Origin of the sequence: Sarcina sp. DSM 11001, from assembly GCF_900101015.1 — a bacterium.
In the GTDB taxonomy this organism is placed as follows: Bacteria; Bacillota; Clostridia; order Lachnospirales; family Lachnospiraceae; genus CAG-791.
On record NZ_FNFZ01000020.1, the window covers coordinates 1 to 57,671 of the forward strand.

40 protein-coding genes and 1 tRNA gene (1 of these 41 running past the window's edge) are annotated in these 57,671 nt (G+C 51.6%); 30 read left to right on the forward strand and 11 right to left on the reverse strand.

Annotated elements, in window-relative coordinates; translation table 11 throughout:
* Positions 1–140 (reverse strand): transposase (locus tag BLT02_RS16855; protein WP_175453689.1); only part of this gene is annotated, 140 nt, incomplete at its 3' end.
* 518 nt (positions 141–658) lie between these two features.
* On the opposite strand from BLT02_RS16855, the gene BLT02_RS11145 reads away from it, so the two are divergent.
* From BLT02_RS11145 to BLT02_RS11170, 6 genes are all read left to right on the forward strand, one after another.
* The gene (locus tag BLT02_RS11145) at positions 659–3,022 is read left to right on the forward strand and encodes a beta-L-arabinofuranosidase domain-containing protein (protein WP_175453797.1); all 2,364 of its coding nucleotides are present in this window, start codon (positions 659–661) and stop codon (positions 3,020–3,022) included.
* A 432-nt stretch (positions 3,023–3,454) separates the two neighbouring features.
* On the forward strand, positions 3,455–4,429 hold the full coding sequence (locus BLT02_RS11150; RefSeq protein ID WP_092995247.1) for an MBL fold metallo-hydrolase: 975 nt from the start codon (positions 3,455–3,457) through the stop codon (positions 4,427–4,429).
* Between the two features lie 365 nt (positions 4,430–4,794).
* Entirely contained in the window at positions 4,795–7,392 is a 2,598-nt protein-coding gene (locus BLT02_RS11155; RefSeq protein WP_092995250.1) for a molybdopterin-dependent oxidoreductase, read from the forward strand.
* A 97-nt stretch (positions 7,393–7,489) separates the two neighbouring features.
* Positions 7,490–8,236, forward strand: a complete 747-nt coding sequence (locus BLT02_RS11160) for a 4Fe-4S dicluster domain-containing protein (protein WP_092995253.1) — start codon at positions 7,490–7,492, stop codon at positions 8,234–8,236.
* A 12-nt stretch (positions 8,237–8,248) separates the two neighbouring features.
* Positions 8,249–9,463: an NrfD/PsrC family molybdoenzyme membrane anchor subunit gene (gene nrfD / locus BLT02_RS11165; RefSeq protein ID WP_092995255.1), complete on the forward strand. Its 1,215-nt coding sequence runs from the start codon at positions 8,249–8,251 to the stop codon at positions 9,461–9,463.
* 4 nt (positions 9,464–9,467) lie between these two features.
* Positions 9,468–9,872 (forward strand): Sec-independent protein translocase subunit TatA/TatB, encoded by a 405-nt coding sequence (locus BLT02_RS11170; protein WP_092995258.1) that lies wholly within the window; start codon positions 9,468–9,470, stop codon positions 9,870–9,872.
* A 160-nt stretch (positions 9,873–10,032) separates the two neighbouring features.
* Here the strand turns inward: BLT02_RS11170 and BLT02_RS11175 are convergent, their stop codons facing one another.
* Positions 10,033–11,172, reverse strand: a complete 1,140-nt coding sequence (locus tag BLT02_RS11175; RefSeq protein WP_092995261.1) for a 4Fe-4S binding protein — start codon at positions 11,170–11,172, stop codon at positions 10,033–10,035.
* A 136-nt stretch (positions 11,173–11,308) separates the two neighbouring features.
* On the opposite strand from BLT02_RS11175, the gene BLT02_RS11180 reads away from it, so the two are divergent.
* From BLT02_RS11180 to BLT02_RS11225, 10 genes are all read left to right on the forward strand, one after another.
* Complete coding sequence (locus BLT02_RS11180) at positions 11,309–12,496, forward strand: GAF domain-containing sensor histidine kinase (protein ID WP_175453798.1); 1,188 nt, start codon at positions 11,309–11,311, stop codon at positions 12,494–12,496.
* Positions 12,497–12,672: 176 nt separating this feature from the next.
* Positions 12,673–13,326: a response regulator transcription factor gene (locus tag BLT02_RS11185; protein WP_347474952.1), complete on the forward strand. Its 654-nt coding sequence runs from the start codon at positions 12,673–12,675 to the stop codon at positions 13,324–13,326.
* A gap of 387 nt (positions 13,327–13,713) precedes the next feature.
* On the forward strand, positions 13,714–13,899 hold the full coding sequence (gene tatA / locus BLT02_RS11190) for a twin-arginine translocase TatA/TatE family subunit (protein WP_092995267.1): 186 nt from the start codon (positions 13,714–13,716) through the stop codon (positions 13,897–13,899).
* Entirely contained in the window at positions 13,886–14,665 is a 780-nt protein-coding gene (gene tatC, locus BLT02_RS11195) for a twin-arginine translocase subunit TatC (protein WP_092995270.1), read from the forward strand. The genes tatA and tatC overlap by 14 nt, the downstream gene beginning before the upstream one ends.
* Positions 14,666–14,869: 204 nt before the next feature.
* Positions 14,870–16,162, forward strand: coding sequence for an FAD-dependent oxidoreductase (locus BLT02_RS11200; RefSeq protein WP_092995273.1), 1,293 nt, complete (start codon positions 14,870–14,872; stop codon positions 16,160–16,162).
* A complete protein-coding gene (locus BLT02_RS11205) occupies positions 16,162–16,446 on the forward strand; it encodes a ferredoxin family protein (protein ID WP_092995275.1) in 285 nt (94 codons plus the stop codon). Before BLT02_RS11200 ends, BLT02_RS11205 begins: the two co-directional genes overlap by 1 nt.
* 56 nt (positions 16,447–16,502) lie before the next feature.
* Complete coding sequence (locus BLT02_RS11210) at positions 16,503–17,471, forward strand: prenyltransferase (RefSeq protein ID WP_092995278.1); 969 nt, start codon at positions 16,503–16,505, stop codon at positions 17,469–17,471.
* Positions 17,472–17,579: 108 nt separating this feature from the next.
* Complete coding sequence (locus tag BLT02_RS11215; RefSeq protein WP_092995281.1) at positions 17,580–18,551, forward strand: polyprenyl synthetase family protein; 972 nt, start codon at positions 17,580–17,582, stop codon at positions 18,549–18,551.
* 45 nt (positions 18,552–18,596) lie between these two features.
* Complete coding sequence (locus BLT02_RS11220; RefSeq protein ID WP_092995284.1) at positions 18,597–19,535, forward strand: radical SAM protein; 939 nt, start codon at positions 18,597–18,599, stop codon at positions 19,533–19,535.
* A gap of 486 nt (positions 19,536–20,021) precedes the next feature.
* A complete protein-coding gene (locus BLT02_RS11225; RefSeq protein ID WP_092995287.1) occupies positions 20,022–20,942 on the forward strand; it encodes a 2-phosphosulfolactate phosphatase in 921 nt (306 codons plus the stop codon).
* Positions 20,943–21,034: 92 nt separating this feature from the next.
* Here the strand turns inward: BLT02_RS11225 and BLT02_RS11230 are convergent, their stop codons facing one another.
* On the reverse strand, positions 21,035–21,274 hold the full coding sequence (locus BLT02_RS11230) for a glutaredoxin family protein (protein WP_092995414.1): 240 nt from the start codon (positions 21,272–21,274) through the stop codon (positions 21,035–21,037).
* A gap of 427 nt (positions 21,275–21,701) precedes the next feature.
* Here BLT02_RS11230 and BLT02_RS11235 point away from each other — a divergent pair, with 427 nt between their 5' ends.
* Positions 21,702–22,571 carry a hypothetical protein gene (locus BLT02_RS11235; protein WP_092995290.1) on the forward strand — a complete coding sequence of 290 codons (870 nt, stop codon included), beginning with the start codon at positions 21,702–21,704 and terminating at the stop codon, positions 22,569–22,571.
* Positions 22,572–22,671: 100 nt separating this feature from the next.
* Here BLT02_RS11235 and BLT02_RS11240 read toward each other — a convergent pair whose 3' ends face one another.
* A complete protein-coding gene (locus tag BLT02_RS11240; RefSeq protein ID WP_092995293.1) occupies positions 22,672–23,931 on the reverse strand; it encodes a threonine/serine exporter family protein in 1,260 nt (419 codons plus the stop codon).
* 611 nt (positions 23,932–24,542) lie between these two features.
* Here BLT02_RS11240 and BLT02_RS11245 point away from each other — a divergent pair.
* The 5 genes from BLT02_RS11245 to BLT02_RS11265 all read left to right on the forward strand — a co-directional run bounded on the left by BLT02_RS11245 (position 24,543) and on the right by BLT02_RS11265 (position 30,895).
* Positions 24,543–25,817 (forward strand): carboxylesterase family protein, encoded by a 1,275-nt coding sequence (locus BLT02_RS11245; RefSeq protein WP_092995296.1) that lies wholly within the window; start codon positions 24,543–24,545, stop codon positions 25,815–25,817.
* Between the two features lie 184 nt (positions 25,818–26,001).
* Positions 26,002–27,393: a condensation domain-containing protein gene (locus tag BLT02_RS11250; protein WP_092995299.1), complete on the forward strand. Its 1,392-nt coding sequence runs from the start codon at positions 26,002–26,004 to the stop codon at positions 27,391–27,393.
* Between the two features lie 154 nt (positions 27,394–27,547).
* A complete protein-coding gene (locus BLT02_RS11255; protein WP_092995302.1) occupies positions 27,548–27,784 on the forward strand; it encodes an acyl carrier protein in 237 nt (78 codons plus the stop codon).
* A gap of 168 nt (positions 27,785–27,952) precedes the next feature.
* The gene (locus BLT02_RS11260; protein ID WP_092995305.1) at positions 27,953–29,518 is read left to right on the forward strand and encodes an AMP-binding protein; all 1,566 of its coding nucleotides are present in this window, start codon (positions 27,953–27,955) and stop codon (positions 29,516–29,518) included.
* A 69-nt stretch (positions 29,519–29,587) separates the two neighbouring features.
* The gene (locus BLT02_RS11265; RefSeq protein WP_092995308.1) at positions 29,588–30,895 is read left to right on the forward strand and encodes a hypothetical protein; all 1,308 of its coding nucleotides are present in this window, start codon (positions 29,588–29,590) and stop codon (positions 30,893–30,895) included.
* A gap of 336 nt (positions 30,896–31,231) precedes the next feature.
* Here BLT02_RS11265 and BLT02_RS11270 read toward each other — a convergent pair whose 3' ends face one another.
* Together BLT02_RS11270 and BLT02_RS11275 are read right to left on the reverse strand one after the other, a co-directional pair.
* The gene (locus tag BLT02_RS11270) at positions 31,232–33,181 is read right to left on the reverse strand and encodes a glycogen synthase (protein WP_092995311.1); all 1,950 of its coding nucleotides are present in this window, start codon (positions 33,179–33,181) and stop codon (positions 31,232–31,234) included.
* A 516-nt stretch (positions 33,182–33,697) separates the two neighbouring features.
* Positions 33,698–34,894 (reverse strand): L-serine ammonia-lyase, encoded by a 1,197-nt coding sequence (locus BLT02_RS11275; protein WP_092995417.1) that lies wholly within the window; start codon positions 34,892–34,894, stop codon positions 33,698–33,700.
* Here BLT02_RS11275 and BLT02_RS16865 point away from each other — a divergent pair.
* The 3 genes from BLT02_RS16865 to BLT02_RS11290 all read left to right on the forward strand — a co-directional run bounded on the left by BLT02_RS16865 (position 34,884) and on the right by BLT02_RS11290 (position 37,314).
* A complete protein-coding gene (locus tag BLT02_RS16865) occupies positions 34,884–35,195 on the forward strand; it encodes a hypothetical protein (protein WP_139187584.1) in 312 nt (103 codons plus the stop codon). The genes BLT02_RS11275 and BLT02_RS16865 overlap by 11 nt on opposite strands.
* 528 nt (positions 35,196–35,723) lie before the next feature.
* Positions 35,724–35,795 (forward strand) — tRNA-Glu (locus BLT02_RS11285).
* A 55-nt stretch (positions 35,796–35,850) separates the two neighbouring features.
* Entirely contained in the window at positions 35,851–37,314 is a 1,464-nt protein-coding gene (locus BLT02_RS11290) for a DUF2828 family protein (protein ID WP_092995316.1), read from the forward strand.
* A gap of 114 nt (positions 37,315–37,428) precedes the next feature.
* Here the strand turns inward: BLT02_RS11290 and BLT02_RS11295 are convergent, their stop codons facing one another.
* Entirely contained in the window at positions 37,429–38,769 is a 1,341-nt protein-coding gene (locus tag BLT02_RS11295) for a DNA polymerase Y family protein (protein ID WP_139187586.1), read from the reverse strand.
* A gap of 446 nt (positions 38,770–39,215) precedes the next feature.
* Here BLT02_RS11295 and BLT02_RS11300 point away from each other — a divergent pair, with 446 nt between their 5' ends.
* Positions 39,216–39,926 (forward strand): Uma2 family endonuclease, encoded by a 711-nt coding sequence (locus tag BLT02_RS11300; RefSeq protein ID WP_139187588.1) that lies wholly within the window; start codon positions 39,216–39,218, stop codon positions 39,924–39,926.
* A gap of 176 nt (positions 39,927–40,102) precedes the next feature.
* On the opposite strand, the gene BLT02_RS11305 is transcribed toward BLT02_RS11300, so the two are convergent.
* Positions 40,103–44,101, reverse strand: coding sequence for an AAA family ATPase (locus tag BLT02_RS11305; RefSeq protein WP_092995325.1), 3,999 nt, complete (start codon positions 44,099–44,101; stop codon positions 40,103–40,105).
* A gap of 259 nt (positions 44,102–44,360) precedes the next feature.
* Positions 44,361–45,644 (reverse strand): exonuclease SbcCD subunit D, encoded by a 1,284-nt coding sequence (locus BLT02_RS11310; protein WP_092995328.1) that lies wholly within the window; start codon positions 45,642–45,644, stop codon positions 44,361–44,363.
* 303 nt (positions 45,645–45,947) lie between these two features.
* On the opposite strand from BLT02_RS11310, the gene BLT02_RS11315 reads away from it, so the two are divergent.
* Entirely contained in the window at positions 45,948–48,239 is a 2,292-nt protein-coding gene (locus tag BLT02_RS11315) for a S41 family peptidase (RefSeq protein WP_092995331.1), read from the forward strand.
* A gap of 344 nt (positions 48,240–48,583) precedes the next feature.
* Here the strand turns inward: BLT02_RS11315 and BLT02_RS11325 are convergent, their stop codons facing one another.
* Positions 48,584–50,941 carry a vWA domain-containing protein gene (locus tag BLT02_RS11325; protein WP_175453799.1) on the reverse strand — a complete coding sequence of 786 codons (2,358 nt, stop codon included), beginning with the start codon at positions 50,939–50,941 and terminating at the stop codon, positions 48,584–48,586.
* 591 nt (positions 50,942–51,532) lie between these two features.
* Between BLT02_RS11325 and BLT02_RS11330 the strand changes: the two genes are divergently transcribed.
* A complete protein-coding gene (locus tag BLT02_RS11330; RefSeq protein ID WP_092995340.1) occupies positions 51,533–52,420 on the forward strand; it encodes a Cof-type HAD-IIB family hydrolase in 888 nt (295 codons plus the stop codon).
* Between the two features lie 61 nt (positions 52,421–52,481).
* Positions 52,482–54,281, forward strand: coding sequence for an alpha/beta fold hydrolase (locus BLT02_RS11335; RefSeq protein ID WP_175453800.1), 1,800 nt, complete (start codon positions 52,482–52,484; stop codon positions 54,279–54,281).
* A gap of 204 nt (positions 54,282–54,485) precedes the next feature.
* Here the strand turns inward: BLT02_RS11335 and BLT02_RS11340 are convergent, their stop codons facing one another.
* Positions 54,486–56,843, reverse strand: coding sequence for a bifunctional metallophosphatase/5'-nucleotidase (locus tag BLT02_RS11340; protein ID WP_175453801.1), 2,358 nt, complete (start codon positions 56,841–56,843; stop codon positions 54,486–54,488).
* A 223-nt stretch (positions 56,844–57,066) separates the two neighbouring features.
* On the opposite strand from BLT02_RS11340, the gene BLT02_RS11345 reads away from it, so the two are divergent.
* Positions 57,067–57,671, forward strand: partial view of a protein kinase domain-containing protein gene (locus tag BLT02_RS11345; RefSeq protein WP_092995349.1) — the start only. 1,579 nt of this gene lie beyond the right edge of the window; only the first 605 of its 2,184 coding nucleotides appear in the window; its start codon is at positions 57,067–57,069; the stop codon falls past the right edge of the window.

The window sequence follows — 57,671 nt, forward strand, 5'->3', positions numbered from 1 at the left end:
TTTACCAGTTTGACAAGTCCGATTTTGCAGGCAAACTCCTTGATGAGCAGGAGCCCGGCATCTGAAGAAAGGTCGCCACCGTTGAAATTGATTTTGATTTGCTTATTGCTTTCAAGCGAAATGGTGTTAGAATAAGTCACAGGAACCTCCTTCTTGGTTTTTTATTGGCTTGAGCACCTTTATCTTACCAAGAATCAGGTTCTTTTTCTATTCACTTTATAGGTGAAAGCAAATATTGCAGTAAACACAGCAACTATGCGGCTTTTAGCCGCTATCACCGCATAGCGGTGAATAATTCAGGTTTAGCAAAGAATGTTTTAAAAAGAATGTTTTATCGGAAAACAGAAGGATCCATGATACAAACATCTATAAAACTGGTATAATTGTTTTGATTTTGGATTTTAAACCCTTCTTCCCCGCAGTACGGGCGCTCACCAGTGATTTCCTGCGTAAAACGGGAATATTTCTCTGATGAGTGTTCTGCTTTATACAGGGCAGGAGGATGTATTTCGATGCATGCCTGGTGTGACGTCACACTGGACATGTATAATTTATACAGGTCAATATCACCTTGCTCCGGCAGAGGATAGCCTGGAAATGAAATCACAATGGATTGCCTTTTTTTGGCAATGTCAAATTGATGGGGGAAAAAGTCAGCATGAGATCATTTAAGCACGTCATCGCAGCATTGTTTACAGCCTGCCTGCTTGCGGCCAGTCTTTTGAATGTGGAAGCGTCGGAAGCCGGCGCTTTAAAGAACGCCGGTGCAAAAGGTTTTGCGAATGGTGCTTCTGCTGCGGGCACCCTTTTGGCCGCAGGGTCATCTAAAACAGAGTCTGCCAAAAAAGCCGGCAGCAGTGATGCGGCTAAAAAAGGGAAAGAAAATACCGAAAAAGCCGGAGAGGGAACAAAAAAGAAAACCGAAGAAAAAGCAAAAACGACAGAGAAAGCAAAGACAACAGAGAAGACTCCCGAGGCGAAGACTGCGGAAAAGACCGGAAAGAAGGCGGAAGAGAAGACAACATCGGAGAAAACAGAGAAAAAACCCGAAGTAAAAGCAGCAGAGAAAAAAGCAGCAGAGAAAAAAGCAGCAGAGAAAAAAGCAGCGGAGAAAAAAGCAGAAGAGAAGAAAACCGAAGTGAAGGAGACGACCGCGTCTGCAATTGAAAAAGCAAAAAACAATGCCCTGACCGCGCTTTCAAACCGTCTGTCATGGTCCCGTGGATGTGTGTATGTATACAGGGATTACGGCCTGACCAAGAACCATTTTACACAAAGGTCAAAAATCTTCGGAAAGGACAAAAGTCTTGTAAAAGACATGGATGAGAACTGCGGGAAGAAACCTTATAGCGGAACAACCTGCATCCGGTGCGAGCAGACCGGCAGTAAGAAGGACTGGGGCGGCTGGATGTTCCTGAACGGCTATCTTAAGGAGTGGGATGGAACTCCTAAACCTAACGACGGCAAAAAGGGAGGGGCAGGTCTTGATCTCTCCGGTGCGGACGCCCTGCGTTTTTATGCCAGAGGGAAAAAGGGCGGCGAGGTCGTAGAGTTTTTTACCTGCGGTTTCGGCTATGACAAAAATAATAAAAAGACGGCGGATAATCCGGACAGCTCCACGAGAAAGTCCATCGGGCAGATCAAACTGACAAAGGACTGGAAGGAATATGTCATACCGCTCAAGGGAGCGGACCTGAGTTATATCGTCTGCGGCTTCGGCTATGAACTGAACAGTAAGTTGAACGGAAAAAAGGATACTGTGTTTTACCTGGATGAGATCCGTTTTACCGGGAAGATCCGCAGCGCGCAGGCAGCGCCTGTCCTTCTTCGTTCCAGTGATTCGAATAACAAAAGGCTCCAAAATACAGCCTTTACGGAGGACAATGCCCTGGCAGCTCTGGCATTTCTGTCAGCCGGAAAAAAGAAGGAGGCAAAGGAGATCCTCGACGCGTTTCTGTACGCCATTCAAAACGACCGGGCCTATGGCTCCGCCGGATCGGAAAATGGTCCGAAGTGTGTCCGGAATGCCTATTCGTCCGGGGACATCAGCGCTTTTCCCGGATGGAACAGCGGAACCCGTCTGTCAGGCTGGTATGAGGAAGAAAGCGGGAAGTGGGTTGAGGATCAGCATCAGGTTGGCTGCAGTACGGGCAGCAACGCCTTTGCGGCCCTGGCATTAGTGCAATATTACAATGCCTACGGAGATAAAACTTATCTCGAAACTGCCCGCTCCCTGATGGACTGGGTCTTAAAAAAGTGCTTCGATCATTCACTCGGTTTCACCGAAGGCTTTGACGGCTGGAAAGAAAGCGACACCCTCGATGACTATCCGCTTGACAATAAACCTACAAAAGACAACATTATTGCTTACGCCGCCTTTTCGCGGCTGTATGAGGCTACGGGAGAGGAAAAATATCTCGAGGCAGCGGAGAATGCCATCCGTTTCATTGAAATGATGTACAATGAAAGGAAGGGGCGGTTCATAACGGGAACCCTGGATGAACCCCTGGAAGAACCGCAGTATGTAACCACGTACGGAACATGGTATGGAGACCTGGATGGAAACCTGGAGGAAACCGAGGAGGACAACTTTATCCCCGATAAGAGGATCATTGCCCTTAACGTCCAGTCCCTGAGCGCACTGGCCATGTGGGATTCCTTCGAACCCTATCTAAAGACGATGAACACAATAGAAAGCATGAAGGTTAAAAAAGGAGGCTATCCGTATAACCGCAATAACAAGAACGGAGGCTGGTGGGCTGAAGGTACTGCTTTCACGGCGTTGATGTACCGGGTGTTTGGAAAAGAGAATAAGTATGAAGAAGCCATGAAGGCTCTTGTTGCGATTCAGAATAGTAACGGCCTTTTCCCGGCTGCGACTGTAAATAACTTTTACACGGGCCTGGAGCTGAGCGACGGTTCTTCCCTGAAACTTACGAAAGACACACACATTGCCCCTTCCGCATGGTTCATCATGGCTGCGAACGGTTACAACCCTTTTGCCCCTCATGGGAAGCCATAATCTTCATGAGATTTCACATGAGAATTAGCAAAAGGGTGAGTGGAAAATCTTATGTTTTCAGAAGGACATTTACTCCTTATTCTCATCAGTGTGGTGCTGATCGCCGCGGGAACTGCTTTTTGTTCACTACCCTCTGCCGCATATGTGGATAGGGAAAACTCTGAATTTGTCAAGAGAATTGTATAACAAAGAAAAACTGCATAAAAATAATCCATGAAATTTGAAAAATCGGGGAATTCCCATAGAAAATCAGGGGAATTTCCCGATTTATTGTTTTGCCCTTACTGCTAAGCTTTAAACCAGAAAGGTAAGCAGGTGTTTTGCTCAAAATAATTGTCTGAGAATAACAGCATATAGTCTAAGAATAACAGCGTACAGAACGTATAGAAGCTGTTAAGAACGAAGAGGCTGCCAAGAGAGAGGTAGGATGGATTGAGCAATACGAAGAGGGAGAGATTCGTCTGGGAAGAGATTTCGAAAGACCCTTGTGTATATAAAGTCAGTCGGACAGATTCAGAGGATAACAGTTATGTGTTCCTGAGCGGGGATGAAGCATTGATCATAGATCCCCGATCAGAAAAAATGCTGGAGAGTATCTGCCGCCTGGCTGCCGGACTGGGGGCCCGACCGGATAAAATGCAGGTGTACCTGACACAGGCCGGCGGTGAAGAGGCACTGGCTTTGATCGAGAATATACCCTCAGAGATAACTCTCTATTGCTGTAGGGGACCTGAGAACACAATAGCCCCGGGCGCGATAGAAGCAGTTCCGGAACCTGAGGGTCCGGATCCGGAACTTACGCGTCCCGCATCCCGTCCGATGAGGACCTGGATCCATGTGCGGGATGGAGACGCTATACGGATCGGCGGTAAAGCTCTGCAAGTGATCAATATGGAAGGATGCCACAGGGAGCAGACAGGGCTCTGGATCCCGAAAGAGGGCATTCTCTTTGCCGGAGACGCGGTCAGCAGCATCAGGCTGCCTGAAGTCCGGAACTGGGATCCCCGCATTGATATGCTGGCCCTGCAGTTCGAGACGATCCGGCGGGTGCGCGGGCTCGCTGTACAGTGTATCCTGACCGGAAGCGGTCCCTGTACAGGTGTTGACGAACTTCCGGAAGAAAGGGCGCAAAGGCGGGATAGAATTACGCCGGAATGCGCAAGTGTACTGGATCAAATGATGGAACAGTATTGTATGAGGATCCTGGAAGTCTACCAGAATGTTCCCGCAAAGGGCGGAATCTCTGCCGAAACAATCATTGCAAAAGATGCTCTTTCAAAAGGCGCGGGCACGGAAAGCTGCCTGCGATACCTCCTCTATCGTAAATATATAGTCAGGCACGATCAGCCGGATGAAGATATTTACGAGCGCGGAAGTACGAGGCTGACAGCTTTCCAAGAGGAGTAAAAGGCTGAAAAAGCCGGGGGAATTCCCTGATACAGTACCTGAAAAAGGGAAAAACCCTATCAGATACGAGGGATTCCCCCGATTTTTTGTGGCTGTGGTTTTATTTATAATGAATAGTGACTATAACCCTGCCCGCAGATCGTTTTACAGCGCTTCGCGCTCTTTTCGGTGCCGTACATCGGAGGGAAGGCCGGACAGATTGCCGCACGGATGACCACACAGACTGCAGCCGGTCTGTAAGGCGTCGCTGCAGGTCTGTACGACGAAGCCTGCATGATAAGGGGAGAGGACGTAAGACGGTAATTTTTGTACAAAACATTTTTCAAAAAGGGGAAACCGGAAATTTTGCAAGGAAGGGTACAGCTATGGATGAAAAACTGAAACTTACCAGAAGAAAATTTCTCCAGGTTTCGGCAGCGGCCGGTGCCGTTGCCGCAGCTGGTGGAATAGAACTGGCGGCCCATGCCGCGCCGGATGAAGAGGCGAAAAAAGGTGAGCTGAAGTATGTACGAACCACGTGCGCGCCTAACTGCACCGGCGGCTGCGGCCAGCAGGCCTGTGTCTACAATGGTGAAATCAAGGATATTATTCAGGCGTCGGATTACGAAGATCCCGAGCACAATCCCAGAGGATGCCTCAAGGGCATCTCCTTCTCCAATCTGATCTACGGTCCCAACCGTATGCATGGACCACTCAAGCGAGTCGGAAAACCCGGTGAGGATGAGTTCGAGGAGCTGAGCTGGGAAGACGCTCTTGATCAGGCGGGAGCGGAGCTCCGCAGGATCAGCGACACATACGGGCCTGAATCGATCGCCTGTGTCGTCCAGGTTGCAGGTACCGGCCATGTCGCCAAGGGCGCGATCTCCAGGATCGCGACTTTGAACGGCTGGGCTATGATGGGCGGCTATGAGATGAACGGCGACCTTCCCATGTCCGCTCCCATAACCTTCGGCGTGCAGTCCGAAGAACTGGAGACCTATTGCTGGCTGGACGCGAAATATATCATGTGCTTCGGCTCCAACCCCATGCAGACCCGTATCCCGGACGCGCATTTCCTTAATGAGGCGCGCGAGAACGGGGCAAAGCTGCTGGTCTTTGACCCCTGCTTCACAGCGACGGCGGCTAAGGCGGACGAGTGGTATTCCATAAAGCCTTCAAGCGACGCGGCGGTGGCTCTCGGCTTCGCCAAAGTCATCCTGGATGAGAAACTTTATGACGCGGACTTTATCCGCAAATTTACGGATATGCCGATCCTGATCAGAAGCGACAATCAGAAAAAGCTGCTTGCGGCGGATGTCGAGGGGCTTGAGGTTCCCGCGGATATGCCTGAATACAGACAGGCCTTTGTCGCTTACAGCAAGGGAAAACCCGTCACTGTCAATCCCGAGAAGTTTGATCTGCCCATGGATACACTGCTTGAAGGGGAAGTGACGATCAGACTCAAGGATGGAAAGACCGTTAAGTGCCGCCCTGTCTTTGACCTGCTCAGCGAGATGGCTTCCCAGTGGACTCCCGAGGCGGTCGAGGCGGAGACCGACATGCCCGCTTCCGAGATCGCAAGGATCGCGCGGGAAATGGCGGCGACGAAGCCTGTTCATATCATGTACGGCGCTTCCAACTATCAGTGGTATCACGGAGACCTCAAAGGAAGAGCCCTGTCCCTGCTCGTCGCCCTGACAGGCAACATCGGACACCTTGGAGACGGTTTCTCCACCTATGCAGGCCAGTACAAGATGCGCTACAAAGGCGCCGCCTGGTGGAATGTACCCGAACTTCCCGACCGGAAGCCCGCGGGAACATCCTTTGCCTACATGCTGGATTATACACTCAATGATTACGCGAAAAACGGGCCCCGTCCTACGATGACCTGCCCCTTCCCCAAGAGTGGTATCAAGGCCTGGATCCTGTACTGCTGCAATGCCTTTGACCAGCACAATATCGCCAATGTCCTGCGTGAGCAGGTCGAGAGCGGACAGCTCGAGTGCGTCATCACTCTGGACTTCCAGAAGACCACTACGAGCAAATACGCCCACTTCTGCCTGCCCGGTGTCAGCTGGTATGAGAAGACTGAACTCGTTTCCACCCCGATCCATCCCTACGCCCAGCTCATGCAGCCGGCTATTGAGCCCCTGTACGACTGTAAGCCTGAGCTCTGGATCATGCGCGAGCTCGCAAAGCGTGTCAATCCGGGCGATGAGAAGTATTTCTATCCTGATCTGGATCCGGACAAGGCTGCGGAGGAAGTCATCAAACTCACCTGCGAGACCGGCGGCATCGAGATGGAAGGCGTCACCCTCGAGAAACTGAAAAAGGGACCTGTCAAACTCCACCACGAGAACCCCGGACGCAAGAGGATCCCTTTCTACGAGCAGATCCAGGGCGGGCAGCCTTTCCCTCCTGTCAGTTACCCGATGACGATCGACAAGACGGCTCAGTTCGTCAAGAGCGGCAGGATCGAATTTTACAAGGACGAAGATACCTTTATCAAGGTCGGAGAGTGCCTGCCTGTCCACAAGCCCCCGTTCGAGGAGACGGAATATGTGCTTAATCCCGCGGCGAGGGATTTGTACAAATATACTTATATTACACGTAACAGTATTCACCGCGTACATTCCACCCATTCCAACAACCAGATGATGCGTGAACTTCAGGATGACAGCGCCAAGGTCTATCTCAACCCCGATGACGCATCGGAAAAGGGCGTTAAGGCCGGCGACCTGGTCGAAGTCTTCAACGACAGAGGCAGACTCATTGCGGAAGCAGTCCTCGATCCCGGTGTCCGCACTATGACTGTCATTTTTGAAGAGGGCTGGTGGAGCCGGTACACGCACGGAACATCCTACAATACGCTGCTTTACCCCTGGATCAACCCGGTTCACGAAGTATACTTTGTCTCACAGATGTGGGCACCCAACACATCGTGGAATGAATGCCTGGTGGACTTCAAAAAAGCGGAAATGTAAGTGCTCTGTGTGTCGCGCCCGGTTTTCAGAGGCAAAACCGGCGTTGATCCACGAGGAACGAGAAATGGTCAATGTTCCGAAAGGAGAATGAATCCAAATGCGTTATTGTATGGTGATAGATCTGGATAAATGCATCGGCTGCCAGACCTGCGCGGTTATCTGCAAGATGCATCACGCCCAGCCGCAGGGAACCTGGTGGAACAGGGTTTTCACGCAGGGCTCAGAGTACCATCAGTCGGCGGTGCGTACCGGAAACGGTTATAAAATTGAATATCTGCCTGTGTCGTGCCAGATGTGCGAAAATGCCCCTTGTGAGAGGGTCTGTCCCACCGGAGCGACCTACAAGAATGAACAGGGTATGATCCTGGTCGACTACAACCGCTGTATCGGCTGCCGTACCTGTATGGCAGCCTGCCCCTACGGCGTGCGCCAGTTCAACTGGAAGGACCCCAAAAAAGAGAAGGCGGAAGCCGGCTATGCGTACGGCTATCCCTTCGATGTCACAGAGAACGGAAAACGGCTGGTTTATACGCAGGACCGTCCCGCAGGTGTTGTGGAAAAATGTACATTCTGCGTCGAGTGCATGAATGCGGACGGTACCTACGACGCTCTTCCCGCCTGCGTCCGCGCCTGCCCCGGCAAGGCCCGTTACTTCGGTGACCTGGATGATCCGGATTCCGAGGTGAGCCGTCTTGTCGCAAGCAAACAGGTCTTCCGTCTCAAGGAAGAATACGGCACCGAGCCCAAGGTCTACTATATCTCCTCTACCAAGAGCAAAAATGTAGAAGGCCCCTGGGAGGAACAGTCCTGGGAAAACAAAACTGAGAATACAATGATACCGTAAGGGGGGACAGCAATGAAAAATTTATCCGCTAAAAAAACGGCTGCCCTTGTAATTGGCGCAGCAATGTGCGCTGCAGGACTTGCGGCGTGGGTTTATCAGCTGGTTCAGGGTATGCATGTAACGAACCTTCGCAACAGCTTTACATGGGGACTGTACATGGGCAGCTTTGAGTTCTTCATCGCCATGGCTACAGGCGGGATCCTTGTGTTCTCCATGGCTTACCTTTGGAACATTGAAGTGCTTAAACCCTTTGTCAAGATCGCGGTCATCGGATCTCTTGCTTCTGTAGTCGCGGCAGGCGTCGCTATTTTTGAGGACCTCGGGGAGCCCTTTCATGCTCTGTACATGATCATTACCCCCAACGTGGGCTCCCCCCTCTTCTGGGACGTGATCATTCTGACCTTGTACGTCATAGTATGTGTTGTCGCGGTGCTGCTCACACTTCTTCCCGACACAAAGAAGAATTTCCACAACCGGGGATACAGGATGACCAATGAAGAAAACTGCCGCAAATTTGCTTTTGCGGCCTTCCCGATGGCATTTCTGGTCAACATCGTCACGAGTTTTATGTTCGCGACGCAGAATACACGCGAGTGGTGGCACAGCGCGCTGATCCCGGTCAATGCCTGTGCGGAAGCCACGGCCGTGGGGCTGTCCTTTACGATCCTCCTCTGTGCCCTGATGGTAAAACATGAAGTCTTCGTTGAGTACAGCGACGGAATCCGTCTGATGGCCCGTCTTGCGGCAGCGGCTATCGCGGCCTACATCGTGATGTCCTTTATCGAGATCGTCCCGCTCGCGTGGAGCGGTACACAGGAGAGCAGCCACCTGCTTCATCTGATCTTCCACACCTACGGGCTGCTGTTCTGGCTTGAGATCCTCCTCCCGCTCCTGGCAATGATTCTGTTCCTGGTCGGCGGAGGGTTGGGCAAAGAGCTGGTCTCTGCTGCCAGTGTCCTGGTCATTATCGGGATCTTCATCCAGCGGATGATGCTCCTTCTGCCTGCATTCAACTCCATTCCGCTCACATTGCCCGTGGCTGGAAAACTCTGGACCTTCCCTGTTGCAGTCGGTACTTTTACCGAGGGACAGGATGTGTTCGTACGCTTCTGGAATTACGTCCCGAGTGCCATCGAATGGATCGTCGGTATCCTGCCGGCAGGCCTCATCGTTTTCGTGATGGCAGCTGCGGCGGTTCTGTTCCGCCTGTATCCCGGAGAGGAGTGATTCCATGGGACTTGGAGCGGGTGAACTGGTGCTGATCCTCGTGATCGCCTATGTGGTGGTCGGACCCGAGGATATGGCAAAGCTCGCGAGAACGCTTGCGAAGACGATCCGCCAATTCAAAAAGATGAGCGCGGATCTGAGCAGAGAGGTGGGCAGCGGTCTGCAGCTGCCCCCGGTATCCGACCTGACAGGTGAGGTCAGGGTTCCTTCCGCGTCGGACCTGACCGGAGAAATCAGGATCCCGTCCGTCCGGGAGATGATTTCGGATACGAAAAAAACAGGCGCAGAAAACAGCACTGTCAAAAATGACGCTGCGGGATCCGCTTCGGCGGATCTCGACAGCGTGCTCAAAGAGATTGAGAAGGTCGAAGCTGATCTGAGGGATACAGAGAGAAAACCGGCCGGATGAATACGATAATTGAGGATCTACCAATTAAAGCAGGGATGAAACGGCTCACGGTGCACTGCACCGTGAGCTTTGGACCAATAGGGGGATTTGATCGTCAGTTTTCACAGTGATTTTCACAGTGATCGGAAGAAAAGACCTGCAGATTATCGGAAACAGTGCCTTACACTGATTTAAGCTCGGCGCGGCAGCGGTCGCACAGATCTGAACCGGAGTCCGCGGGAATCGGCTCTCTGCAGCGGCTGCAGGACTTCGCGGCGACTGCGTGCAGGATGGGACGATCTACAGGATTTAAGCGTACAGGGGATGGCGCCAGCATGCCCTGCACCGGACATACGCGGCTGCAGAGTCCGCACCCGGTGCACTTATGCGGAAGGAGAGCCATGTAGAACCTGGCCGATCCTTCGGGACCCGGGGCGCGCAGCAACGCCCCCGAAGGGCACATCCGCATACAGATTCCGCAGGCGGTGCAGGATGCGGAGAACTGCGGGACCGTCCAGCGCAGAGACGGGACAGGAGCACCCGATCCCGCTTTTACTGCCGGGTTTCCCGAGGGACCGGCAGATGGATCCTTGCGTTCCTCCAGAGCCTCCGGGTCTCCGGAATCCGTATAGAACTGCTTTACCCTGTACAGCAGCAGCTGCCTCCACAGCGTTCCGTCGGGAACAGAATCCGGAGGGACGGGGAGAAGCGCGGAGGCCGTCCGCCCGGTGCGTCTGAGGGCCAGAGACATGGCTTCCCGGCGTGTATAGAGGCGGGAAGGAAGAGAAGCGGGATCCTGTGCGCAGTGGATCCTGCTGCGGTACATTTCGTCCCCAAGGAAGACACGAGTCTGTGCCAGAGTCTGATCCAGGGAACTGCGGCAGGTCTTTTTTTCACAATCCGGGCAGCTGCCGGTGACGATCGTGACGATGCCCTGCAGAGCCAGAAAACAAAGAAGCTCCCAGGGAATCGCGCCGGGATTTTCAAGAGTAAGATCTGATACAGATCCGCTCTTACATGATATGATAATATCACCAGTACAATGTGACGCGCAGGCGTACAGTTTCTCCGCCTGCAGACGGGCGGGCGAGACGGCCCGGGCGGGACATATGCTGACACAGAGACCGCAGTCAGTACATAAGTCCCAGTCCGTTTCCATACTGCCTGGATGAGGCATGGAAAAAACGTTTTCCGGACAAATATCTATACAGGCTGTGCAGGGGTGTCGTGTCTGCAGATGATTTAAACAGTGTTTTTCATTCAGAGAAGGATGGCTTTCAAAGACCAGTTTTCGAGTGAGGTATTCCTGCCAGAGAGACATCAGTTATTCCTTTCAGTGGTGACCGGATGTTTGTGCCGGAGCTTTTACAGTATAGCATATTTCAGGTGACAAGTCAGAACGGATCCGATGCGGAGAAGCGTTGTCTGCCTGGATTTCCATGTTGAGGAATCAGAAGATGAAAGACAATGAATGGAAAGAAGCGATTCACATACTGCGGAGGCAGGCCGGCTTTGATTTCGCCGGCATTGCCTCTGTGGTTCGGACCAACAGAACGCTGCTGGTCTGGCGCGCAGCTTCGGGCAACAGGAACCGCAATTACCTGAAAATAGTCCTGGAACCCGGGAAGGGTATCGCGGGGGGTGTTTTTCAGCACAAAAAGACCATGATCGTGCAGGATGTGAAGGCATGCTATACCGAGAGCGAAATCGTACATTCGCCCATTCTTCTGGCGGAAGACCTGGGCAGCTTCACTGCATTTCCCCTTTGGAAAGATGAAGAAGTAAAAGGGGTCCTTCTGTTTGGAATGAGATGCGGGAACTGCCTGACCCGGGAGCGCTACAAACAGCTGGTGGATCTTTTACCGGACCGGCTGTGCGGAATGAAACTCTGTCCGGGACTCTATGATGATGCGCTGGAAAACAGCGCTCCGTTTAAGGAATATCGTGAACTGCCAATCTACGAGCTGGTGGACATACCTGTGCGGGCGGCGCTCAGGGAGGAGCGGCACCGCATCGCAAGAGACCTCCATGACAGCGTGATCCAGAATCTTTTGGGGGTGCAGATGTTCCTTAGGACATTAAAATATGTCGAAAGCATGGATGAAATCAGAGAGGGACTTCTGACCGCGGATGATTCTCTGAGCCAGATCCAGAAAGAACTGCGGGATATCCTGGTCAGCGTAAAGCCGGATATCGTTGAGAAACTGGGACTTCTGGAGGCATTCCGGAAACATATCCGGTTTCTGGAGGAGAGCTATCAGATCGATGTGGATTTCAGGCAGAATATCGGAGACCGCCGTTTCATGCCGGACATTGAGACGGTTTATTATAGGGTCGGTCAGGAGGCTATGGCCAATGCCTGCAAATATGCCGGGGTTTCGGTTGTCAGGGCAGAACTGTTCCTGGAAGAGGAGCATATTCTGGTTCTCGAAATCTGCGATAACGGGAAAGGATTCGACTCGGAGAATATGCAGATCTCCGGCGGCGGTATGGGATTACCGGGCATGTATTACTGGGCCGCGAGTATAGGCGCTGTCCTGACTGTGCGGTCTGCCCCGGGCCTGGGGACGAGTGTCCGAATAGAGACGGAGGCCTTCCTTACGGACGGAGACCAGAGCGGTTTAGACGCGATACCTGAGAATTAATGCCGCTGGCAACTCATTGACCAGCCGTTGACCAGCCGTTGACCAGCCTCGGAATAAGTGGCGTTTTCACGCGATGACAAGGCAGCGCGCAGTTTTTATCATACATGTTTGATGGCGCACGTCCATGGCTGCAGGCAGGATGCGCGGGCGAGTCTTGAATAGAAAGGGGAATAAGGATGAGCAGCAGGATGATCCGCATAGTTCTTGCAGATGATCATACGATAGTCAGAAACGCATTGAAAATGCTGTTAAATCACCAACCGGATATAGAAGTGGTCGGAACCGCGGCAGACAGCCAGGAGGCTTATGAAGTGGTCTCCAGGCTCAAACCGGATATTGTCATGCTGGATATCAGTATGCCGCCGGGAGAGAGCGGCGTGATCGCCGCGGGAAGGATCCACTCCGACTTTCCTGAAGTAAAAATCATCATGCTCACCATGCATGCGGATAAGGAGTATCTGTTGTACACAGTACAGAACGGTGTCTCCGGATATCTGCTTAAAAATGTGCCCGAGGAAGAACTGATTGAGGCAGTGCACACGGTTTACGCCGGCAGTGACTATATCAGTAAGGAGATGGTGCCCCACCTTGTGGACGGATTTGTCAACAGACACGAAGAGGGCAAATCGGGATATCTGACCCTGAGAGAAAGGGAACTGGAAGTGCTCACCCTTATAGCCAGGGGCTATGGGAATAAGGAGATTGGAGAAAAGCTCTTTATCTCCGTCAAAACGGTTGAGAGCTACCGGGCAAAGATCATGAATAAACTGGGCCTTCGCACCCGTGCGGAACTGGTCGATTATGCGCTTAAAAAGAAGCTGCTGCAGTAGAGAAGCAGTTTCCGGAACTTCTCCTGTGCCGGGAGAGATTCCGGAGCTCCTGTCTGTACTAAATCTGCATTGAAAGCTCCTGTCTGCATTAAATCTCATTGAAATAAAGAACAGCCAAACTGAAGGGGATTCCCTCTCTAATTAGAGGGAATCCCCTGATATTTTTTGAAATAGCTAAAAGGTATAATTAAAAACAGATATAGGACAGTTTTCGGGACAGCTTTCAGGGCGCGCGCGGAAAAAGAAAACGGCAGACTGCTCAAAAAAACCGACCTTGAAAATGGCTGTTTCTGACAGTGTGTATCGTTGTCCGGAACAGAGAGTCCGAAGTGTGTTTTACAGAAGGAAATCGCGGACAGGTGTGACTAAGCACGGGAGGAAACCGTAATGCGGATAGGAAGCACAGAACTTATTTTGATCCTTATCATTGCGATCGCGCTGTTCGGAACGAGCCGAATCGCGGGAATCGGGAAGGCGATGGGAAAGAGTATCCGGGAATTTAAGGAAGAAGTAAACGCGGACGGGGATACCGGAAAGAAAAAAGAGAACAGTGAGTCCGATGGAAAAGCGTGATCTTGTGCGTGTGGACCGACCGGCCGGGATCATCCCTGCGGAGGAGGAATCACTGGAGGCAATGCCTCTTCTGGAACACCTTCAGGCGTTGAGGAAGGTGCTGATCGTAAGCGTGGCGGCTGTTGTCATTGGTTTTCTGCTCGTCTTTTTTTTGTGGAGCAGCAGGCTGGTGCAATGGGTGTCGAAACCGTTGACGGACAGCGGGATCCAGTTGATCTATACCGAGGTTGCGGAGGCCTTCAGCGCCCAGACCAGACTTTCTCTTATCGCCGGGGCAGTGCTGGGAAGTCCTGTGGTATTCGGCTCGATCTGGTGGTTTGTGAGACCGGCTCTGCACAGAAGAGAGCGGACAGCGGCCCTGGCCTACCTCCTGACAGCATTGTTTCTGTTCATCCTGGGAGTGGTCTTCGCCTATAAATTTGTCTTTTTCCTGGCGGTGAACTTCTTTGTCACCATGGGAGACGGAATGGCCGCGCCCATGTTTTCCCTGGGGAAATATGTGAGCTTCCTCTTCGCGTTTCTGGTGCCCTTCGGAATCATGTTTGAACTGCCGGTCCTGGTGGTCTGGCTATCCAGACTGGGACTGATCTCGGCAAAACAGCTGGCTGGTGCGAGAAAATTCATTATTCTGGCAGTCTTTACAGTCGCAGCGGTCCTGACTCCTCCGGACGTCGTCTCCCAGTGTATGCTGGCGGGACCCCTTCTCGTCCTGTTTGAGATCAGCGTAGTGTGCGCCGGAATATTCGGGAAAAGGACAGAGGACTGATAAACGATTCGATCATCACCGGTGCTTCCTGTGCCCCGCGCGCGGGCTGAATCTGACAGACCTTCGGGGTGTGGGACTTTTACAGTAAGGCACTGTTCCTTAATCATTTCTGAAAATAATCTGCAGCTTTCGGAAGTTATTTGCGGACAGTGTCCAGGGAAACTGTTAACCAGATGCACGATGCTAATAAAGAAAGGGGAGAATATGGCAGAGGAAAAATTTGACGTCATAATCGTGGGAGGAGGCATTACGGGATGTGTAGCCGCTTACCTTCTTGCTCAGGCGGAAATGGAAGTTCTGGTCGTCGAACGCGCGGAAGAAGCGGGACAGAAAGCCGTAACCGGAGGACGCATGTACGGACATGCCATGGAGAAAATTTTCCCCGGATTTGCCGAGGAGGCTCCGGTGGAACGCAAGATCGTCCGTGAGAGGATTTCCTTCCTTGCGGAAGAGACAGCTACAACACTCGAATATGATGATGAAGAGATGCGCAAGCCGGAGAAGGCAAGCTATTCAATCCTTCGCGCGAATCTGGATCCCTGGCTCACAGAGAAGGCTGAGGAGGCCGGGGCCATGTTCATCCATGGGATCCGTGTGGATAAGGTGATCACTGACGAGAGCGGCAAGGCTGTCGGTGTACTGGCCGGTGAAGAGGAGATGTACGCGGACTGCATTCTTCTGGCAGACGGTGTCAACTCCCTGCTCGCCCAGCAGCTGGGCCTGAAAAAAGAGCTTGAGCCCAAACAGGTCGCTGTCGGTGTCAAAGAAGTCATCCGTTTCGGTGAGGAAGAGATCAACAGGCGCTTCGGGGTGAAGGACGGCGAAGGCCTTGCATGGCTGTTCGCAGGCGATGTCACCAACGGTGCTGTCGGCGGCGGCTTCCTCTACACGGATAAGGACAGCGTTTCCGTCGGTATCGTCGAGACGATCGCGGAGATCGGTTATGGCGGCGTCGCTCCCAGAGATATGATCGACCGTCTTAAAAACCATCCCGCTGTCAGGGACTATCTCACCGGCGGAGAGCTTCAGGAATACTCCGCGCACCTGGTCACTGAAGGCGGCTACGACATGATCCCCCAGCTGTACAGCGACGGCGTGATCGTGGCAGGCGACGCGGCAGCTCTTGTTATGAACCTTGGCTTCACGATCCGCGGCATGGACCTCTGCACAGAATCCGCCCGTCTTGCAGCCGAGACCATTATTGCAGCCAAGGAAAAAGGCGATTACAGTAAGGCTTCCCTGTCCCTGTATGAGAAGAAGCTGAACGAGAGCTTTATTGTAAAAGACATGAAACACTATCGCAAGATGCCGGCGTTTATTGACAATCACCGCATCTTTGAGCAGTATCCCGGCATGATGGAAGATATTATGAAGGGACTGTGGCTGGTAGACGGCTCCAATCCCAGGAAATTTATGAAGACGGCAATGGGCGCAGTGAAGAAGGTCGGCATCTTCAAGCTTCTGGGAGATGTCAGAAAGGCTATGGGTGCACTCTGATGGCAATGACAATTGAAGATAAACTTGGATTGAATCGTTTTAATGTGGATAACAGTTACGCTCATATTCATATCAAAGAGAACTGCCCCGACCAGAAACTGGTCGAAAGGCTGATCATGGCGTGCCCCGCCAAGCTCTACAGACAGCGTGAGGACGGGAGCGTTGAATTCAGCTACGAAGGCTGTCTGGAGTGCGGTACATGTCGTGTCCTCACTCATGACAGAATCGTCGAGTCCTGGAATCACCCCATGGGAGGCATGGGTGTGGCTTTCCGCAAGGGCTGATCACAGATTTCCTTATAGTGCCGCATGAGCGGCATCCGCAGGCGGAGGTTTTGCCTATGAAAGTGATGAGCGAGCAGCCTTTCCGGCGGATTACATGGAAAGTATTTGTCGATATGATCACACCGGGAGCAGTCCTGCTCTCAGCCTTCAATCCGGCACTCCTCGGAGTGATCTTTTCCCTGCAGCAGGATGGAAGTGTGCGTCCCCTCTTGACGTTCTTCCTCCTGCTGATTCCAATTGCGGCAAACTGTTCTGTGAATCTGCTCAATGATTATTATGATTATATCGGCGGCAACGATACGGCGGACAATATTGTGACGGAAGCAGAGGGCCCCCTGGTCTTTCATCAGGTAGAGGATCCCAGACCTGCCCTGTATTACGGGCTGGCTTTTTTTGCCGCGGCCTGCCTGATGGGGATTTATGTCGTGCGGGAGTGCGGGCCTGCCCCTGCCGTGATCGGTGTCTTCGGTGCCCTGATCACGGTCACATACTCCGGAAGGTGGATCTCCACTTCCCACATGCCGATTGGAGAGATCCTGTCCGGCTTCACAATGGGGGGCCTGATCCCGGCGGCGGTCTACATATCCCTGACCGGACGGACGGGAGATATTCCTGTTATACTTGTCAGATCCCTTCCTATGATGCTTGTGGTGTCCCAGTTCATGCTGGAAAACAACACATGTGATATGGAGAGGGACTATAAGGCAGGACGGCGGACACTGCCTATGTTTATAGGCCGTGAACGCGCGCAGAAGCTCGCGAATATCCTCAGCGTTATCTGGCTGATCTCGCTGGTCCTGAATATAGCTTTATTTTTTCCTTATGGACTGCCTGTTCTGGCAGCAGCCCTCTATATAAGCCGGAAAAGCACTGCAGCCACATTCCGCGAGGAGAGGACCCGGGACAACAAACTGCCCGCGACAGGCGCCCTGGCAGCAATGGCCTTCTGGATCTCGGAGGGATATCTCGCTTCCTCTGCAGCACATCTTGTGGTCTACCGTATATTGTCCATGATCGCGAAATAAGCGGATCCCGGAGAACTGTACAAAAATAATTTTACTTTGCAGTCTGGATCCTGAGTATACAGGAAGTACGCAGGCAGACAGCAGCATATTTTTCAGCAGGGAGAGCAGATGAACGAATTCGAAAAAAAAGAATTACGGCAGGATATGGAACTTATGGAAAAATATCTGTCGTACTATCTGCGGGAACCGGAATACGGGAGCACAGCCGGGAAGATCCTCCGGGATATGAAAATGTCCCGGGGCAAGCGGCTCCGGCCTCGTCTGCTTCTGATGGCCAGCCGGTATGGGGAGAATTATCAGACGGTGAGGAAACGCCTCTGCAGGCTGGGAGCCCTCGTGGAATTGATCCACATGGCTTCTCTTGTCCATGATGATATCGTGGACGATGCCCCGCTGCGGAGGGGCCTGCCGACGACTCAGGCCAGGTACGGCAAGGATATGGCTGTCTATGCGGGAGATCTGATTCTGAGCCGCATTGTGCAGAGCCTGTTCCGAGACGGATTTATGAAGCTCGGTGCCTGTTTCGGAGACACTGTTGAGGCCATGTGCCTGGGGGAACTCGGACAGATGCAGTGCCGCGGCCGCGAAGACGTCACAGTGAGCCAGTACATGCGCAATATTTATGGAAAGACCGCAGCCCTGTGCAGACTGGCCTGTATTGCGGGCGCGGTCGAGAGCGGATGCGGCGAAGAGGTGGTCAGGCAGCTTGAAGAGCTGGGTGTCAATTTCGGATACATGTTCCAGATCCGGGATGACCTGCTGGACTTTGTTTCGAACACCGTAAAAGAGGGAAAGCCTACTCAGGCGGATTTCCGCGAGGGAATCTATACACTTCCGGTGATTTATGCCCTGCAGGATCAAAAGATCCGGCCGGGGATCATCCGTCTCATCCACATGGCAAAAGAAGAATGTTTCGGAAGCCGGGAGGAAGAGGAACTCAAAGCCCTTGTCATCGAAGGGGGCGGGATCAGACGAGCGTCTGAGGACATGGAGAGCTGTGCGAAGAGAGCCATGCAGGCGATCGAGAACCTTCCGGACCACGGTGTCAGCAAAGTCTTCCGCGAACTGCTGGTTCTATAGGGCAGCGCCTGTTCAGGAATAAAAGATAGACGAGGAAGGATCAAGATGAATGCTATAAAGCAAAAAGCAGCTTGTACGGCCGAAACAGTCCGGAAGACAGCATATCTTCCGTGGTGGTTTTTTCGCAGCCGCGTTCTGAATCAGAAACGGCCGCTCCAGACAGTGCTCTTCGTTACGGATTACTGTAATCTCAAATGCAGACACTGCATGGACGAGGGCCATCAGGGTTCCAGGATGAAGCCCTACGGGAAAATCCGGGAGGAACTGGAGTATTCCTATCGGCAGGGATCCCGCTTCATCGATTTCGAGGGAGGCGAGCCGACCCTTTGGCGTGATACCGAGGGCAGGAACCTGAACGACCTCTACCGCCTGGCCAGAGAAGTGGGGTTCTGGTCCTGTACCCTGACGACAAACGGACAGCAGTCCTTCTCCGATACGCTGGCGGATTCTGTCTGGGTGAGTGTCGACGGTTATGGCAAAGACCACGACCGCATCCGCGGAAAAGGCACGTTCGCGAAACTGGACAGGAATATTCGTGAAAGCGGCCATCCCGCCCTCAGCATTGCCATGGCTGTAAATAAGCTCAACAAAGGCTCGGTCGGCCGGCTGATCCGATATGCGGACGAAAATCCTGCCATCCGCCAGATTGCCTTCAACTTTCACGCACCTTTCCCGGGCACGGAATCCCTGATGATGGACTGGGAGGAAAGGAACCGTGTGATCGACAAGATCATCGCCTGGAAAAAGCGCGGATATCCCGTCATGAACTCTGTCTCCGGATTGAAGATCATGAAAAAACGGGGTTTTCCCAAGGACTGCTGGATCGCCAATTACATCCTGATCGATGGAAGAAAGCTGCCCAACTGCCCCGGAAGCCTCATGGGTGCCTGCGATGACTGCGGTTTTTCCATGGCCGGCGAGATGTACAGCGTTCTGCGGATGAAACCCGATACGATTCTGGCGGGCCTGCAGCTGAGAATGTGACAGCCGGGCCTGCAGATGTTGACGGAATCCTGCAATAGTGAGTTGAAGGTGCTGCCCTGGCAGCACCTTTTTTGATTCCTTCAGACCTGACCTGTAATCGTCGGAAGATCTGTTGTAACAAGTAGAAAAGATATTGTAACCGTCGGAAGACCGTTACTGTCCACGCCCCCTCGAAGGGCGTGGACATGTAACGCTTGCGCACGGCGATTCCAATACGCTTCGCGTACGCCGTGCGCCGTTGAACTCGGGTTTTTCGCGAAAAAGCCGCGAAAAACGCCTCGAGGTTCGAGCCGGTCTGTACTGTAACGGAAGACCTATTGGAACAGGCAGGGGATAATTAAGATGCTATACTGCGTTGTCGAAGAGTGCTATAATCGGTCTGTCAGTTCTGCCGGAATTCATTGGGAGAGGGGTTGAAGGCAGAAAAATACAGCATAAGAATATAACAGAAGGATATAGTTTATTTGATCAGGAGACCAGTTTGATATGAAAATTCGAATTTTGAAAACGATTGAAGAAGCAGGGAAAGCGGAAGGGCTTGTTGTCATGATCGATGTGTTCCGGGCTTTTTCTCTGGAATGCTATCTGTTCGCAGCGGGAGCGCGTCGTATTTATCCAGTGAAAGATCTGGAAGAAGCCCGTGCCGCAGCGGCTGCGCATGAGGACTGTATTTTGATCGGAGAAGAAGGGGATGCAAGGGCAGAGGGATGTATGTACGGAGATTCGCCCTGGCAGACCGGCACCGGAGAAGTGGCCGGTAAACGCTATGACGGAAAACCCGACATCTTTACAGAGGATAATACTCTCGACGGGCTTGCAGTCGGGCCGGAAGGCCCTTTTTTCCCTCGTAAGCACAAGGGCTTTGACGGCACACCCGGGTGTGCTGTAGTGCCCGGCCTGTTTGAGGGAAAAGACATCATTCACCTGACCGGTACCGGTTCATCAGGGATCCTGGCAGCTGAGGCGGCCGGAGCAGACGAGATCATTGCCGCAGGTCTCGTCAATGCGGAAGCTGTTGCGAAGTATATTCTTACCAGAAATCCGCGATCTCTTTCACTGGTCGCTGCGGGAAAGGGCGGGCTGGAAAATGCCAAAGAAGACACCCTCTGTGCGAAATATATCGAATCACTTTTGACAGGCGGGGTAATCGTGGGTGATGACGCACTGCCCAGAATTTTCCGCACAAAGATTTTTACATCCGATCAGATCCAGCTGATCGCGGATGCCCTGTTGACAGACGGCGGAGAAGAGTTCTTCAACCCGGATCCGGAGTGGCAGGAGGTCTACCCCCGTGAAGACTTCTTCCTGTGCACCGCCTGTGACCTTTTTGATTTTGCCATCCGTATCGATCGGGATGAGAAAGGCATCCTGTTCGCAGAGCCGGTTTCTGTGTCCAATCTGTCTTAACAGGCCTGGCAGTGGCCGGCCGTGGGACTGACCGGTCTCTGTGTCCGATCTGTCTTAACAGGCCTGGCAGCGGCATGGTATATGACTGGTTTTTACTGCTGTGGATTTTTGCGAAGCCATTTGACGATATCCTGGCTCTCATACAGCGGGCTGCCGTCGATAAAGAGGCAGGGGACCTGTCTTTTTCCTCCGACCTCAACCAGTCTCTTTTGGTTTTCCGCGCTCAGGTCGATGTTGCAGATCTCGACATCTGTCCTTCCCTGTTTTTCAATCTCTTTCTGCACCAGGTGGCAGTAGGGGCAGGTGGTTCCCACAAAAAGTTCGAGCTTCATCTGATTTCCTCCTTGCAAGTGCTTTTTTACTGCCGGTGCGCCGCGCCGCTGTCCGGCGGCGGACCCGGCATGTCTCATTTTTCGCTTACTTTTTCGGTCGGGTATTTTTGACCTCTTCCCATTGTATAGCAGATCACAGGAGAATGGAGGATCAGATGTTGTTAAAATTATATAAAATATTACAGTTAAATTAATTGCTTATTTCGGGAATGCTGGCTGCGGAGCTCCTTGTGAGCAGGCCGATGAAGACACCTCAGCTTCCCCATGGACCCGTTTCCCATGTCTGACCTGAAGACCTTGGTTAAAAGGAGGATCCATGATAAAATACTGGAGATTACTGCTTCTGCAATGATATGTAAAAACGCCGTGAATACACGCAGGACGTTCTGGCAGCATGCCTGCGCGATGTCTCGTGGAGGAAAGTTAGATGAAACGGAAAAAGATTCTGATCCTGATCGCATGTGTGTTTGTTCTGGTATTCGGCCTGTCGATCTATGCATTCAAAATAGCGAACAGTAGGGATACGGAGCAGGCAAAACCGGACACTTCCATAACCGCCGATCCTTCGGAGAAAACACCGGAGGCGTCCGGTGAAAGTGGACAGACAGGGGAACAGAAAAACCAGGCTGAAACACCAGTTTCCCCGGATCCGGGGACAGATACGGAGGAGCCGGAGAGTGAGAACCCGGCATTAACGCCGGAGAGCGGTGAGGGGGAAGATCCGTCTGTCAGCAATCAGGAAAAATTGCCGGAAGCATCCGATGAGAAAGAACAGATAACGGAAAAGGAAACACAGGAAGATGAGCCGGAGGCCCGGGAGCAGGGCACAGACACGGAGCAGCCGGAGACCGACGAGGGGGATGACCCGTCTGCCGGTATTCAGGAGATACCGCCAGCGGCGTCTGATGATGAAGAGCAGACAACAGAACAGGGAACCCGGGAAGAAACACCGGATGCAGCGGACTGGGACGCTGACACGGACCTGCTGGAGGATGAGATTCCGGCATTGCCGCCTGAAGGCGATGAGGATGATGATTATTCATCTGTCGGCAATCAGGAGAACGAAGGACAGGCACCTGCCTCTTCCGGCAGCCAGGAGAACAAGGCACCGTCATCTGCAGGCACTTCCTCGCAGGAAAAGAGGACAGGAAACAGTACAGATCCGGCAGTTTCCACACCTTCAACTGCGCAGGATCCCGCTGCGTCAGAAACGCCTGCCCCGTCGTTTGAACCGCCGAAGGAGGACAGACAGGGACAAACTGAAGAAAATGAGACAAGCATGATGACAGATTTCTGAACTTTTTAAACAACCCGAAAGGATGCGCAAGAATACGCCCGAAAGGATGCGCGAGGATACGGTGCGGAAGATTCCGGGGACATCTTTGATGAGCTTCTGTTCATTTTTTTGTCAGACGGGAAAAGAAGCTGTCCGGAATCTGCTGGACGCTGGAGATGGCCAGAGCGATCGCGAAAGCTGTGAAAAAGCAGCTGCGCATACTTATCAATGCGTCGGATGTAGAACCGGTGATCATCAGGTAAATACTCCAGAAGAGAGTCAGTCCCGGAAGCAGGGGAAAGATACTGACGGAGAGGAAAATGGTCCTTGGACATTTACGTCTGACAGCCAGAAAGCGGGAGGACATTGCGGCGACAAGGGCGGATATGAAAACTGCCAGAGCTGAATCATGAAACACCATGTTCATGAGCATACAAAGCAGCCAGGAGGTTATTCCCATTAATCCCTGGTCCCGATAATATCGTTTGGGGGAGTGGAAGAGAAAGGCAAAAGTTGCCGTTCCAATCCCTGCCGCCATAGCCCGGACCAGTGTGACTGCCGGAGATGAAATGACATCAGGGAAAAAATCGGTCATTTTATCTGCAAAAGGAAGCAGTCCTGTCCCTATGACGGCACCGACAGCCATGGAAAAACAGGTCAGAATTGCTGACAGAAGGAGAGTCATACCCGTGGAATAGTTGTTTTCACTGAATTCTCTGATTGAATTTGTGTATAGCATGCCGGGCACAAGATAAATAAATCCACACAGAGTAATAAGACCTATGTGGCTGCCCAGTCCCAGCAGACACAGGATGTTGGCTGAGACCGTAATGACTATGCTGCTGATGATTGTCTGCAGGACGGATGAACGGATATGATTTCCAATCAGAAAAGATACCAGTCCCATGAGCAGGGCGGAGAGTGCAGCGGCAAGAGCGTCCTGCCATTCGATTCCCAGCGCAATGGAGAAAAAACCTGTTGAAAGGAAATAAGCCAGAAGAAGTTTCCAAAGAGGTTCGACGGTTTCTTTTCGGATCTCCTGCAGGCGGGATGAGAGCCATTCAATGCTTAACCTGCCCTTTTGCGCATCAAGTTCCCGGGAAAGCGTATTGACAGCTTCAATCCTGCCCAGATGTATTGAAGAGTCCGGAGTACCGATGATCTTTGATTCCTGTATGCCCTCACGATTGGTCCCGGAGACAAAGATGCCGCGGTTGATCACATAAGCACTGAAATGCTCTATTTGAAGTGCATCTGCCATATGGGCCATTGTGTCATTGATCCGATAGATTTCCGCACCGCTTTCCATCAGGATCCTTCCTGCTTCCACAACGGTTTCCATCTCATCGACTTCGTGAGCGCCTTCTTTTATGTCTGCCATGATTTTTTATATATTCTCCATAGTATAATCAGTCCGATCAGACTGACTGCAGTCTGATCAGGTGGGCTTCCGGTTATTATCCTGTTTTGAACAGGGCTTTTACCGTCTTTCCAGACAGTCAATTGTTAAATGCCTATTATCTAAATAGCAATATCTAAACACTATCACACTGGTTGACAATTGAAAAGACAGAACGACAAGTGTGGTTATCTTTGTGGAAATGTTCGGAATCTGCAGTTTTTGTTCTCTGCGGCAGTGATCCGGGTTTTAGGGGGAAATACAGGCAGATGCGGGAAGAACGAAAACCTTCAGCAATTTTTTCGCTGATTAAAGGAAAATACAGGCAGGTACGGGAAGAACCGTATCTTTTTTGAAGTGGAATAGAAATGGAATACGAAGTGAAAAAATGGAATACGAAGTAAAATATGAAGTGAAATATGAAGTAAAAAAAGCGGAAAAAAAAGAAGTGGGAAAAAATAGTATAGTGCACACCCCGTTTCTATGTTAGAATAACCGTAGAAGTTCTGCATCAGCGGGCCCGGAACAGGGTTCAAAAGCCCTGTTCTTTTTTTAGGTTTTTAAGTAGTTATTATTTAAGGAGTTATTTTATTTTGATACCGATTACAGATCTCAAATTTCTCATTAACGCTTCAACAGACAGCCAGATCACTTTTGATCCTGCTGTTAAAACATATAATGTGTCAGTCCCCACGGACTGTTTCGGAGCTCTCCTGAAGCTGGAGTTCGCGCCGGAATTTTACATCAGCATTCGTTCCGACCGTGATGCCGGCCGTTTCGGATTTGAAACTCTTGAGCCTGACATGGGCGATTATATCGCCGGATCCGAGATTCCCTACTATGAATATTACGGCGGTTATATAATCCGCCTTGACAAGCGGGAGTCCTGCTTTGCGAATGATCTCGACGCGACTGTAACCATTGACGCGGGGAGTACAGAACACGGGACGGACCGCTATGAGATCCATATCCACAGAGATTCAGGAAAAGGCCTCAGAGATCTTTTCCGGGATGAGGACTACTTCGATGAAGAGTTCGGAATCTCAATGCCCTACAAGCTCTATGTTCCCACAAAATATGACCGAAGAAAAAAATATCCGATGGTCATATGCCTCCACGGAACCGGAGAAGTTCAGGAGCCGATCGACTCCGTGCTGATGAAGACGCAGATGGCGACGGCTTTCGCAAAGGATTCCGAAGCCGGCCGCAACGAGTGCTTTGTCCTGGTTCCCAAATGCAATATCCGCTATGACGAGGATGACAACTGGACGACCCTGAACCAGTTCGTCAGACAGAGAACAGATTCTCCTTTCTGGCCGATGCCGCACCTTACGGTTGCCTGGCGGCTGATCGGGAAACTCGAAAAAGAATATAAGATCGATGACAGACGGCTCTATCTCACGGGGATCTCTTCCGGCGCCTTCGGCGCCTACGTGCTCGCGATGGATCATCCGGATGCTTTCGCAGCGCTGGTCCCTGTCTGCGGAGCAGCCAATCCCGCCCGGATCGAAGCCCTGAAGCACACACCGATGTGGATCTTCCACTCCGCAGATGATCCGGTGATCGTTCCCGAATTCACACTGGATCCCACGCTGGCCGCTCTGGACGGCGCCGGCATCAGCTATCGTCTGACCCGTTATCCCGAGAAGCAGATATTCTGGCAGTCGGCACACTTCTGCTGGGAGAAAGTCTACAAAGACGAGGAACTGAAGGACTGGATGTTTTCACAGCGGATCGGCGGATTTAAGCAGGTGAAAAAGAAAATAGGGATCTCTTCCGGCAGAAAAAAGAAGGGGCATGCCATCAATGACGAGGTGCGCGATATTGCCGCTCGGGCGATCGCTGCCGCGGAAATCGAAGCACTCTGACGCCGGCGGGACGTTTTCCGGATGCGTTCCATCAGTATGCGCGCCGGCACCGGATGGAATCTTTCCGGATGTGTTTCATCTGTAAGCGCGCCGGCACCGGAAGGAATCTTGTGAATGGAAGTTAGGAACTGTTCCTGAGGACAGGTCTGGAAGTCCGATAAAATAAACAATTAGGAGGAATACCATGGATAAAAAACTTTATCCCCTGGACGTAGGTCAGATGCTGCAGTATCTGCCTATTCGGGAAACCGGCACCCAGCGCTGCTGCAACATCAGTATTTTTTCCGGTCTGCAGACAGAGATCGATTTTGATCTGCTCAAGAGATGCATACAGGACGAATTCAGACGTTACGAGTGCCTTCGTCTCCGGTTCACTGCCCCGGATGAGAACGGTTTTGTACAGCAGTACATTGCGGAACGGGATGACCGGGACGTCCCCTTTATGGATCTCTCCAACCTCACCATGAAGGAAGCGGACGCCTTTTTACAGGAAAAGACGTATGAGGAGTTTAACGCGCCGGAGATCCCTATGGTGGAAATCACCATGGTCCGGATGCCGGAAGGCTACAACGGCATGTACATCCACATTGACCACCGCCTCGTAGATTCCTCCGGCCTCATCGTGATGGTCAATGACATTATGGAGCTCTACTGCCATTATCGCTTCGGCTCCGAGTATCCAAAGCCCCTTGCCTCCTTCGAAGAAGTTCTGATCAGTGACCTGAAAAAGGCGAAAAACGAAAAGCGCCGGGCCAAAGACGAGAAATTCTGGCATGATTACCTGACGGAGAACGGGGAACCTATCTATTCCGATATCAAGGGTTCCCGCATCCTGCAGGAGTCCCGGAAAAAGCACGGGAACAAATCCCTCCGCGCGGCGGATGTGGAGACAGTGGACCGGTCTGTGGGTGTGGCGGACTTCCACCTGGAGCCCGAAGCCACTCAGAAACTGATGGACTTCTGCATGATGCACGGCGTGTCCATGACCAACCTGATCCTCCTCACCATGAGGACCTACCTTTCCAAGGCAAACGGCGGCCAGGAGGACATCACCCTCCGGAATTTCGTCTCACGCCGCTCTACACAGGCGGAGTGGACCTGCGGCGGCAGCCGTGTGCTGTCCTTCCCGCTGCGCACCATCATCAGCCCGGATACGGAATTCCTGGATGCCCTGTATGAGATCCAGAACGTCCAGAATAAGATCTATCTCCACTGCAACTACGACCCGGTGGCGGTGGATAAGATGCTGAAGGAGCTCTATGGCGCGCCGGATAACACGGAGTATATCTCCATGTCCCTGACCTATCAGCCCATGCCTGTCCGGATGCAGAATGAGCATCTGGCAGGGATCAATACGCGTTCCGTCTGGTATCCCAACGGCGCTGCCACGAAGAGGATCTACCTGACCGTCACCCACAGCTCGAATGACGGCGGTCTCATCTTTGATTATCATTATCAGAAAGCCGTTCTGTCCTATGATGACATTCAGAGGCTGTATTATTACATGATGAAGATGATGTTCCGCGGTGTGGATGAACCGGATGTCACGATCGGCGAACTGATCAGTACCGTGTAAGAACTTTTCAGTACCATTTAATAAAGATAAATATATAGTAATATACAATAAGAAAAACATAACAATAATGACACAATAAAAGGGACACAATAAAAAGAAGCACATTTAAAGCGGCACAATAAAAAGCAGCACAATAAAGAATGGAGGATTCATCATGGATCACAAGCAGGAATTTCTGGAAATTGTGGCAAAGTACTGTGATAAGGAACCGTCGGAGATTACAGAGGATATGCGCTTCCGCGAGGACCTCGGTTTTAATTCCCTGAGCTTCATGACCTATCTGGGCGATTTGGAGGATACCTTTGACGTAGAGCTGGATGAGGAGGAAGCCATCCGTATTACGACGATCGGTGAAGCTCTGGATTATATGAACACGCTTTTTGATGAATAAATCGGTTAAGAAGAGACAGCATAATCAAAAGCTTTTTTAAAAGCATATATTTAAAAGCATATTTTCAACAGCATATTTCCATAGGGAGCCAGTCAGACTGGCGTCCGCAGCCAGATGGATAATGGAGACGGTTAAAATCGCCTTTAACGGACATAGGAGGAAAAAAGTATGGATGATGGACATATCATTGCAGGTCTGCTGGAAAATACTGTAGCGAAATATCCCGACTATCCGGCAGTTCGGTGGATCGTGAAGAAACAGATCCCCGAGAAGTCCTATCGGGAGCTGAACGAAGACAGGAACAAGATCGCAGGAGCCCTTCTGAAGAACGGTTTTGAAGGAAAACAGGTGGCGATGATCGGTACCAGTTCTTATGAGTGGATCGCCTCCTATCTGGGAATCGTCGGCACAAAGATCACGGCTGTGCCTCTTGATCCCATGCTCCCGCCTATGGAACTCTGTGATCTGATCAACCGCTCGGATTCCGAGGCTCTCTTCATCGCTCCGAAACTGGCATCGATGATCGACATTGTCAAAGAAAACTGTCCGGCAGTGCGTCTGTTTGTGGTCCTTGACGGGAAACCGTCCCCGGAGGACCCCTCCATTGTCTCCTTCGCGGAATTCATCTCCGGAGAAGACGGAGCAGCGGTTCCGGAGGACAAACGCCCGCTGTCCGATGATGTCTGCACCATCATCTTTACCTCCGGCACGACCGGAAAGAGCAAGGGCGTCATGTTGACCCAGCGGAATCTCTATGATGACGTGACGAACGTGGTCGTCACCTTTGACCCCGGGACGACGATGCTCTCCGTGCTGCCCATCCACCACGCCTACTGCCTGGTCATGGACTGGCTTAAGGGCTTCTCCCTGGGAGCGACCCTCTATATCAATGACTCCCTGCTTCACATGGTCAGGAACATCGGCATCGTGAAGCCCCAGGTCCTTCTGATGGTGCCGCTCATGATCGAGACCATCGGCAAGAGGCTTGGTGCCATTAAGTCCGACCTGCCCAAACCCGAGATTGGAAAGCAGCTGATGGGAGAAAATCTTGAATACATTTTCTCCGGCGGCGCTCATCTGGATCCCGCCTATATTCATCTGTTCGAGGAGTACGGGATCAAGGTCTGTGAAGGATACGGGATGAGTGAATGCTCCCCTACGATCAGTACCAACGGACAGACCGGCAACAGGCCCGGCTCCGTCGGAAGAGTCCTCGCCAATATGCAGGTCCGCTTTGTCGACGGCGAGATCCAGGTCAAAGGCTCCAATGTCATGAAGGGCTATTACAAGATGCCCAAAGAGACCGAAGAAGCCTTCTCCGATGGCTGGCTCCGCACCGGCGACCTCGGAAGCATGGATGAAGACGGCTACCTCTACATCACCGGCCGCCTGAAAAACCTCATCATCCTCAGTAACGGAGAAAATGTCTCCCCTGAGGAGGTCGAGAATACTTTGCTGACCCACGACCTGGTCGGGGAAGTCGTCATCAGCGGCGAGGAAAACGGACTTGCGGCCCGGATCTATCCGGACCCTGACGTTGTGGAAGCCAAAGGACTTTCTCCTGAAGACGTCGCGGCGCAGCTGCAGAAGATCCTGGACGACTACAACAGGACCCAGCCCCTCTACCGCGCCATCACCACCCTGAAAGTGCGCAAGTTCCCGTTTGTCAAAAATGCCACCAAAAAGATCGTCCGCGCCAAGATGGATGTGGACGAGGCTCCCGAAGAAGCATAAACGAGACAGCCGTAAAAACATAATAAGTGAAGAAAACTGTGTGATTTTTGACAGCACAGGAAAATTGACATGAAGATCAGATCTATACCTTTTTCAGATGAACTCTTTTACTGGCTCCGTATCGGGAAACAGCCTACTGTGGTGGAGGTCCAGTGTACCCTCGCCAAAAGAGTGGTTCCGCGGGCATTAAAGGCTGCTTTGGGAGACGCTCTGCGGGTCCATACCAATTTCCGGATCCGCCCGGTCATTGTCCGGGGCATGTTCCAGGCGGCGGTCTGTGACGTGAAGAATCCCCCCCTGTTCAAGGAGGACGGCCGCGTGAGGCATATGGGTACGGCTGAGACAAAGGGGCTGATGCTCTATGCCACCTATAGTGAGAAAATGATCACGCTGCATTTTTTCCACGGACTTTCGGATTTTCGCGGATTTTGCGCATTCCTGAACACCATATTAAAGTTTTATTTCCACAAACTGGGCAAGACAGAGATAGAGCTGCCTGAGCCTGACAGCAGAGATGCAATTCCGTGTTTTGAAAACATTATTGAAGCGGGAGCGCCCGGAGAGCCGCTCGGAATGTTTGATCCCAAAGAACATGACATTTTCCATATTCCGGAAGAAAACTTCGGGAAAAAGACAACCATGCAGCACATCTGTGAAATAGATGTTCCTCTGGACCCGCTGCTTGCCCTTTCAAGGGGAAACGAAAGCTCTGTCGTACCGACGATCCAGGCTTTCATGGGACGCGCGATCCGCAAAACCTATGAAGTCGGGGAGAAGATCATTGTCGGCTATACCCCGGTTGACCTGCGCCCGATCTTTCATTTCGAAAACAGCGGGAACTCGTCATCCAATTTCCCCATTCCTTATACGGAAAAGATGGACCGCTATGATCTGAATGAGCGGTCGATGTACCTGCGAAGCATTCTGGATATCCAGAGCCAGCCGGAAAACCTTTACGTGAAAGTAAAATATGCCAGGGATGCCATCATGGCAGTTGCTCAGAAGCACCTGCCGATCGGGATCAGAACGCGCATGATCACGAACGGCGGCCGGAAGATAGACAGGGAGATCTATACATACGGCATTTCATATGCCGGAAAGGTCCGTTTCGGGGATGAGATCGACCCGTATGTTGCGTCCGTGACGGCCTGCGCCGGCAGCTATTCCTACCCCTTATGGATAGTGGCCTGTGAAACCGGCGGGATATTAAGGATGGTGCTCACACAGGCCTATGAGAGCGATACACTGGCCAGAAACATCTGCCGGGAGATAGCTGATCAGATTCCGGGAACAAGCTTTATTGACTGGGGACACCATTACTTTGATGAGTTTTACCTGAAGGATATCCGCCGTCTCCGAAGGAGATTCTGGAGATAAGCGTCTGGAGATAAGCGGCGAGGGAAGCGATTAGAAACAGCCTGTTCAGTTTTTGAAATTCCAAACTGAACAGGCTGTTTTTTATGACACAGCCCGTGCAATGTATTTTTTCGCCTTACAGCGAACACGGGCCGGTCGGGGGTAGAGGGCGGCATGGCAGCCTCTACCCTATTACTCAGTAATTCTGTGCGCAGGAGTCCTGCTTGCAGAGATTCTGTAAGCAGAGGGTCTATGTGTAGAAATTTTGTGCACAGGAGCCCTGCTTGCGGAGATCCTGTAAGCAGAGGGTCTATGCGTGGAAATTCTGTGCACAGGCGGTTGTCTTCGCTGTGAAAATTACTGGGTCATCTCCACATAGAGAGCTCGGTACTGTTTCGCGGAGTTCTCCCAGGAGACATCCTTGGCCATGTCGCGCTGTACCATTTCATCCCAGCAGTAGCGGTTGGTAAAGTACAGTGTCTTTGCCCTGTTGATCGCGTCCAGAAGGAGTCCCGCTTCATATCTGTCAAAAGTGAATCCGTTGCCTTCGTTTGTAAACTCATTGTAGGGTTCGACCGTATCCTTGAGTCCGCCGGTCTCGCGGACGATCGGAACGGTTCCATAGTGCATGGCGATCAGCTGTGTGAGTCCGCAGGGCTCAAACTGAGAAGGCACCAGGAGGGCGTCCGCGCCTGCATAGATCTTGTGGGACCTGCCCTCATCGTACATGATATTGGAGCAGACACTGCCCTTATAGGCGTTTTCATAATAGCGGAAGGCATCTTCGTACACGGCATCGCCGGTTCCCAGAATAACGAGCTGTGTATTGCCGTCCATGATATCCGGGATAATGGCGTTGATCAGGTCGAGGCCCTTCTGATTGGTCAGACGGGAGATCAGGCCGATCACAAACTTGCCTTCGTCCTTCTCAAGGCCCAGCTCCTCCTGGAGCGCAAGCTTGTCTGCTTTCTTTTTATCGAGAACATTGGAAAGATCATAGGGCACTGCCAGCATGGAGTCTGTGGCGGGATCCCACATGCCGTAGTCAATACCGTTGATGATGCCGCGGAGCTTGCTGGAATGATAGCGCAGATGCGCATCCAGGTTTTCTCCGTAGAAGGGTGTCTGGATCTCATCTGCATAGGTGCCGCTCACGGTCGTGATCATGTTGGCATAGGTGAGACCGCCCTTGAACATATTGGCATCATTGTAGCCCTGCTTGAGCGCGTCCTTGTTGAAAACATAATCCGGGAGACCAGACCAGTACTTGATCATACGCATATCATAGAGACCCTGGAAGCGAAGGTTGTGGATCGTGATCATGACCTTCGACCTTGCGACGGGCGATTCGTCAAACAGGGTGCGCAGATAGACCGGCACCAGACCTGCCTGCCAGTCGTGGCAGTGGATGACATCCGGGATCCAGTTCATATAGTTGAGCGCCGCCAGCGCAGCCTTACCGAAATAGCAGAACTTCGGAATGTCGTCGATCAGGTTGGTGTAGGGATTTCCCGAGCTGAAAAATTCCTCATTGTCGATAAAGTCATACACGACGCCGTCCCAGACATATTCCATGATGCCGACATAATAGCTCTTTCCGTCCGCGCACAGATCCATATCAAAAGCGCCTACGTAGACCATCTTGTCCTGATATTCCTGAGGAATGCATTTATACCTGGGCAGAATAACCTTGACGTCGCAGTTCTGCCCGATCAGCGCCTTGGGAAGCGCATACATGACATCTCCCAGACCGCCTGTCTTGACAAACGGATAGCACTCCGAGCCGATGAAAGCGATGCTCCTCCTGGGCTGGGGAAGTTCGGGAGCAGGAGCTTCTTCGACCACTTCGACGGGGGTCTCGACGGGAGCTTCGGCAGGTGCTTCTGCGGGAGCCTCAACAGGCGCCTCAGCGGGAGCTGCAGCAACAGCTTCTGCAGGAACTGCTGCTTCCACGGGAGCCTCAACGGGCGCCTGAGCGGCAGCTTCGACAGCTGCCTCCACGGGAGCTGCTGCTTCCGGGTCTTCTGCTTTTTTCCTGCGCGTTGTGGTCTTCTTAGCCGTAGTTTTAGCCGTAGTCTTCTTAGTCGTGGTCTTCTTGTCTGTGGTCTTAGTGGCAGCTGTCTTTCTTGTCCGGGTCGTCTTCTTCGGTTCCTCTGCAGCTGCCGTTTCAGTTTCAGCTTTTTTTCTGCGGCCGCGTTTCGGCTTTTCAACAGGAGCTTCTGCAGCTGTCTCAGCAGCTGTTTCAGCGGTTACTTCTGCTGCATTCTCGACCGAAACAATTTCCTCTTCCTTTTTCTTTCTGGGCATAATGTTCCATTCCTTTCTGATTTGTCTGTGGTTTGTAAGTTTATGCTTTTGTTTCTTTAGTTCTATAGTAAGCGATTCATTTGGTGATTAAGTCAGTGATTATATTCGTGGTGTTATTTTGTGATTATATTTAGAGATTATATGCAAAATGACAATGACTATGGGTATCATCATGAAATGGCCAGTGATTACTGGAATATAAGTCAATATATACTGCAATTGCAAATAGAATTGCTGTCGATAAAACCATTATAAAAAAACTGAAAGAAAAAGAAAAGTGCGAAAAAGAAAAGTCTTTTGAAGCCCGTTGATCAGCAGGAAAAAGTATTTTCTTTTCATGAACTGCTGTTGGTTCTTTTGCAAACAGTAGTATGTTGCGGTTATCTTTCCCGAAATTAGTGATTCCTGAAAAAAAGTCACTAACAGATGCGGAAGAGTCCTGCTATTTTGACAGAATGCTTTTTTGAGCAGCCTTTTCTTATAAACTGTTTTTACGTGTAATCTGTTTTTACGTGCTTATTTTCCCCGGTAGATCACGGCGAGTCCTCCGTGTGAGGTCTCTCTGTATTTTTCGTCCATATCGAGGCCGGTGCGGTACATCGTCGCGATGACATCGTCAAAGGAGATTTTCCGTGTGGTGTACAGGAACCGTGAAAGATTGACGGCACTGATCGCACGCATGGCGGCGACGGCGTTTCGCTCGATGCAGGGGATCTGCACCAGACCGCCCACCGGGTCGCAGGTGAGTCCCAGGTTGTGTTCCATTGCGATCTCGGCAGCGTATTCGATCTGGTCTATATTCAGTTTGAAGAGGGCGGCAACCGCGGCAGCTGTCATGCAGCAGGCGCTCCCGATCTCAGCCTGACATCCGCATTCGGCACCGGAGATGCTGGCGTTGGTGCGGATCACGTTTCCGACAAGCCCGGCGACAGCCATGGCGTCAAGAATCTCTTCCTCAGGAAATCCGCGGTCCATATTCATGTAATATAAAACAGACGGGAGAACACCGCAGCTTCCGCAGGTCGGCGCAGTGACCACGATGTTCTCATCGGCATTTTCTTCACTGACTGCATAGGCATAGGCAGCGATCACACGGTTCATGGTAACATCCGCGCTCTCGTTGTAGCAGCGCTTCTCATACAGGAGCCTGGCTTTTCGCGCGACATTCAGACCGCCGGGGAGGACACCGTCCGCGCACAGACCTCGTTCTACAGACGCCTTCATTGCTTTCCAGATCATACTCAGATATTCACGGAGAGAAGAATTCTCCTGCTTATAGATGAAGTCGACAAGCGACAGATTCTCCTCTCGGCAGACCTGCAGGATCTCCGAGAAATTCTGCTGCGGATAGATCTCGTTATCCTCTTCGGACACCTCATTTTCAATACGGATCGACCCGCCCCCGATACTGAAGACCCGGGTATTGCCCAGAAGCTGCCCGTCCCGGAATGCCTCGAAACGCATCGTATTGGGGTGGGGCAGATTCCGCTCTTCCCGATTAAACAGGATCTCCGCGGACGGAAGGGCGGATTTGATCGCCTTGCCTGTGCCGTGCCCCTCACCCGTAAATGCAAGAGAACCGTAAAGCGTGACGCGGAAAGCATCCGCGTCGGGATAGCGCCGGGACATGATCTGGGCCGCGCGGTAAGGACCTACTGTATGGGAACTGGATGGACCATGGCCGATCTTGTAGATACTTTTTATGCTTTTCATGCTCATTCCGACTCCTCCGGGCATCGCTGCTCCTGCTGCCTGTTATTCTTCCTGCAATTCTTCTTGTAATAGAAATATTTATGGAGATGACACTATTTATTATAGCATGAATCATGTGAATCGTGGTCCCGGAATGAGGATATTACCAGGGGACATATTGCCGGGGGTAGATATTGACTTTGAAAATGAAACTATTGCTTACATTGAGATCAAACCTGGGAATTATATGTTTAATGTGATGGTGGAAGAAAAAGCGACAGGAACCATTACTGCATCCAATAAGCCTCTTTCTGACAACTGATCCGAAGATATGAATGAGTGGCAGCCCTTGTTTTTGACTGTAATCTGCTGCGAAAAAAGTGAAGCGATATTTAGAATATGTAAGGCCGGGCTTACCTGTTTGGAAGCCTGGCTTTTTTTCTTCCTGGAACAAATACTTTACCGAGTATCAATTATCTCCTGAAATCTTTATATCTAATTGTTATATCGGCAGGGAACACTTGTACTTTCAGATTATTTAATGCCTCTGCCGTATCTGCTTATATTTTCCTATAAAAACCGATTCATTCATGAGGGAGCACTAAAATGTAGAGCACTAAAAAATGTGAAAAAACCAAATATTAGAATCCGTGATTATATTGTCTTTGTGATTTCGTTCGCAACTTTTTTTCCGGGAAGAGGTATCGGAGATATGTTACATTACAATTGCCGAAAGGCAAAAGGCACGTACAGCAATGATTTTGCAAATACTCTCTCACAGTGTTTTGGAGCAGGTTCGACTCCTGCGTAAGCGAGGAATGCTTCCGGCAGAACAACGTGCCTTGTCCATGGCTCCTTGGTCTAATGGCAGTGACTTCAGGTTCTCAGCCTGAAAATGCGAGTTCGAATCTCGCAGGAGTCATTCGGGGGGTCAAGAGTGTACCCGGATAAATAAACGGAAAGGAGGAGAGAATATTATGCTGAATTTTCTGAAGGCCATGAAAAAGACAGCAAATGTGACAGTAACGGAGAATGGCGCAGTGACGCCCCGCAGCACCGGTTCTGACTGTCTGAATCTGTTCGCGACCATCGGTGCCCTGCGTACCCGCAGCAGTGCGGAGATCGAGAATCGTTTTCTGCGGGCCTTTGCCGAGGATCCGGATGTGGCTATGAAGATTCTCTTCTATGCCCGTGATATCCGGGGCGGCCTGGGTGAGCGTGCCGTGTTCCGTACGCTGATCCGCTGGCTGGCTGAGAACGAGATGCCGTCTCTGGTACGAAATCTGCCCTATATAGCGGAGTACGGCCGTTGGGATGACAACCTTGTCCTGCTGGACACTCCGGCCCGCAGTGCCGCAAAGGCTGTTCTTTATCGTCAGTTTCAGGCGGACATGCAGGCGTTGGAGAGCGGTAAGCAGGTTTCCCTGCTTGGCAAGTGGCTGCCGTCTGTGAACGCTTCCAATGCGGAGACAGTCCGCATGGCAAAGCAGCTTGCCCGCGCCTTCGGCATGAACGAGGCGCAGTACCGCAAGGCCTTGTCCGCGCTCCGGGCGCAGATCCTCATTATTGAGAACAACCTGCGCGAGCGTGATTACAGCTTTGACTATGCTAAGCAGCCGTCGAAGGCGATGTTCAAGTACCGCCGCGCCTTTATGCGCAACGACCAGGTACGTTACCAGGTGTTTATGACGCAGGTAAAGGACGGCAGTGCAGTGCTCCATACCGGCACGCTGATGCCTTATGAGATCGTTGCTTCCGCCTATGATGCCGGCGAGAATGAGCGCGAGGCCCTGAATGTGACCTGGAACGCGCTGGAGGACTTTACAAACAACGAGAACGCGCTTGTCGTGGCGGACGGCTCCGGTTCCATGTATTGGTGTGGCAGCCCGAAGCCGGCGGCAGTGGCCCAGTCTCTCGCGATTTATTTCGCGGAGCGGAACCAGGGCGCCTTCCGCAACCACTTTATTACTTTTTCCATGACCCCGCAGCTTGTGGAGATCAGGGGCCGGGATATCGTGGAGAAGGTTCGTTACTGCCGTTCCTTCAATGAGTGCGCCAACACTAACCTGCAGTCGGTGTTCGAGCTGATCCTGCACACTGCGGTGGAGAACCGCGTGCCGCAAAAGCAGCTTCCCTCCACACTGTACATTGTATCTGACATGGAGTTTGACTCATGTGCTCACGGTGCGTCCGTCAGCAACTTTGAGTACGCAAAGAACCTGTACAGAAAGTTTGGCTACAAGCTGCCGAGGGTCGTGTTCTGGAATGTCCAGTCCCGCAGCCAGCAGCAGCCCGTGAAGATGAACGAGCAGGGCGTGGCGCTGGTCTCCGGCTGTACGGCAAGGATCTTCTCCCAGGTTATGAGCGGCGAGATGGATCCGTATGCCAACATGATGAATGTTATCGGCAGTGACCGGTATGAGGTGATCAAGGCCGGCTGATACACCGCTTTGATTCTTTCGTCCCAATAACCTGTACTGATTAATTTGGCCCCCGCAGTTCCGAAAATGGAGCCGCGGGGGCTTTCCCTGCCATCCGCAGCAATGTTTCGGAATTCAGTTCTTATCGGCTTCAGAACTGTGCCCTGCCATGCCCTTGCCCAGTGTACCTTCTCCATAACGCTGGTTGATCTTTTTCAGCATGGAATCCAGACGGGACTGTTTTTCCAGTTGCTTTTCGCTTTCCTTTTCTTTTTCTTCTTTCTCCAGGTTTTGAGCAGCCCAGTCGAAGAGATTCATCTGCTGCATCTTTTTTTCAGAAAGCTTTGAGACGCCCACGCCGATGAGGCGGACTGAGATCCCTTTTGCAAAGAGACCGTCCGGGTCTGTGAGAAGGGCTTTCGCCAGATACAGGGCTTCTCTTTCAATTTCGTCTGCGCTGTCAGTAGGTTCCTCCAGGGAGGTCTGTCGGGAATATCTCTGAAAAGCGGTGCTTTTGACCTGAAAAGTGACTGTCTGCCCGGAGACTCCGGCTTTCTGCATCCGGGACGCCACTTTGCGCGCGAGACTGCTGACCACGGGGAGGCCGTCTGTCTCAAAGTTGTCGCTTCCGATATCCTCGGAGAGAGTCCTCTCGTTGGAGATGCTCTTGGCTTTGTCTCTCTGAGGTGTTACCGGAGAAGTACTGATCCCGTTGGCGCTGCGCAGGATATAGGCGCCGGCCTTTTCGCCGAGCAGGGACTGTAGCATCTGAATATCGGCGGCAGCGGCATCCCCGATCGTGGAGATTCCCACGAGGCGGAGCTTCCGGGCGGTGGAGTGACCGCAGCCATAGAGGGATTCGATGGGAAGCGGCCACATTTTTTCAGAAATTTCATCGGGATACAGTGTGTGCGTGCGGTCTGGTTTCTGGAAGTCGCTGGCCATTTTTGCGAGGAGTTTATTGCTGGATATGCCGACGTTTACGGTGAATCCCAGCCTGCCGGAGACCTCCTGCCGGATGTGCTGAGCCAGCGCTTCCGCAGCATTCCTGTCCCCGGGGGGCAGGAGGTCTGTGACGTCGAGCCAGGCCTCATCGATCGAGACCTGCTGAAGGACCGGTGTGACTTCCGAGAGGATCTCCATCAGACGGCGGGAATACTCCCGGTAGGTGGTAAAATCCGGCGGGACGAGGATCAGGTGGGGGCACTTCTGCAGGGCTTTTACTACCGGCTCTCCGGTGCTGATCCCGTACTTTTTTGCCGGAATGGATTTGGCTGTAATGATCCCATGGCGCGTTCTGACATCGCCTCCGACCGCGGAGGGAACCGTGCGCAGATCCACGCTTCCCGGCGAAAGACGCAGCTGTTTCAGAGCGGACCAGGACAGATAAGCGGAATTGACATCCACATGGAATATCGTGCGCTGTGCGGCTTTTGTGTTTTTGGTGGAGGAGAGATCGCTCACGAGATCGTTCATGGGGCAGATACCTTTAAGATAGTTGTCAAAATCGCCGGCAGCAAAACAAAAATCAGTTGAAAAATATGCTGAAAAAATATGTTGAAAAACATTTTTGAAAAACAAAGTGAAAGACTGCCTGATGACAGTATACCACGACGCCGCGGAAGCAGTAGATTTAATCTGATCCCTACGGGATTTTTGGACGTCGCACAGGGACACCAGAGTCGTTAAGCACAGTCATGATGAAAGCGTTTGTAATGCCTTGTAATGTCTGGGTAACGCTTGTGCAGCTAACACTTTTGCAGCGAGGTGTGATGTCAAAATACGTTGACTAAAAAAACATTCAACGGTATAATGCTTTTATATAGGTTCTATGTGATACAGGACATACAAAGACGTATTCAGGGACGGGAGATACGGGAGAATTTAGATTGGACAGAACGGACAAAAAAGGCGGAAAAACAATGGAAAAGGAAGGTGGAGAATACCCTGAGAACAGGAGAGAAACCAGATATACGGATGTTCCGGATTCTGTTCGTCAGGAGGGGTTGGTGCAGGATTCAGCGGCTTCAGAAGCGTGGCATTCCGACCGGAAGAAAAAAAGAGGGCAGGGGGAATACACGATAAAGGATTATTTGGCGCTGCCGGAGGGTGAGCGCTGGGAATTAATTGACGGACGTCTGATCCGGATGGAATCTCCAACCACAGTACATCAGTTTATCTGTGCGAAACTTTTGACGGTTCTGAATTCCTGCATAGATGAGCATGAGCTTCCCTGCCTTGCCCTTGCTGCTCCGACGGATGTACAGCTGGACATGGATGACAGAACGATTGTGGTGCCTGATCTGATCGTTCTTTGTGATCTGAAGAAGCTCAGAAAAAAACTGGTTTACGGGGCTCCGGATATGGTGGTGGAGATTCTTTCCCCTTCCACACAGTCCAGAGATATGCTCTGGAAAAATCAAAAGTACCAGTTTGCCGGAGTCAGGGAGTACTGGATCGTAAATCCTGATGAGAAAAAAATAATCGTCAATCTGTATACAGAACCGAAAGGGGCATTTGTGTCCCGAATCTACGATTTCGAAGAAAAGATTCCCGTCGCGATCAGTGAAGGGAAATGTGAAATCGATTTTTCAGAGATTAAAAGGAAGATGGAGAAGCTGTACGGAAATTGATCCGCGGTTTTTTTAATCAGATTGTTTCAGACATCACACGTGAATCACCCGCAATCCCCGCATGAAGGATGCGGCAGGTGTTGTCCCTGTTTCGCAAAATGGAGCAAGGACAAGATCTGCCGCATTCGTACTGTATCGGGCAAACCTTTGGTTTGCCCGATATGTTTGTCTGAATTTCAGTCTTCTGATACCACTTTCGTGTGGCTGCCGCTCTCTCTGGTCTTGGTCACGATGATCTGTTTTCCGATCCTGGATTTGAGCTCATTCACGTGGGAGATGATGCCCACCAGTCTCTCGCCTCCTTCGGTGAGATCCTTCATGGCGTTCATGGCCTGGTCCAGGGTGTCCTGATCCAGGGAGCCGAAGCCCTCGTCCACAAACATGGTGTCGAGGCGGATGCCGCCGGCGTGGGACTGGATCTCGTCCGAGAGGCCGATCGCCAGGGAGAGGGAGGCCATGAAGGATTCCCCTCCGGAGAGGGATTTGACGCTGCGGGTCGTTCCTTTGAAGTGGTCGATCACTTCGAGGTCAAGACCGGTCTGGCTCCGTCCGTCAGCACTCATGGCATTGCTGCGCTGCAGGTCATACTGGTTGGAGGACATGACGGCAAACCGTTTGTTGGCCCGCCTGACTATGCGGTCAAAAAGAGACATCTGGACATAGGTCTCCAGTTCTACTTTGGATCTGAGTCCGCTCCCGCCGGAGGCGGTATTGGAAAGCTCCTGGATCTCCCTGAGATTTTGCTCCGCTTCGAGGACCTGCCGGCTGTGATCCAGGAGCCTGCCGCGGGCATCTTCGTTGACCTTAAGCCTGCCGGTGATGACCGCAGCCAGTTTTTCGTTTTCCCTGAGTTTTTTCTCTGTTTCATCAAGTTTGACTTCGTCTTCTTTTCGATCGTAGACGGGCGAGCCCGCGATCTCAGCCTTGAGGGCTTTGTGCTGTGCTTCGAGCTCAGTGACGGCTTTTTCCGCTGCCTGAAGATTTTCCTGGGCCTGACGGACGGCCTCCAGGATTTCCTTATTTTTTGTCTTCAGATTCTGGATCTCGGCCTCTGCCTGTTTCCTGTCGGCAAAGCGCAGTTTTTCCTGCAGGTTATCGATGTTCTGCCGGAGGCTTTCCTGCTTTTGTACCGCCTTCCCGATTTCGATGTCCAGACCCTTGATCGCCTCTGTCAGAGTATTGATACGTTCTCCGAGGCTTACATTGTCTTTGGTGAGGAATTCTTTTCGTTTCGCCATGTCCTCAAGGGTTTTGATCTTTACTTTACAGGAACTCTGGTCTGCGGTGATCTCCTGTTTTTTGCTGTCCACGCACCGGCGGATGGTGCTTTTGAAGTCCTCCGCTTCTGTCGGCAGTGCAGTGGCGGCAGCTTCTCCCAGGACAGAGGAAGTGCCGCTGCGGACAAAGTTCCATTTTTCCTCTGCGGATTTCGCGGAGGACTCTGCCAGACCGTGCAGGTTTGACAGCTGCCTGGCGAGTTCATTTTTGTGGTCTTCCCGCAGGGGGAGTTCTTTTTCAAGGACACTTTTGCGCTCTGCCTTTACGGTCAGGTTTCTGATTTCCTCATCGATTTCCTGAAGCACATCCTGTACTGCATGGATGATTCTGTTCAGGATGGACGGATCAGAAAGCTCTGATGCAGAAGGCTCTGATGTAAAAAACTCTGATGAAAGAATTTCTGATGAAAAAATCTTTGACGAAAATAGTTTTTCACTGAGAGCTTCGGCAGTTGTTACACACAGCCTTTTCTGGGTTTCCGCGCTCTGTTTGCCGGCGGCTGCCTGTTCACTGACTTTTGTGAATTCTTCGGACAGTTTTTTCAGGATCTGGTCGGCAGTCTGGAGTTCTTTTTCAAACCGGCTTCTGTCGCGGGCAGCCTGTTCGGCAGCTTTTTTTCTGGACTTTGCGTCGGCGGTCTCCCGGCGGTTTATGCGGATAAGGTCTTCCGAAGTCGGGATATTTTCATTCTTGCTGCTGACATTTGCATTATCGTCTGAAATCTTATCTGAAGCGTCTTCTGTATTGCCGTCTGAGTTTTTTTCTGAAACGGCTGCGCTGTTGTTTACTGAATTCTCCTCTGAAGTGATGCCTTCTGTATTGTCGCCTGAATTCTCTGCCGTATCGTCCTCCAGAAACTTTTTAAAAGCATTGTCGATCAGGTTTGTCAGATTCTGCACTGTTCTTTTCTGGGCGGCATATGCACTGAAGATTTCAGTAAATACATTCTGATCCTGGTCTCTTTGTTTGTTGGCATTATCGACCTGCTCCTGGGTGGGGGTGTTCTCCATCGGTTTGCAGGGGGCCGGGTGATGGGTGGAACCGCAGACCGGGCAGGGTTCGTCCGGTCTGAGCCTGTCTGCAAGGATCCCGGCCTGGCCGGCAAGAAAGAGCTGGTAAAGGTCCTCCGCTTTTCGGGAAGAGCGGGAAGCGGTCTGCGCCTTTTCTTTCTTTTCTTCTTCGAGCTGTGCGAGTTTGTCGTTCTCTTCTTTCAGGCTGGTTTCATTCTTTTGGAGTTCTTTCAGGAGGCCGGCGCGGTCTTTCAGCCTGATCAGACTGTTTTCCGCGGACACCAGGTCCGCCTCCGCATTCTGCCGCGCTCTTATTTCCTCTTTGAGATGGCTGATCTCCTCGTTGTGCTCTCTGATCTGTTCGCCCGTGCTCTGCACCTGTTTCTGCAGTTCCTCCGCTTTTTTGCGCAGAGTCTCTTCACGCTGCAGTTCTGTTTTAAAGTTTTTGAGTTCATCCAGCCGGGCGGCGGTGTCCTTGTGTTCCTGCTTTTTGGCGATTAGTTTGAGCTCTGCACCTTCGAGTCCTGTCAGTTCCTGTCTGAGTTTTTCCGTCTGTTCCTGATACTGTGAGATTTCCTGCTGTTGCTGATTTTCATCGACCCGGCTCTGCAGCGCTTTCCGGTCTGCCTCTTCCGCATCTCTGATCCTGCCGAGCAGCTTATCTGCCTGCGCGAGCCTGTCTTCGATCCTTTTCGCTTCTTCCCGGGCACCGACCAGTTGCTCGCCGACCTTTTCCAGGCCCGCAAGCTCTTCCATCTGGTCTGTCAGTCTGTTGTTCAGGCTCTCTTTTTCCTTTGTTTTTGCCGTCTGTTCCTTCGCCATTTTCTGATGCCGGCCGGTGGAGTCGGAGAGTGCCTGTTTTTCACTTGCCAGGTGGTCATAGTCCGGGAGATGACCCTCCTCAATCGCTGCCTGTTGACTGTACTTTTCGGCCTCCGGTTCCCTGTCCTTTGCCTTTTGAAGCGCATCCTTCAGGAGCTGTTCTTTTGCTTTTTCCTCTTCAAGTTTCGAGGACAGATTCTGAAGAGCCTCTTCTTTTTTCTCAATCTGTAATGCTGCTTCGATCTGCTTCTTCAGGGCGTCCCTTTTTTCTGTGAGCTCGCTCTTTGTTTTTTCGGAGTCCTCCAGAGCCTGCCTGTCCTGCTCAAGGATGGCCTCGATCAGGATGAGGATCTCTTCGTATTTCTTTTTCTCTGCAAGGACTTCTTCTTTCCAGATCGTCCCGAGTTCTTCACTGCAGGAAGGGTCTACGCTCTCGATGTCCGAGCGGCAGCTGTGGCTGAGCTTCTCATACTCTGTTCTGGCTCTGGAGGTCTCCGCCTTGAGCCGTTCCTGCAGCTTCTGATAGTTTTCTGTGTGGAAAACATTGCGCAGGATTTTTTTGCGGTCCTGGGTGTCGGCGAGGAGGAGTTTGAGAAAGTCTCCCTGGGCGATCATGCAGATCCGGGCGAACTGGTCCTTGTCGATCCCCAGCAGTCTGGTGATATAGTCTGTCACATCCCGCTCTTTGGTCATGGGTGCCCTGTCCGGGCATTTCAGCAGTACATGCGCCGGTTCAGACGTCGTCCCTTCGCCATGCTTCTTGGGCCGCTCATAGGCCGGATTTCGCGTGATCGTATAGTTTTTGCCATTGCAGGAAAAAACAAGTTCCACGTAGGTCTTTGTCTCCGGAAGGGCGTACTGGGAGCGGAGCATGGATTTTTCCCTGTTCTCACCGCTCGCGACGCCGTAGAGGGCGAAACGGATGGCGTCAAAGACGGTCGTTTTGCCTGCGCCGGTGTCGCCTGTGATCAGGTAAAGGCCTTCTGTCCCCAGCCTGTCAAAATTGATGATCTCTTTGCCCGCATAGGGGCCGAAAGCGGACATTTCCAAAGTCACTGGTCTCATTTTTTATATTTCCTCTTCCCTGGTCCGGTGTGCCTGTATTGTTTTGCCTGTATTGTTTTGCCTGTATTGTTTTTGCCTGCATAATTTCTGTCTGTATGCTTCTGTCCGGCTGTGTCTTTAAGAGGCTGCTCTGTTCTTTCGTTATTGGAAGATGGCAGCCGATGCGATGCAGGGTGAATGACAGAAAAAGAAGGGTTATTCTGTCGTTTACGGTCCTGTTAATGTTAATGGTTAATGTTAATGGCGACGGCAGACAGAGTCACGTCGTATTCCAGATCTCATCGATCAGCCGGGCAGCCAGGTCTTTTTGAAAATCGGACATTGCCTTGCCGTTCTGCTTCAGGAACAGTTCCTCCAGGACCTCTGCAGGCTCTTTTTCGATGGCTTCTTCCAGAGCATCTGTCACACCCTGTGCTCTTGTGCGGGCGTTGTCATAGTCCAGCTCCATGAGGTTTGTGTAAAAATACTTCCTGAGCCGGGAGACCGCATGGTCGACATCCTGTTCGTCCGTCAGGATCACTCTGTAGTAGTCTTCCTTTGAAAGCGCCGCGGTATATTCTGGGGACATCAGTTCATCGAAGGTTCCGCGAAGAGTCTTGAGATCCCGCAAAACAGAGAGCGGGAGCTGAGAGATCCCGACATCACCCTTTTTCCTGATCTCCACCACCGTCACGCTCTTTTTCTGATTTTCCTCTGAAAAAGAATACTTGAGGGGAGAACCGGCGTAGCGGACTGTGGGGCGTCCGATGTGCTGCGGTCCGTGGAGGTGCCCGAGGGCGACATAGTCAAAGGCGTCAAAAACGCTGTATTCCACGTTGTCGAGACCGCCGATGTGCTTCTGCTCAGAGTCGCTTTCTTCGGGACGGACACCGTCCGCCGTCACGTACTGGTGGGCGACGGCTATGTTTCTGGCCTCCGGATCTATGTCCGCGTGCCTAAGGAGGACCTCCATGGCCTCTGTCCAGCTGCCGACTGTCTCCTCCGGCCATGCCGCGCGGACTACCGAGGGATGGATATAGGGAATCAGGTATACATAAATAGCGCCATATTCATCCTCGAGTCTGACTATAGAGATTTTGCCCGGATCTGTACCGCCTGAAGATGAGGAAACGGACAATGAAGAAGCGGACAGGTTTTCTGCCGGATTTTCGAAAGAAGCGAAGCCATCAGAATCGCTGTATTCGCCGGAGCCGGAGGAAGAAGTGGAGCCGCCGCCGATGATCCGGCGGGAGATGTGGATCCCGCTCTGTTCCATGACGCGTCCGCCGTAGGAGATGCGCTCTGCCGAGTCGTGGTTTCCGCTGATGACAAAAACCTGGAGATTTCTCTGTGCCAGCGAGACCAGGAAGTCATCAAACAGGTTGACAGCCTCCACGGAGGGGATGGATTTGTCATAGACATCCCCGGCGATGATCACTGCGTCAGGGGCCTCCCGGTCAGCGAGCTCAGTGATCTGCTGCAGTATATATTTCTGATCTTCGATCATGGAAAAGCCATTGACTCTTTTGCCCAGATGAAGATCTGACAGGTGAAAAAATTTCATACGTATTTACCGCCGTTTGAAAATAATGACTATTGAGTAATTGGATAATTACCAGGTGAAGAATTTTTAAATTAACAGGTTATCATTTGAATGATCATATCAGATCATCAATTAAAGTGGTTTCAACTGGATGAATGCTCCTCGGAAATATCGAAACATCATCATGCAAATTATAAAGAATTTCAGGGAAAAGTGGTATACTAATACAAGTGTAATAAAAGTGAAACAAAAAAGAAAAACATGAATTCAGATGCTTAATGGAGTGTTGATCAGATTTTCCAGAATTCAGGAGGTGAAAATATTATGCGATTAAAAAACCTGATCTGTATTGGCTTATCCATCGCCATGATCGCTTCTGCCGCAGGCTGCGGAAGCTCTGTTTCAGAGAGTCCTTCAGCCGGCGGGCAGACAGCGGCTGAGGCGGAAGCAGAGGCTTCGGCTGCTTCGGCCGGAGGTGCCGCAGGTGCTGAGCAGGGCGGGGGAGTCTCTTCCATGAGCAGTACGGTCACAGCTGCCACAGGAGCGGAGACCGCCGCGGAAAGCAGTACGGCTGCAGCCGCGGGAGCAGGTTCAACCGCGGCTGCCGCAGCGGAGGACACGGAGATATCCCCGGAGGATGTTTCCGTCACATGGGAAGACAGCCATGTCTACAAAAAACTGACACTCGGGACCTATGATACGATCACTACTTACGGCGTCAAAGGATATGAAGATGTCCCCTTTATCAAGGCGTCCGAGTATCTGGAGCTCCTCTTTGAGGGCAGGCAGAGGACCGCTGTGGAGAACGGGATCATGACGGTCAGTATGAACGGAACGGAAGCCGTGATCGATCCCGCGGAGGACACGATCCGGTTTGACAATCCCGCAAGGCTCAGGTCTGCCGGCGATATCGACGGCGCCATCATCGGAAAAGAAGAATACAATGTGGCCACAGGATCCGTGAAGAATAAATCCGTCCAGACAGAAGCCAGGCCAGTAACTGTCTCTCTCAAAGAATACCACATGCCTGTCATTCCTTATGAAGATGACATTCTGATGCCTTTCCTGGCGCTGCAGAACACCTTCGGAAGCATGATCATGCAGAACGAACTGGCTTATAACGGAAGAGACTACTACAACGCGGTCGCTGCGGAACAGTTCATGACCCAGAAGGAGAATGCGTCATCGAGAAACAGCCCTTACGCGAAGGCGCTCTATTCGGGACCCTTCAGTGAGAAAACGAAGACGACCCAGGCTTATGCGGACTACGGATATTATTCAATCTGCCTGCTGCTGGATCTGACCTTCGGCCACAAGGAAGAGAAAAATATTTCGAGTTTTGACGAATACTTTACCAGAATGAACGCAAAGCCGGCCTTGTGCTCCACCAGACCTGACCTGGCTCTCGTAACAGAGTTCATGCTCTTTAACTATCTTTTTGATTCCGGTCATGATTCTGTACTCGGTATAGATACTGTATTCGGCACAATGGATCAGATCGACAAATCCGATGTGAAGGATGTTGTCGATGAGATCAGTAAATCCGACAAAGGCCGGGAGCTTTTTGAAGAAAAAGAGAAAATACCGGAAGAAGAGACTGAGATGTCTACGGATTTGATCATAGGTGCCTTATTGGAGAAGGGCCTGAGTATTCCGGAGGTCGTGCCTCTCATTGCCTGGGGAGGCTATCTCGCGCAGGCAAAACCTGAGGATTACGGTGACCAGAGACTGGATTACGCCGGTGATACCGCGGTGATCTATTTTGACGCCTTTAAGGACAGCATTTTAGAAAGAGAGCCGTCCTATTATCTGGATCCTGTAAAAAAAGAAGATGAGGAAACCTGCAGCTTTGCCTTTTTCTACAATTGCTTTGAGGACATCAAAAAGCATGACGAGGTCAAAAACGTCGTTATCAACATCTGTGATAACGGCGGCGGAAGCGCAGCCGCACTGGTGTACATCCTGGGCTTCCTCTCCGAAGACGGAGAAGTAAAGTTCACAGACCGGGATATACTGGCAGGAAACTACAGAGAAGAGTACTATCATGTCGATACAAATCTTGACGGGATTGCTGATGATCAGGATGGCTTTGGCGGCCAGTATGATTTCTACATCATGTGCAGCGGATCATCTTATTCCTGCGGCAATGCACTGCCTTATTTCGCCCAGCAGGGCGGCCTGGCCAAGATCATAGGGACCAAACCGGGCGGCGGAGACTGCGTCCTTGGCTCCTTTATCGATGCTTATGGTCACTGCGCAGCCTATTCCGGCATGCTCAAGCTGGGAACTGACGACGGAAGCGGATTCGTCTCCAACGAAAAAGCCACAGAGCCGGATCTCAATATGATGCCTACAATCTGGGATATCGTCAATGTTCCCTGGTTTGATCCGGAGGGAATCGCCGATGCCGTCCACCAGTATCAGGAAGGCAAGACAGAGCTCGTCTATTCAGACGAGGAATCCGGCGAAAACATGTCGAAGTTCCTGACCTATTTATTTGAGACTATTTCAAAGAAAATGGACAATAGCCTTGAGACAGAAGACAATTCCGGAGCGGGAGAGAGTCTTGAGACGGAAGAGAATACCGTGGCGGGAGAGAATCTTGAGACAGAATAAATAGAATTTCGTGACGGGAGAGAATCCTGAAACAGAAGAGAATTCCGTGGTGGGAGAGAATCCTGAAACAGAAGAGAATTCCGTGGCGGGAGAGAATCTTGAGGACAGACTGTCCGTAGACCCTTGCCCGGTTGTGGAAGCCAAGGGTAAGATACGGTATGGGACAGTTTTCGGACAGTCTGAGGGGGCTGCCGCATTATGCGGCAGCCCCTCAGTAACTAATCTCAGTAACTAATCTCAGTAACTAATCTCAGTAATTTATCTCAGTTTATTTATCCCGGTTTTATTTCCCGGTTCTATATCTCAGTTTTTTATCCCGGTTTTTTATTTCAGTTTGCGGGATATTATTCCGACTGGCTGATCAGTGTCCGGAGCAGGTCGGCCCAGGAGAGGGCGAGATCATTTCCGGTTTCCGCTGCCACTGCTTTCGCGATGGCTTCGGCGCTGGTCAGTGTTGCTGTGCCCTTGTATTCACTGTCGCGGATGGTCATGCCGGCCTCGGCCAGGGAGATGGCAAGGGCAGTGTTGGCATCCGGGATCTCATGATAGTCTGCCGCGAGGACAGGCTTTTCCACAAGCCTGCTTTCAGAACCTGTCTTTCCGCTGTTGATGTCTTTGTAGCGGATGGAGACGGTGCAGAGGTCGTCCGTGTCGCCGGCTGCCTCTGTTTTGCTGTATTTCAGGTCGGGAGTGTCCGTTACGTTCTCTTCGCCTGCGGGGACCACTTCATAGAGGGCTGTGACGGATTTTCCGGCACCCACGTCGCCGGCGTCAACCTTGTCGTTGTTAAAGTCTTCCGCGTTCAGGATCCTGCTTTCGTAACCGATCAGGCGGTATTCCTGAACGAGCGAAGGGTTGAATTCCACCTGGATCTTTACGTCGTCCGCCATGGGGATCAGGGTGGAGGCGCTTTCCTGTACCAGAGCTTTCCGGGCGTCGGTCATGTCGCCGATATAGTGATAGTTGCCGTTGCCGTTTTCTGCCATGACCTCCATTTTGTTGTCTTTGAGGTTCTCGGAGCCGTAACCCAGAATGGTCAGATAAACGCCCTTCTGCCTTCCGGCCTCCACGATCTCCTTCAGCGCGCCCTCGCTGGTGACGCCGATATTAAAGTCACCGTCTGTCGCGATCAGTACGCGGTTCACGCCGTTTTCGATATAGCTTTTCTCCGCCATTTCATAGGCGGTCTGCAGACCCAGCGACCCGTATGTGCCGCCCCCTGCCCGGGTGAGCGCTTCGGCCAGGCCTTTGTAGATTTCTTCTTTTTTATCGCAGCTGACATTCTCCAGGATCACGCCCTGCCCGGAGGCATAATACATCATGGAGATGGTGTCCTTTTCATCAAAGCCTTCCAGCATGTCCGCGTAAGCACTCAGCGCCAGGGGCAGCTTGTTGATCAGCATCATGGAGCCGGAAACATCGGTCACGAGGACAAAATTGGTGGCGGGTTTCTCCTGTACATCGTCTGCCTGGATGCCGATCCGGATGAGTCCGTGCTTATTGTTCCAGGGGCAGAGGGTGTATTCGGTGGACACTGTGAAAGGTTCGTTTTCGACGCGGTCGCCGCTGTAATCATAATTGAAATAGTTGATCAGCTCCTCGATCTTGACTTCATCCTTTTCAATTTCGTAACCGTCCAGAATATCGTATTTCAGCTTTGTATATCCCGCTGTGTCCACGTCGATGGAAAAAGTGGACAGAGGGGAGGCTGTGACGGATTTGAAAGGATTTTCTTTGATTTCATTGTATTCGGCTGTGTAGGGCTGGGGCATTCCGTTCAGGTCAGCCGTACCGTCGTCCGGAGCGTCCAGATTTGCCATATCAGACGCAGACATTCCTTTGGAATAAGCCGGTTCTGTCTCCGCAGATTCCGCAGGTGCAGACATTGCAGCCTCATACACCATTTCTTCTGCTCCCCCCGCAATGGCCATGGGGGCAGCCATCCCGTCCTCAGCGTCCTCATATAAATAATCTATCTCCGGCTCCGGGAAAAGCTCCGGGTGTTCTTTGGCGGCCTTTTCAACGATGGGAGAGATCCTGCTCCACAGATCATTTTCCAGATTTTCCGCATATAAAGCTCTGGCCAGCAGATATTTGTCCACCTCTTCCCGGGAGATCTGTTCCAGTTTCAGGAGAGATCCCAGGTACAGGATCCTCTCATCCTCGGGATGCTCGCTTTCCATGCTTTCGTAGGCCCTGGCCAGGACGGCCCTTTTGAAATTCCCGTTCATGGAATCAATGATCTCCTGCTCCTGTGAAGGTGTCAGGTTGGAATTCCAGGCGCTCCGGCCTCTCTGCTGCGCTTTTGCGTTCCATCTGCTGAGATCGTCGGTGAAGCTGTCGTGATTTTTGATCACCTGCTTCAGAGTTTCCTTCGGCTCTGCCTGCAGTTTTTCAGTTGTCGCACTTGTTGCGGAAATCTCCTGTGGAGCGGAGGACGAGCCTGTCGGAGAAATCTCCTGCGGCGCAGAGGAAACTCCTGCCTGCGCTGTCTCCTGATGATCTGCAGAAGCGTCTGTCCCTGAGGATTTTTCATCCCCGGGAGTCTGGGCCGTAGCGGAGCCTTGCGTTTCCTGGCCTTTTGCAGAAGCTTCTGTTCCGGTGCCGGTCTGAGTCTGCGGAGATGTGTTCGCGGCTCCGCAGGCAGACAACAGACTGATGATGATCATACCTGCACAAATTCTGTACCACTTCTTTTTCATAGTCATTTTCCTCCAATGCTATTTTACAGAAAACTATTTACAGAAAATTTTTTCACAAAAACCTTTTAAAAAACTATTTTCAGAAAAATACTTTTTTTCAGAAAAACTATTATACAGAAATCCTTTTTACAAACACCTTTTTTACAAATCCTTTTTTATAAATACCTTTTTGTACCCGTATACTTTTTTTATGAACTTCAGTTTTTTGTTTTCAGTAATTCTACATGTAAGTTCAGCTGTTTACTAAAATAACGTCAAGATCAGAGGAGGGGTTACACGTAAACTGCTGACAGGGAAAAGATACAGAAACCTCCGGTTTGTAACGAATCTGAGCAGATGACAGCTGCCGTCGGAATCGGTTTTTCGTCTGCCGTCGGGGTCTGTCTTCATTTGCTTGTAGAAACGGTTTTCGGCTCCCGGTCAAGGCAGTTTTCGCGGTCCGTGTCAACCTGTGACCACTGGTAAAGGGGAGGGAAGTATACTATACTTTTTAATAAAATCAATAAAAGCCTGGACAGCTTTTCGATCTTTTAACAGGCGGCAGTAGACGGAATTAAAGCATTTTTAAAAATAACAGGAGACCAGATTAAAATGACGAATTCCTTTGGATTGATCGCACTGGACATGGACGGAACACTGCTTCGGGCGGATAAGACCATCCACCCGGATACGGCTGAGGACATCGCGGCTGCAGCGGCCGCAGGTATAGAGGTCGCATACTGCACCGGGCGTTCACCGGTGGAACTCCTTACCTATGTGAAAGACCTGTCCGCTATGCACTATGCGATCGCTCTGAGCGGCGCTTATGTCTGCGATCTGGGCGGCGGGTGCATCTATGAACGCCGGATTCCGCAGAAACTGGCGCTTCGTCTGGTGGAAGAGGGGGAGAGGTACCGCGCGATGGTCCAGTTTCTAAAGTCAGACCGATCGATCGTCCGCGGCGATCTCATTCCGCGTATGGCGGAATTTCATATGGCGGCTTTTCAGACACTTTATGAACAGGTCGCGACAGGAGTCTCTGATCTGACAGACGGGGCGCTGAGCCAAAACGGAGTTCATAAGATCAATATCTATTTTCGAAACACGGAAGACAGGGATAAGGCTTATGATGCCTTAAAGGATCTGCCGCTGACCTTTGCCCTCACGGAAAATACGATGCTGGAGGCGGGCGCGGCGGGAGTCAGCAAAGCAGAGGGACTCCGTGCTCTGGCTGAATATCTCGATATTCCCATATCTGCCACCATGGCCATCGGGGATTCGGATAACGATATCCCTGTCCTTCAAGCGGCTGGGTTTTCTGTTGCCATGAAAAACTCGGAAGAAAAAGTCATCGCGCTCTGTGATGCCGTGACGGATGACAATGAAAACAATGGGGTCGGAAAGGCGATCCGGAGATACTGCCTGGCAGCCTGTCCCGATCCGGGTATTGTCAATGATTCCGCTTCATTCCCGGAAGCAGCAGGGGAGACAGAGCTGTGACTCCACGAAAGAAGCAGGAGACGATTCATTCCCGGAAGCAGCAGAGGAGACTGGAATTACTATGAGTACTAATACTATGATTACGAATACTATGGTTAATAATACTAAGACTGATAATACTAAGACAGATGATGCTAAGACGGAAAATACTAAGAATGACAATATTATTGCTGATAATAATTTAGCTGGTAATTCTATAGCTGATAATAAAGACAAAAATTCACTTCCCGTTGTGATCTCTGATACGGCAGCACAGGCAGAGGATGTCTGCGGGGTGCTTCTTTGCGGAGGAAAGAGCCGCCGCATGGGTGTTGACAAGGCTTCCCTCCCCTGGGGAAGCGGGACTTTCCTGCAGGCAGTCGCCGCCCGTCTGGACATGTTTTCGGAAAAATATCTGTCTGTTTCCTCAAATGCAAATCCAAATGTAAATGCAAATGCAGATGCAGATCAGGATGCGGGCGCAGGTGCGGATGCGGACGCAGGTGCAGTGTCAGATTCCGGATCAGGCGAACCCAAAAATGGCCAGTCTGAAAGGAAGGGATTAGCTCCGGATTGGATCGTTCTGCCCGACAAAGTACCGGACTGTGGTCCCATCGGAGGGATTTATACTGCTCTTTCGACCTGTACTGCCGGGTGGGCTATGGTGGTCTCCTGCGATGTCCCGAAAGTGGAAGAGAGCCTTTTACGGGTTCTCATGGCCGGCAGGACAGCGGAGGCTGAGATCGTTTATCCCGTCACTTCGGACGGAAGGATGCACCTGACCTGTGCCCTGTACAGGAAATCCCTGCTGCCGGTCCTGGAGCAGCATATTGCGGCGCATGACTACCGGCTCCGTTCTCTTCTGGACAAATGCAGGGCGGCTATTGTCCCGCTGGATTCTGTGCAGGATTCCTTTCTGGAGGACATGCTTGCAAATATTAATACGCCGGAAGACCTGGAAAATGTAAAAACCGGTCCTGAAAACAGGGGCAGAAGAGAAATTAAAAAAGACAAAAGCAGCCGGGAGTTTTACCTTCGGGACGACGGGATCCGTATCCACTGCAAGCTGGATTTTCCGGACAATAAATACCGGCAGTCTGTTCCGGCCGGCATGTCCATACAGAGCGGTTCGGATAGTGTTAGTGTATCCGGCTGGAATTCTGTGGAAAGAACAGAGGGGGATTGTGACCCCGGAACACAAAAGCTCCCCCTTCTGATCATTTTCCATGGTTTCACCGGTCATATGGAAGAGGATCATATCCGGGCAGTGGCGAGGACTGCCAACGAAACCGGATATGCCGCTCTGAGAGCCGAGCTCTACGGCCACGGCAGGAGCGGGGGCGATTTCCGGGACCACACCCTTCTGAAATGGATCAGCAACGCGCTCACAGTGATCGACTATGCCCGGAGCCTTCCCTTTGTTTCAGAAATACTTGTCTGCGGCCATTCCCAGGGAGGTCTGCTGACCATGCTGGCGGGAGCCATGGAACAGGACCATCTCAAGGCGATCCTGCCGCTTTCACCTGCATGGATGATTCCGGAAACAGCCCGCCGGGGAGAAGTATTGGGAACCATTTTTGAACCGGAAAAGATCCCGGAGAAACTGGCCGCCGGGAAGGGTCTGTGCCTGGGCGGCACTTATCTCCGCACGGCGCAGATGGTCGAAGTGGAACCGTCAATACGGAGGTTCAAAAAACCCGTTCTGCTTGTTCACGGGAGCGCTGACCTTGCCGTGCCGGTGGACTGCTCCGTCAGGGCGGCTGAAATGTACCCGGATGCCCGTCTGGTGATCATTCCTGAGGACACTCACTGCTATGATTTCCATCTTGACCAGGTGGTGGAAGCAGTGCGGGCTTTTCTCGCTGAGCAGCTGAACAGGTAATAGGTGATATCAAAGGTAATATCCACTTGATCAGCCGGAAACGTCATTCATTCCAGGAACTCAGATGGCTTCACCTGATTCTTCAAGACTCGCCCGCGAGTCTTGCGCACCGGATGCGGGCTTTGAGAAGGCTGGGGGACGAAGCGTAAAGCTGTTTCGGCTGTACAGCCGGAGCAGCTTTCTGCGAAGAATCGAATCTCAGCCTTATTCTCCTTCTGTTTCATAAAAGTTAAAAATGAAAGGGCTGGAACGGCTGACGCTGAAGGTTATGTAGGATTGAGAGTAATATTGGAGCGCTTTGTTGTCTTTCAGACCCATGTTGATAAGATTCATTCCACCCCTGCCCGGAACGCTTTTCCACAGACTCAGGTCATTTTTGGAGGGGCTCTTGGTCAGCTTCACTCCTCCGTAGATGGCGGACAGGTATCGGCCCTGTGCGTCGCTCAAAAGAAAAGTTCCGTCATCGTTTACGCGGGCAGTGAAGACCAGCGTGTTTTCCGGCAGAGGTGCGAGCAGTATATTTTCATATGCCTCAATCTCTGCCCCTTTCAGGCCGGTCCCTTTTACTTTGTCTGTGAGGGCAGTACCACTGGCTTCATGATAGAGCACGTAGGTGTGTCCGTCTTCAGGCTGAACAGCCAGCGTGGCGGCGGCTTCCAGATCTGATGAGGAAGGTGCGTCCGGATCTTCCGGACAGATGACGGACCAGTGCCAGTTAAAGCTGTCCGGGGTCAGCTCACCCTGAGCCGCACAGCGCTCGCGGACGTATTCCGCGATCATGTCATGAATAGTTCCCCCGTTTTCGTCATCCGCCTGAGACCAGATTGCGTCCTTTTCGCTGAAGGAGCGCATGCCGCACGATGAGTTGCCCAGAATATAGTTGTTTACGCTGGCCAGATAGAGGGTATCTTCTTCAAACGGTCTCCCGTTGGAAAAACCTTCGATACGGACCCGGCTGCCCTTTGGCTTCGACAGGTCGTAAGTAAAATTCAGACCGCCGAAAACCAGGTTTGTAAAATTGCTGCCCTTTTCATAGATATAGACCTGCCCGTTGATCCTGCGCGCTTTGAGGTGGTCTTCCGCGTTTTCTTCCAGGACAGAACGGATATCCCGGCCGTAAATGGGCAGCACATAGATGGTGTTGCTATAAGTGTACAGTCTATAGACATCCCGCATTGTGAAATCACCGGGAGAAACCGTATAGCCGCTGTTGACAAAAGAATTCACGGACATATCCACGTCCAGGTGATCAAGTCCCGCGGCGCTTTTGAGGGCTGCGGTCCCGGATTCACCGTATTTTTCCCTGAGCCGCCTGGTGGGGATCTCCATGATCGCTTTGCTTACCAGATCGACGGTATCGGTCTGCCGGGTAAGAAACTCATAGCTCTGGTCCCAGCCGTCCCCGGTTGTGCCGATTGGTTTTTCAATCTCTGCTTCAGCCGCTGCGGCATAGGGGCGGATTTTTTCCTTGAGTGCCTGGTCGGCTTCATAATCTCCGGGGTTGAGATTTTCTGAATCCGTGAGTTCCCAGACCAGCCTGCCTTCAGGATCCTCTGAGAAGCGGAAGACACTCTTTGTCAGATCCGTACCTCCGCCGTTTACGACAGGGATCTGTTTTCCTGCGCGGTCAGTCCGGGAGGTGTTGGAATAGCTGCTGGTGTGATCGTGTCCGAGAATGACAAAGTCGATCCCTTCGCTCTCACGGATCATCCGCGCCCCCTGATCTTCAGTGTTGATGCCGAAACGCAGCCCGGAACCGGCTTCTCCCATACCGCTGTGATAAGAGACTATGATGAATTCGCAGCCCTCGTCCTTCATCTGCGGAAGATACAGCCCTGCCTCCCAGGCCGTGGACCAGGTATCATTCTCAGGATGCCGGAACATGAGACCGGGATAATTGGCGGGCTGGTCCCAGCGGGTGATATCCGTGTTTTCAAAACCAAGGATCCCGATCTTGTGGTCATGACCGTTAACGCTGATCGTCTTGATGATGTAGGGCGTAAACGCGTTATCTCCGCGCGCGCAGGCCGGATCAGAGCCGTCATGGCAGATATTGGCCGCCAGTACCGGAACACCGTTTTCATCCAGCCACTGATAGACGCCGCGCATATTGTCCCACTCAAAATTGAACTCGTGATTGCCCGGGACAAAGGCGTCATAGCCGATCTCCTTCAGGCAGACCGCCATGGCGGGCGGATCATTCGAAGTGCCGGCACTGCGCTGCTGGAGCTGTACTTGGGATACCTGAGTACCCTGGAACAGATCGCCGTTGTCAATAAGGAGTACGTTTTCCGGCCCGTATTTCTGTCGGATCTGCCGGACCGCCGTTGAGATCCGCAGCAGATTATTTTTTTCCTCATGACCGGTCAGAAGATTGACATCCCAGCATTTGCCGTGTATGTCGGTCGTGGTCAGAATGACGACCTCTGTGGAGGCCTGTTCCTCCTGTTCCGCCGGCCGTTCCGCCGCCGGCGGAAAGACAGGTAAGGCACGGAAAGTAAAAAACAAGACGATCAGAAACAAAACGAACGCCGGAACTGCCCATGGGAACAGTCTTTTCATAAATGCCTCCTTGCAGGAATACGGGATTTTTATGCGGAAAACAGTAAAATGAAGTATCAGATACAGAACAGAATAAAGTGGGTGGTTGTACATATGATTTTAACAATCAGCAGCAGGACTGTCCAGAATTGTTGACAGCCTTTTGCGGTCTTTTAAGGTATGGCTTGTAACTGGCCGGTTTTAAAAATATAATGATGTTAAAAATTGACGGGAAAGCAGAAAAATGAGTGTATACGATATTAAATGCAGGATAATTGAAGAAGAACTGAAAACCTTCTGGCCTCAGTGGCATGTTGTGAAACGGCTCGGCGGCGGGTCTTTTGGTGATGTTTTTCAGATTTACAGGGACAAGTACGGAATCCGTGTCGAGTCTGCCCTAAAGGTCATCCAGATCAGTGACGAGACGGAGACTAGTATCCTGATTCCTGTGTCCCAGGGGATACTTGAGGGGGATAAACAGAAAACGTCTGACACGGCAGGCGTCTTCAATAAAAATCTTCATGAGGAACACTTTCAATCCGGGAAAAAAGCCGTATACGGCGACCCCGAAACTATACCTGAAGATCTTCGCAATGAGATTAAGATTATGGAAGCCCTGCGCGGTGCGCCGAATATCGTTGTCATTGAAGATTTTCATTGTAAAAAGGAAGGCACCACAAATTCACTTTTTGTCCGGATGGAGCTTCTCTCCAGTTTTCAGGAAATACTCCATAACCGTCTGAAGAATCAGGAACTGTTTTCACAACAGGAAGTGCTGAAGATTGGCAGGGACGTCTGTACGGCACTGATGTATTGTGAGAAAAAGGGTATTATCCACAGGGACCTCAA

What these genes read in the sequence shown, in the direction of transcription:
- BLT02_RS11145 (WP_175453797.1), top strand. Translation starts at nt 659, where the DNA reads ATGAGATCATTTAAGCACGTCATCGCAGCATTGTTTACAGCCTGCCTG.
- BLT02_RS11155 (WP_092995250.1), top strand. Translation starts at nt 4,795, where the DNA reads ATGGATGAAAAACTGAAACTTACCAGAAGAAAATTTCTCCAGGTTTCG.
- BLT02_RS11160 (WP_092995253.1), top strand. Translation starts at nt 7,490, where the DNA reads ATGCGTTATTGTATGGTGATAGATCTGGATAAATGCATCGGCTGCCAG.
- nrfD (WP_092995255.1), top strand. Translation starts at nt 8,249, where the DNA reads ATGAAAAATTTATCCGCTAAAAAAACGGCTGCCCTTGTAATTGGCGCA.
- BLT02_RS11170 (WP_092995258.1), top strand. Translation starts at nt 9,468, where the DNA reads ATGGGACTTGGAGCGGGTGAACTGGTGCTGATCCTCGTGATCGCCTAT.
- BLT02_RS11175 (WP_092995261.1), bottom strand. Translation starts at nt 11,172, where the DNA reads ATGTCTCTCTGGCAGGAATACCTCACTCGAAAACTGGTCTTTGAAAGC.
- BLT02_RS11180 (WP_175453798.1), top strand. Translation starts at nt 11,309, where the DNA reads ATGAAAGACAATGAATGGAAAGAAGCGATTCACATACTGCGGAGGCAG.
- BLT02_RS11185 (WP_347474952.1), top strand. Translation starts at nt 12,673, where the DNA reads ATGAGCAGCAGGATGATCCGCATAGTTCTTGCAGATGATCATACGATA.
- tatA (WP_092995267.1), top strand. Translation starts at nt 13,714, where the DNA reads ATGCGGATAGGAAGCACAGAACTTATTTTGATCCTTATCATTGCGATC.
- tatC (WP_092995270.1), top strand. Translation starts at nt 13,886, where the DNA reads ATGGAAAAGCGTGATCTTGTGCGTGTGGACCGACCGGCCGGGATCATC.
- BLT02_RS11200 (WP_092995273.1), top strand. Translation starts at nt 14,870, where the DNA reads ATGGCAGAGGAAAAATTTGACGTCATAATCGTGGGAGGAGGCATTACG.
- BLT02_RS11205 (WP_092995275.1), top strand. Translation starts at nt 16,162, where the DNA reads ATGGCAATGACAATTGAAGATAAACTTGGATTGAATCGTTTTAATGTG.
- BLT02_RS11210 (WP_092995278.1), top strand. Translation starts at nt 16,503, where the DNA reads ATGAAAGTGATGAGCGAGCAGCCTTTCCGGCGGATTACATGGAAAGTA.
- BLT02_RS11215 (WP_092995281.1), top strand. Translation starts at nt 17,580, where the DNA reads ATGAACGAATTCGAAAAAAAAGAATTACGGCAGGATATGGAACTTATG.
- BLT02_RS11220 (WP_092995284.1), top strand. Translation starts at nt 18,597, where the DNA reads ATGAATGCTATAAAGCAAAAAGCAGCTTGTACGGCCGAAACAGTCCGG.
- BLT02_RS11225 (WP_092995287.1), top strand. Translation starts at nt 20,022, where the DNA reads ATGAAAATTCGAATTTTGAAAACGATTGAAGAAGCAGGGAAAGCGGAA.
- BLT02_RS11230 (WP_092995414.1), bottom strand. Translation starts at nt 21,274, where the DNA reads ATGAAGCTCGAACTTTTTGTGGGAACCACCTGCCCCTACTGCCACCTG.
- BLT02_RS11235 (WP_092995290.1), top strand. Translation starts at nt 21,702, where the DNA reads ATGAAACGGAAAAAGATTCTGATCCTGATCGCATGTGTGTTTGTTCTG.
- BLT02_RS11240 (WP_092995293.1), bottom strand. Translation starts at nt 23,931, where the DNA reads ATGGCAGACATAAAAGAAGGCGCTCACGAAGTCGATGAGATGGAAACC.
- BLT02_RS11250 (WP_092995299.1), top strand. Translation starts at nt 26,002, where the DNA reads ATGGATAAAAAACTTTATCCCCTGGACGTAGGTCAGATGCTGCAGTAT.
- BLT02_RS11255 (WP_092995302.1), top strand. Translation starts at nt 27,548, where the DNA reads ATGGATCACAAGCAGGAATTTCTGGAAATTGTGGCAAAGTACTGTGAT.
- BLT02_RS11260 (WP_092995305.1), top strand. Translation starts at nt 27,953, where the DNA reads ATGGATGATGGACATATCATTGCAGGTCTGCTGGAAAATACTGTAGCG.
- BLT02_RS11265 (WP_092995308.1), top strand. Translation starts at nt 29,588, where the DNA reads ATGAAGATCAGATCTATACCTTTTTCAGATGAACTCTTTTACTGGCTC.
- BLT02_RS11270 (WP_092995311.1), bottom strand. Translation starts at nt 33,181, where the DNA reads ATGCCCAGAAAGAAAAAGGAAGAGGAAATTGTTTCGGTCGAGAATGCA.
- BLT02_RS16865 (WP_139187584.1), top strand. Translation starts at nt 34,884, where the DNA reads ATGCTTTTCATGCTCATTCCGACTCCTCCGGGCATCGCTGCTCCTGCT.
- BLT02_RS11275 (WP_092995417.1), bottom strand. Translation starts at nt 34,894, where the DNA reads ATGAAAAGCATAAAAAGTATCTACAAGATCGGCCATGGTCCATCCAGT.
- BLT02_RS11290 (WP_092995316.1), top strand. Translation starts at nt 35,851, where the DNA reads ATGCTGAATTTTCTGAAGGCCATGAAAAAGACAGCAAATGTGACAGTA.
- BLT02_RS11295 (WP_139187586.1), bottom strand. Translation starts at nt 38,769, where the DNA reads ATGAACGATCTCGTGAGCGATCTCTCCTCCACCAAAAACACAAAAGCC.
- BLT02_RS11300 (WP_139187588.1), top strand. Translation starts at nt 39,216, where the DNA reads ATGGAAAAGGAAGGTGGAGAATACCCTGAGAACAGGAGAGAAACCAGA.
- BLT02_RS11305 (WP_092995325.1), bottom strand. Translation starts at nt 44,101, where the DNA reads ATGAGACCAGTGACTTTGGAAATGTCCGCTTTCGGCCCCTATGCGGGC.
- BLT02_RS11310 (WP_092995328.1), bottom strand. Translation starts at nt 45,644, where the DNA reads ATGAAATTTTTTCACCTGTCAGATCTTCATCTGGGCAAAAGAGTCAAT.
- BLT02_RS11315 (WP_092995331.1), top strand. Translation starts at nt 45,948, where the DNA reads ATGCGATTAAAAAACCTGATCTGTATTGGCTTATCCATCGCCATGATC.
- BLT02_RS11325 (WP_175453799.1), bottom strand. Translation starts at nt 50,941, where the DNA reads ATGAAAAAGAAGTGGTACAGAATTTGTGCAGGTATGATCATCATCAGT.
- BLT02_RS11330 (WP_092995340.1), top strand. Translation starts at nt 51,533, where the DNA reads ATGACGAATTCCTTTGGATTGATCGCACTGGACATGGACGGAACACTG.
- BLT02_RS11335 (WP_175453800.1), top strand. Translation starts at nt 52,482, where the DNA reads ATGAGTACTAATACTATGATTACGAATACTATGGTTAATAATACTAAG.
- BLT02_RS11340 (WP_175453801.1), bottom strand. Translation starts at nt 56,843, where the DNA reads ATGAAAAGACTGTTCCCATGGGCAGTTCCGGCGTTCGTTTTGTTTCTG.